At 72.2% G+C, this 47,593-nt stretch carries 44 protein-coding genes; 17 read left to right on the forward strand and 27 right to left on the reverse strand.

Annotation, left to right across the window (positions count from 1 at the left end; all coding sequences use genetic code 11):
• Window positions 1–74: 74 nt before the first annotated feature.
• The 3 genes from ACFT2C_RS20375 to ACFT2C_RS20385 form a co-directional block, all read right to left on the reverse strand.
• Entirely contained in the window at window positions 75–569 is a 495-nt protein-coding gene (locus tag ACFT2C_RS20375; RefSeq protein ID WP_377208898.1) for a nuclear transport factor 2 family protein, read from the reverse strand.
• Window positions 560–1,366, reverse strand: coding sequence for an MBL fold metallo-hydrolase (locus ACFT2C_RS20380; protein ID WP_377208899.1), 807 nt, complete (start codon window positions 1,364–1,366; stop codon window positions 560–562). The genes ACFT2C_RS20375 and ACFT2C_RS20380 overlap by 10 nt, the downstream gene beginning before the upstream one ends.
• Before the next feature lie 135 nt (window positions 1,367–1,501).
• Window positions 1,502–1,996 (reverse strand): MarR family winged helix-turn-helix transcriptional regulator, encoded by a 495-nt coding sequence (locus ACFT2C_RS20385; RefSeq protein ID WP_377208900.1) that lies wholly within the window; start codon window positions 1,994–1,996, stop codon window positions 1,502–1,504.
• Window positions 1,997–2,344: 348 nt separating this feature from the next.
• Here ACFT2C_RS20385 and ACFT2C_RS20390 point away from each other — a divergent pair, with 348 nt between their 5' ends.
• The gene (locus tag ACFT2C_RS20390) at window positions 2,345–2,533 is read left to right on the forward strand and encodes a hypothetical protein (protein WP_377208901.1); all 189 of its coding nucleotides are present in this window, start codon (window positions 2,345–2,347) and stop codon (window positions 2,531–2,533) included.
• On the opposite strand, the gene ACFT2C_RS20395 is transcribed toward ACFT2C_RS20390, so the two are convergent.
• From ACFT2C_RS20395 to ACFT2C_RS20450, 12 genes are all read right to left on the reverse strand, one after another.
• Window positions 2,514–3,440 carry a diguanylate cyclase gene (locus ACFT2C_RS20395; RefSeq protein WP_377208902.1) on the reverse strand — a complete coding sequence of 309 codons (927 nt, stop codon included), beginning with the start codon at window positions 3,438–3,440 and terminating at the stop codon, window positions 2,514–2,516. The genes ACFT2C_RS20390 and ACFT2C_RS20395 overlap by 20 nt on opposite strands.
• A complete protein-coding gene (locus ACFT2C_RS20400; RefSeq protein ID WP_377208903.1) occupies window positions 3,437–3,817 on the reverse strand; it encodes a chemotaxis protein CheW in 381 nt (126 codons plus the stop codon). Before ACFT2C_RS20400 ends, ACFT2C_RS20395 begins: the two co-directional genes overlap by 4 nt.
• Window positions 3,818–3,827: 10 nt before the next feature.
• The gene (locus ACFT2C_RS20405) at window positions 3,828–5,093 is read right to left on the reverse strand and encodes a CheR family methyltransferase (protein WP_377208904.1); all 1,266 of its coding nucleotides are present in this window, start codon (window positions 5,091–5,093) and stop codon (window positions 3,828–3,830) included.
• On the reverse strand, window positions 5,090–6,133 hold the full coding sequence (locus tag ACFT2C_RS20410) for a chemotaxis protein CheB (protein ID WP_377208905.1): 1,044 nt from the start codon (window positions 6,131–6,133) through the stop codon (window positions 5,090–5,092). The genes ACFT2C_RS20405 and ACFT2C_RS20410 overlap by 4 nt, the downstream gene beginning before the upstream one ends.
• On the reverse strand, window positions 6,130–8,127 hold the full coding sequence (locus ACFT2C_RS20415) for a response regulator (RefSeq protein ID WP_377208906.1): 1,998 nt from the start codon (window positions 8,125–8,127) through the stop codon (window positions 6,130–6,132). Before ACFT2C_RS20415 ends, ACFT2C_RS20410 begins: the two co-directional genes overlap by 4 nt.
• Window positions 8,127–8,573: a chemotaxis protein CheW gene (locus ACFT2C_RS20420; protein ID WP_377208907.1), complete on the reverse strand. Its 447-nt coding sequence runs from the start codon at window positions 8,571–8,573 to the stop codon at window positions 8,127–8,129. The genes ACFT2C_RS20415 and ACFT2C_RS20420 overlap by 1 nt, the downstream gene beginning before the upstream one ends.
• Window positions 8,570–10,441: a methyl-accepting chemotaxis protein gene (locus ACFT2C_RS20425; protein WP_377208908.1), complete on the reverse strand. Its 1,872-nt coding sequence runs from the start codon at window positions 10,439–10,441 to the stop codon at window positions 8,570–8,572. The genes ACFT2C_RS20420 and ACFT2C_RS20425 overlap by 4 nt, the downstream gene beginning before the upstream one ends.
• Window position 10,442: 1 nt before the next feature.
• Window positions 10,443–12,137, reverse strand: coding sequence for a methyl-accepting chemotaxis protein (locus ACFT2C_RS20430; RefSeq protein WP_377208909.1), 1,695 nt, complete (start codon window positions 12,135–12,137; stop codon window positions 10,443–10,445).
• A gap of 252 nt (window positions 12,138–12,389) precedes the next feature.
• Complete coding sequence (locus tag ACFT2C_RS20435) at window positions 12,390–13,148, reverse strand: EAL domain-containing protein (protein WP_377208910.1); 759 nt, start codon at window positions 13,146–13,148, stop codon at window positions 12,390–12,392.
• A gap of 26 nt (window positions 13,149–13,174) precedes the next feature.
• The gene (locus ACFT2C_RS20440) at window positions 13,175–15,319 is read right to left on the reverse strand and encodes a glycosyltransferase (protein WP_377208911.1); all 2,145 of its coding nucleotides are present in this window, start codon (window positions 15,317–15,319) and stop codon (window positions 13,175–13,177) included.
• Between the two features lie 78 nt (window positions 15,320–15,397).
• A complete protein-coding gene (locus tag ACFT2C_RS20445; protein ID WP_377208912.1) occupies window positions 15,398–17,071 on the reverse strand; it encodes a cytochrome bc complex cytochrome b subunit in 1,674 nt (557 codons plus the stop codon).
• Window positions 17,061–18,566, reverse strand: coding sequence for an NAD(P)/FAD-dependent oxidoreductase (locus ACFT2C_RS20450; protein ID WP_377208913.1), 1,506 nt, complete (start codon window positions 18,564–18,566; stop codon window positions 17,061–17,063). Before ACFT2C_RS20450 ends, ACFT2C_RS20445 begins: the two co-directional genes overlap by 11 nt.
• Before the next feature lie 193 nt (window positions 18,567–18,759).
• On the opposite strand from ACFT2C_RS20450, the gene ACFT2C_RS20455 reads away from it, so the two are divergent.
• On the forward strand, window positions 18,760–19,845 hold the full coding sequence (locus tag ACFT2C_RS20455; protein WP_377208914.1) for an SDR family oxidoreductase: 1,086 nt from the start codon (window positions 18,760–18,762) through the stop codon (window positions 19,843–19,845).
• 10 nt (window positions 19,846–19,855) lie between these two features.
• Window positions 19,856–20,683: a helix-turn-helix transcriptional regulator gene (locus ACFT2C_RS20460; RefSeq protein ID WP_377208915.1), complete on the forward strand. Its 828-nt coding sequence runs from the start codon at window positions 19,856–19,858 to the stop codon at window positions 20,681–20,683.
• Window positions 20,684–20,772: 89 nt separating this feature from the next.
• Here the strand turns inward: ACFT2C_RS20460 and ACFT2C_RS20465 are convergent, their stop codons facing one another.
• A complete protein-coding gene (locus tag ACFT2C_RS20465) occupies window positions 20,773–21,501 on the reverse strand; it encodes an alpha/beta fold hydrolase (RefSeq protein ID WP_377208916.1) in 729 nt (242 codons plus the stop codon).
• A complete protein-coding gene (locus tag ACFT2C_RS20470; RefSeq protein WP_377208917.1) occupies window positions 21,498–22,541 on the reverse strand; it encodes an alpha/beta hydrolase in 1,044 nt (347 codons plus the stop codon). Before ACFT2C_RS20470 ends, ACFT2C_RS20465 begins: the two co-directional genes overlap by 4 nt.
• 278 nt (window positions 22,542–22,819) lie before the next feature.
• Here ACFT2C_RS20470 and ACFT2C_RS20475 point away from each other — a divergent pair, with 278 nt between their 5' ends.
• The 4 genes from ACFT2C_RS20475 to ACFT2C_RS20490 all read left to right on the forward strand — a co-directional run bounded on the left by ACFT2C_RS20475 (window position 22,820) and on the right by ACFT2C_RS20490 (window position 26,367).
• The gene (locus tag ACFT2C_RS20475; RefSeq protein ID WP_377208918.1) at window positions 22,820–23,785 is read left to right on the forward strand and encodes a sigma-70 family RNA polymerase sigma factor; all 966 of its coding nucleotides are present in this window, start codon (window positions 22,820–22,822) and stop codon (window positions 23,783–23,785) included.
• Window positions 23,786–24,014: 229 nt separating this feature from the next.
• Complete coding sequence (locus ACFT2C_RS20480) at window positions 24,015–24,566, forward strand: sulfite oxidase-like oxidoreductase (RefSeq protein WP_377208919.1); 552 nt, start codon at window positions 24,015–24,017, stop codon at window positions 24,564–24,566.
• Window positions 24,567–24,576: 10 nt separating this feature from the next.
• Window positions 24,577–25,422 carry a ferredoxin reductase gene (locus ACFT2C_RS20485; protein ID WP_377208920.1) on the forward strand — a complete coding sequence of 282 codons (846 nt, stop codon included), beginning with the start codon at window positions 24,577–24,579 and terminating at the stop codon, window positions 25,420–25,422.
• A gap of 114 nt (window positions 25,423–25,536) precedes the next feature.
• A complete protein-coding gene (locus ACFT2C_RS20490; RefSeq protein ID WP_377208921.1) occupies window positions 25,537–26,367 on the forward strand; it encodes an enoyl-CoA hydratase/isomerase family protein in 831 nt (276 codons plus the stop codon).
• Between the two features lie 151 nt (window positions 26,368–26,518).
• Here the strand turns inward: ACFT2C_RS20490 and ACFT2C_RS20495 are convergent, their stop codons facing one another.
• The 3 genes from ACFT2C_RS20495 to ACFT2C_RS20505 all read right to left on the reverse strand — a co-directional run bounded on the left by ACFT2C_RS20495 (window position 26,519) and on the right by ACFT2C_RS20505 (window position 31,763).
• Complete coding sequence (locus ACFT2C_RS20495; protein ID WP_377208922.1) at window positions 26,519–28,177, reverse strand: DUF222 domain-containing protein; 1,659 nt, start codon at window positions 28,175–28,177, stop codon at window positions 26,519–26,521.
• 248 nt (window positions 28,178–28,425) lie between these two features.
• Window positions 28,426–30,654: a beta-galactosidase gene (locus ACFT2C_RS20500; RefSeq protein WP_377208923.1), complete on the reverse strand. Its 2,229-nt coding sequence runs from the start codon at window positions 30,652–30,654 to the stop codon at window positions 28,426–28,428.
• Window positions 30,655–30,719: 65 nt separating this feature from the next.
• Window positions 30,720–31,763, reverse strand: coding sequence for a LacI family DNA-binding transcriptional regulator (locus tag ACFT2C_RS20505; RefSeq protein WP_377208924.1), 1,044 nt, complete (start codon window positions 31,761–31,763; stop codon window positions 30,720–30,722).
• A 252-nt stretch (window positions 31,764–32,015) separates the two neighbouring features.
• On the opposite strand from ACFT2C_RS20505, the gene ACFT2C_RS20510 reads away from it, so the two are divergent.
• The 3 genes from ACFT2C_RS20510 (at window position 32,016) to ACFT2C_RS20520 (ending at window position 35,088) form a co-directional block, all read left to right on the forward strand.
• The gene (locus ACFT2C_RS20510) at window positions 32,016–32,984 is read left to right on the forward strand and encodes an alpha/beta hydrolase (protein ID WP_377208925.1); all 969 of its coding nucleotides are present in this window, start codon (window positions 32,016–32,018) and stop codon (window positions 32,982–32,984) included.
• 67 nt (window positions 32,985–33,051) lie between these two features.
• Window positions 33,052–33,993 (forward strand): phosphotransferase, encoded by a 942-nt coding sequence (locus ACFT2C_RS20515; protein ID WP_377208926.1) that lies wholly within the window; start codon window positions 33,052–33,054, stop codon window positions 33,991–33,993.
• Between the two features lie 99 nt (window positions 33,994–34,092).
• Window positions 34,093–35,088, forward strand: a complete 996-nt coding sequence (locus ACFT2C_RS20520; protein ID WP_377208927.1) for a hypothetical protein — start codon at window positions 34,093–34,095, stop codon at window positions 35,086–35,088.
• Window positions 35,089–35,200: 112 nt separating this feature from the next.
• On the opposite strand, the gene ACFT2C_RS20525 is transcribed toward ACFT2C_RS20520, so the two are convergent.
• Together ACFT2C_RS20525 and ACFT2C_RS20530 are read right to left on the reverse strand one after the other, a co-directional pair.
• Window positions 35,201–36,760, reverse strand: a complete 1,560-nt coding sequence (locus ACFT2C_RS20525; protein WP_377208928.1) for an SLC13 family permease — start codon at window positions 36,758–36,760, stop codon at window positions 35,201–35,203.
• Window positions 36,760–37,428 (reverse strand): gluconokinase, encoded by a 669-nt coding sequence (locus ACFT2C_RS20530; RefSeq protein ID WP_377208929.1) that lies wholly within the window; start codon window positions 37,426–37,428, stop codon window positions 36,760–36,762. The genes ACFT2C_RS20525 and ACFT2C_RS20530 overlap by 1 nt, the downstream gene beginning before the upstream one ends.
• 99 nt (window positions 37,429–37,527) lie before the next feature.
• Between ACFT2C_RS20530 and ACFT2C_RS20535 the strand changes: the two genes are divergently transcribed.
• A complete protein-coding gene (locus tag ACFT2C_RS20535; protein WP_377208930.1) occupies window positions 37,528–38,265 on the forward strand; it encodes a FadR/GntR family transcriptional regulator in 738 nt (245 codons plus the stop codon).
• Between the two features lie 40 nt (window positions 38,266–38,305).
• Here the strand turns inward: ACFT2C_RS20535 and ACFT2C_RS20540 are convergent, their stop codons facing one another.
• Window positions 38,306–38,956, reverse strand: coding sequence for a TetR/AcrR family transcriptional regulator (locus tag ACFT2C_RS20540; protein WP_377208931.1), 651 nt, complete (start codon window positions 38,954–38,956; stop codon window positions 38,306–38,308).
• A gap of 317 nt (window positions 38,957–39,273) precedes the next feature.
• On the opposite strand from ACFT2C_RS20540, the gene ACFT2C_RS20545 reads away from it, so the two are divergent.
• Window positions 39,274–41,172, forward strand: coding sequence for an acyl-CoA dehydrogenase family protein (locus ACFT2C_RS20545; RefSeq protein WP_377208932.1), 1,899 nt, complete (start codon window positions 39,274–39,276; stop codon window positions 41,170–41,172).
• A 22-nt stretch (window positions 41,173–41,194) separates the two neighbouring features.
• Here ACFT2C_RS20545 and ACFT2C_RS20550 read toward each other — a convergent pair whose 3' ends face one another.
• Window positions 41,195–42,208 (reverse strand): zinc-dependent alcohol dehydrogenase family protein, encoded by a 1,014-nt coding sequence (locus ACFT2C_RS20550; RefSeq protein WP_377208933.1) that lies wholly within the window; start codon window positions 42,206–42,208, stop codon window positions 41,195–41,197.
• Window positions 42,209–42,267: 59 nt separating this feature from the next.
• Window positions 42,268–43,128, reverse strand: a complete 861-nt coding sequence (locus tag ACFT2C_RS20555; protein ID WP_377208934.1) for an SDR family oxidoreductase — start codon at window positions 43,126–43,128, stop codon at window positions 42,268–42,270.
• Between the two features lie 91 nt (window positions 43,129–43,219).
• On the opposite strand from ACFT2C_RS20555, the gene ACFT2C_RS20560 reads away from it, so the two are divergent.
• The 3 genes from ACFT2C_RS20560 to ACFT2C_RS20570 are packed head-to-tail and all read left to right on the forward strand — an operon-like array spanning window position 43,220 to window position 45,045.
• Complete coding sequence (locus ACFT2C_RS20560) at window positions 43,220–43,711, forward strand: winged helix-turn-helix transcriptional regulator (RefSeq protein ID WP_377208935.1); 492 nt, start codon at window positions 43,220–43,222, stop codon at window positions 43,709–43,711.
• 40 nt (window positions 43,712–43,751) lie between these two features.
• A complete protein-coding gene (locus ACFT2C_RS20565; RefSeq protein ID WP_377208936.1) occupies window positions 43,752–44,213 on the forward strand; it encodes a DUF6196 family protein in 462 nt (153 codons plus the stop codon).
• 40 nt (window positions 44,214–44,253) lie between these two features.
• The gene (locus tag ACFT2C_RS20570) at window positions 44,254–45,045 is read left to right on the forward strand and encodes a hypothetical protein (protein ID WP_377208937.1); all 792 of its coding nucleotides are present in this window, start codon (window positions 44,254–44,256) and stop codon (window positions 45,043–45,045) included.
• A 19-nt stretch (window positions 45,046–45,064) separates the two neighbouring features.
• Here ACFT2C_RS20570 and ACFT2C_RS20575 read toward each other — a convergent pair whose 3' ends face one another.
• Window positions 45,065–45,763, reverse strand: a complete 699-nt coding sequence (locus tag ACFT2C_RS20575) for an ArsR/SmtB family transcription factor (protein ID WP_377208938.1) — start codon at window positions 45,761–45,763, stop codon at window positions 45,065–45,067.
• A 64-nt stretch (window positions 45,764–45,827) separates the two neighbouring features.
• Here ACFT2C_RS20575 and ACFT2C_RS20580 point away from each other — a divergent pair, with 64 nt between their 5' ends.
• Window positions 45,828–46,391 carry an OsmC family protein gene (locus ACFT2C_RS20580; protein ID WP_377208939.1) on the forward strand — a complete coding sequence of 188 codons (564 nt, stop codon included), beginning with the start codon at window positions 45,828–45,830 and terminating at the stop codon, window positions 46,389–46,391.
• Window positions 46,388–46,795 (forward strand): ACT domain-containing protein, encoded by a 408-nt coding sequence (locus tag ACFT2C_RS20585; RefSeq protein WP_377208940.1) that lies wholly within the window; start codon window positions 46,388–46,390, stop codon window positions 46,793–46,795. The genes ACFT2C_RS20580 and ACFT2C_RS20585 overlap by 4 nt, the downstream gene beginning before the upstream one ends.
• A gap of 8 nt (window positions 46,796–46,803) precedes the next feature.
• On the opposite strand, the gene ACFT2C_RS20590 is transcribed toward ACFT2C_RS20585, so the two are convergent.
• Window positions 46,804–47,409, reverse strand: a complete 606-nt coding sequence (locus tag ACFT2C_RS20590; RefSeq protein WP_377208941.1) for a hypothetical protein — start codon at window positions 47,407–47,409, stop codon at window positions 46,804–46,806.
• Window positions 47,410–47,593 lie beyond the last annotated feature (184 nt).

Consider the following 47,593-nt stretch of genomic DNA (forward strand, 5'->3'; position numbering starts at 1 on the left):
CATCGAGATCGGTCCGCCTCTGGACCGATCTCGATGCAACCTGCCGACTTCAATGCAGGCTGCCGACCTCGGGACTACGCCGCCGCGTCCCGCACGAGCGCCGAGTCGACGAACTGCTCGAACCGCACGATGAGCCCGCCGCGCACGACGAAGTGGTGGGCCACGCGGGCGTCGAGCTCCTTGCCGGTGCCGCGGTGCGTGGCGGTGTAGCGCGCGAGCACCACCACGTTCTCGCCGTCGACGACGTAGGTGTCGTCGTGGGCAGCCCAGCCGTCCCAGTCCTGGGCGAGCTTGGCCATGACGTTCGCGGTGACGCCGTCGGGCGTGCGATAGGTGCCGGCCAGTGGAAACCCGGCCATCTCGGTCCACTCGACGTCGGGCGCCATCGTGGCGCGCAGAGCGTCGAGGTCGCCGGCCGCGGAGGCCAGATACTGCCGCCGGACGACGTCGCGCGGCGCCGTCGACGTCTCGAAGGTGCTGGTCCCGGGCGAGCTCCCGGTCAGCCCTGCGTCGTTCAGCCCTGCGTCGTTCAGCCCTGCGTCGTTCAGCCCTGCGTCGTTCAGCCCCATGTCATCTCACCCTTCGCGACCTTCGGCCCGAGCTGGGCGGCGATGAGCATCCCGGACTCGGGGTAGGCCTCCACGAGCGCGGCGGTCGTGGCGGCGCCGTCGGCCGAACCCTCCAGGATGCGCTCGAAGTCGCGCAGGTAGGTGCGGGTGTAGTCGATCGCGCTCGCGTCGTTGGCGGTGTCCGGTAGGCGGTGCCCGGCGACGACGAACGTGGGGTCGAGCGCCTGCATCTCGTCGAGCAGCTCGATCCAGGCCGCGCGCTGCTCCGGCGTGGCGGTGTCCGCGACCCACACGTGCTCCTGCTGGAAGAGGAGCACGCCGCCGATGATCGCGCGGTGCTCGGCGTTCCACAGGTAGTGCCGGTCGGGCAGGACGGCGGAGCCGCCCCGGAGCTCGAAGCGGGAGCCGTCGACCTCGACGAAGTCCTCGGCGAGGGGCTCGATCTTCGCCAGGCGGGTCGGGAGGTTCGCGCCGAGCGCCGCCCATGCCTTGAGCTTGCCCTCGTACGAGGCCTCGATGTGCTCGATGACGACGGGGGTGGCGACGATCTTCGCGTCGGGGAAGGCGTCGGCGATGACCTCGAGGCCGAAGTAGAAGTCCGGGTCGGCGTGGCTGACGAACACCGTGGCGAGGGTCTTGCCCGAGTCGAGTACGGCTGCGGCGAGCCGGTGCCCGTCGGCCCGCGTGAAGCCGGCGTCGACGAGCAGGGCCTCGTTCTCGCCCGTGACGAGCACGGCGGACTTGTTCTTCGAGCCGGCAGGGAAGTCGAGGTCGAAGACCTCGAAGGACAGCGACATGATGTGTTCCTTCCTCGGGGCGCCCGGTGGCCGGGCGACGCGGCGCGGTGGCCGTGTGCCGAGGTAACAAAGGCTGACTAGTCAGCTATTCCCGGACGATCAGGTGGCGGAGGGGATCGTCGAGGAGGGGCGGGCTCAGGGCATGACGGGGAGCTGCTGCTCCGCGTTCTTGCTCAGGGTGCGGATGGCGCCGGCGAAGACCTCGGCCTGGTCCGCCGGCAGCACGTCGACCAGGTACTGCTCGATGTTCCGGGCATGGACCGCGCTCGCCCGCAGCAGGACCTCCTCGCCGGCAGGCGTCAGGAAGACGAGCTGGACGCGCCCGTCGTCGGCGGACGGCTTGCGCTCGATGAGGCCCTGCTCGGCCGCCCGCTGGACCAGGCGCGTCGCGCCGCCCGAGGTGAGGACGCGCGCCTGGGCGATGTCGCGCACGGGTGCGCCGTCCGGCCCGGCGCGGCCCACGACCAGCAGCAGCTCGAACGTCGTGTGGCTCAGGCCGGTCTGCTCCTCGAGCGCCCGCCCCAGGATGTACTCCAGCCGGTTCGCCGCGCCGAGCAGACGGCCGAACACCAGGATCCGAGGGTCATAGGCGGCCTCGCGGGGCGACGAGAACTCTGACGGCGTGCTCACCAGGTCAGCGTAGCGAGGGGCGTGCCCGCCCTGCGTGCAGGCGGTGTCGCAGCCCTACGGAAACGAGCGTTCTGTGTCAAGAAATGTATCTACATGGACGATCGAATGGTGTCTAGATCCCTCCTGCTGCTCCGGTGGGCTCGTCGAGCTGCTCAGCCGTGCGTGCCGCAGGGACCGCGCGCGGTAGACAGGCCCAACGACCCGAGGAGCTGGCCGGCGTCGCCGCGCTGGCCTGAGCGTCGCGCACATCGGCACGGAGCAGGTCAGGATCGACTACATCAGCATCGATCGCAGCAACGTCGATCGCAGCAGCGTCGATGACAGCAGGAATGAGTACGGAGGCGCGACATGGGTGACGGGAACGCTCGTTCGGGAGCGGTTGGCGGTGGAGCCATCTACGGGCTCGGTGTCATCGGCGGGTGGGTGTACTTCTGGCAGCAGGCCGACGGTTTCTGGGAGTTCGTCTGGGCGATCGTCCAAGGCTTCTTCTGGCCCGCCTTCATGGTGTACGAGGTGTTCAAGGCGCTCGGGGGGTAGCCGGGGCCGCCGTGGCGATCTGGTTCCGGCCGCCCAGCTTCGCCCGATACAGGCCGGCATCGGCGAGCTGGACCACGGCCTCGGGGGACTCGCCCAGAGCGAGCGCGCAACCCCCGCTGACGGTGACGGTGATGCTCCGCCCGTCCACGGCGACGAGCTCCGCGGCCGTCGCGGCGCGGATCCGGTCGGCGACAGCGACGGCTCCCGCGAGGTCGGTGTGCGGCAGGACGAGGAGGAACTCCTCACCGCCCCAGCGGCCGCCGACGTCGCCGGCGCGCAGCTCGCGGTGCAGGTGCTCGGCGAAGACCCGTAGCACCTGGTCGCCGGCCGAGTGCCCATAGGTGTCGTTGACCTGCTTGAAGTGGTCGAGGTCGAGCAGCGCGACCGACAGGGGGTACTGGTAGCGGATCGAGTCGCCGTGGTACCGGGTGAGCTCCTGATCGAGGTACCGGCGGTTGTAGAGGCCGGTGAGCGCGTCGGTGCGGCTGAGCCGCTCCAGCTCGGCATTGCGCTGCTGGAGCTGATCCTGCAGCTTCTTGACGTGGGACGCCGCCGCGACGCGGGCGAGCAGCTCTGGCCCCTCGAAGGGTTTCTTGAGGTAGTCGTGCGCGCCGCCGCGCAGCCCCGCGACGACGTCGTCCATGGTGTTCCGGCCGGTGAGGAACACGACCGGGATGTCCCTCAGCTCGGCATCGCCCTTGAGCTCGGCCAGCACCTGGTATCCGTCGAGTCCCGGCATCTCGATGTCGAGCAGCACGACGTCGGGCCGGTCCTCGCGGCACCGCTCGACCGCGGCGAGCCCGTCCACCGCCTCGACGACCCGGTAGCCGTCGCTCTCCAGGCCGTCCCGGACCACGGCCCGGATCACGAGCGAGTCGTCCGCGATCAGGACCGTCGGCGCGCTCATAGTCGCCCGGCCAGTGCAGTCGGGTCCGCGACGAAGACCAGGCGGCCGTCTCGGTCGACCGTTCCGGAGACGAAGGGGCGGCCCTGGCCCTTTGGAGCAGGCCGGATGTCGGCGACGTCGATCTGCTGAATGCCGGTGACGATGTCGACGAGCAGGCCGAAGGTCTGGCCCTGGGCCTCGATCACCAGGATGTGCCGGCCGCTGGACTCGAGCGGCGAGATCACCGTCAGGGGTGGGTCTCCCGGGATGATCCCGGCGACGTCGGCGGCCGGGTCCGGCAGCGCGATCACCTCTGCGGCGGTGCGGACCGAGCGGGCCGCCTGCAAGGGCAGGCAGTATGCCGCGCCGTCCGCCTGGAAACAGACCATCGTCGTCATCGAGTGACCTTCATGTTCGGGAGTCGAGCAGCTTGAGGATCTCGGCCGCCGCGTAGCCGTCGAGCCCGGCGGGCGTGTGGTCAGGACCGGCGTCGACCAGGGCGCGGCGGGCGGACGCGAAGGCGCGCTTGGCCGAGCTCTCGTCGCCCGCTGCTTCGAGCGCCAGTCCCAGGTGCAGCCGTGCCACCGGGCTGTGCGGCTCGTGGTAGACCCACTTGCGGAACACCACGACCGCCGCCTGGTAGTCGCCCGCGGCGATGGCGTGCTGGCCCGCCGCCTCCAGCTGATCGGCCGGTTCGGCGGGCTCGGGTGCGGCCTGCGGTCGGTCGGCTCTCGTGACGGGGCGGGTGGGCTCCCGCGGGGGGACCGGGGGCGTGCGCGTCCGGACAGCGTTCGCCGGACGCGGGCGGGGTGTGGCCGTCGGGGCCGCGGGCCGTCGGCCCCCCAGGTCGACGCTGGGGCGTCGTGCGGAGGGGCTCACCCCGGCGATCCGCTGGCGGTAGATGAACGTATCGCCCACGCGGATGGCCCGGAAGCGGTCGGAGACCTGCCAGAGCGTCTCGGCCGCGCCGACGACGAGCGTCGTGGTCGGGGCAAGGCTCGCGGCGATGCGGTCGAGGAAGAGGCGGACCTGCTCGGGGGCAAGATAGATGAGCACGTTGCGGCAGAAGACCACCTGGCACGACAGGACCTCGGGCGGGAGCGGGTCGAGGAGGTTGTGGTGCAGCGTGCTGACCCGGGACCGGATGGCCTTGCCGGCCTCCCAGCCGTCCCCGACACGGGTGAAGTGCCGCTCGAGCCGGCCGGGCGACAGGCCGGAGACCTCGCGGCCGTGATAGCGGGCGGTCGCGGTTCGCCGCAACGCCGCCGTCGAGAGATCCGTGGCGACGACGGTGCCGTCGATGCCCTGCTCCTCCAGGAGCATCGCCAGCGTGTAGGCCTCCTGGCCGTTGGCGCACCCCGCGCTCCAGATCCGCACCGGACGGGGCACGTTCGGCAGCACCTCGCGGACCAGCACGTCGAACTGCTCGGGATGGCGGAAGAACCCGGTCTCCTGGACCGTGACCCGGTCCATCAGGCCCTGGAGCGAGGCGGCGTCCACGACCAGCCGGTCGAAGTACGCCATCGGGTCCTTGCCGTGGCGCGCGGCCTCCTCCCGGACGGCGCGGCGCAGGCGCCCGCGCAGGGTCTTGTCCGGGCGCAGGCCGATGCGCAGGTGGAGCAGGTCGGCCACCCGGTCGATCACTGCCTCGAGGGCATGGCTGTGCGTCGTCATCCGCCCACCACCTCGCGCACGGCCCGCTGCACGGCGTCGGCCAGCTTCTCGATCCGGAGCAGCTCGGTCACGGCCCCGATCCCGACGGCGGCCTTCGGCATCCCGAACACCGTGGACGAGGCCTCGTCCTGGGCGAGCGTCGATCCACCGCTCTGGTGGATCGCCAGCAGTCCCCGCGCCCCGTCGTCGCCCATCCCGGTGAGCAGCACGCCGATCGCCCCCGAGCCGGCAGTGCGCGCCACCGACCGGAACAGCTCGTCGGCCGACGGCCGGTGCGGTGTGTCCGGCAGCTCGACCAGCTCGAGCTTGTCGCCGGTGGCGTAGTGCAGGTGCCGGCCGCCGGGGGCGAAGTAGACCCGCCCGGGCCGGGCGACCTGGTGGTGCCGAGCGGTCTCGACGGGGAGCGCGGAGACCCGGGACATCCACTCGACCAGGCTCGCGGTGAAGTCGGGGTGGAGGTGCTGGACCACCAGCACCGGGGCAGGGAGTCCGGCGAGGCCCCCGAGCAGGGTGACCAGGGCGCTGGGGCCTCCGGTCGAGGCGGCGATCGCCACGACCGGTCGTCGTCCGGCGCGCGGTACGACGTCGCGCGGTGGGTCCGGCGCCTGGCTGCCCCGCGGGTGCCGGATGACGTGGACCTTGCTGATCTGGCGCACCGCCCGGCGCAGCTCCGCGCCCTGCGCGGGTGTCCACAGCGGCGGCCGGGGCAGGGCCTCGAGGGCGCCGGCGACGAGAGCCGTGACCGCGGAGGGCTCACGCCGGTCCCGGATGCGGGCGGACAGGATCAGGATCGGCGTGGGCGTCCGCGCCATGATCTGCTCGATGGCCTGCTGGCTCTGCCCGTCCCGAAGATGCAGGTCGAGGATGACGACGTCGGGCCGGGATCTCGCGACGAGCTCGATGGCCTCCGCTCCGGTGGAGCACTCCGTGACGACGATGTCGCCCTGGACCTGCAGGATCGAGACCAGCCGGCTCCGTTGCGCGGACGCGCCCTCGACGAGGACCACGCGGATCTGGTCGCCATCGGCCGCGCCGCTCACGCCGTCACTCCCAGGAGGCGGTTCACGGCGCTCAGGAGGCTCGTCTCGTCGAACGCGCTCTTGATGATGTAGCCGTCGGCCCCGACGTCCATTCCCCGCTGCCGGTCGGCGTCGCTGGCGCGGGAGCTCACAATGAGCACGGGGGTGTTCGCCAGGCTCGGATGAGCCCTGATCGCCTCGGTCAGCGCGAAGCCGTCCATCGTCGGCATCTCGATGTCCGTCACGACGACGTCGCTGCTCTCCTGGGCGAGCTGCGTCAGCGCGTGCTGACCGTCGGTCGCGACCCGCACCTCGAACCCGGCCCGCTCGAGGATGCCGCGCTGCAGCTCGCGGACGACGAGCGCGTCGTCGACCACGAGCACGCTGCGCCGCGTCGCTCCAGGTTGGACGGCGGGTGCCTTCGGGCCGCTCGTCCGACCCGTCTGACCGGCCCGCTGGATCAGGCCCGGCGGGTCGAGCACCACCAGGATCGACCCGTCGGCCTCGACGCCGGCCCCGGCGACCAGTGGCAGGCGAGGAAGCAGGGGGCTGAGTGCCTTGATGACCACGTCCCGTTGGCCGATCAGCCGGTCGACGCCGAAGGCGTGTCGATGGGAGCCGCTGGAGAGCACGACGACTGGCCCCTCTGGCGCCTCGCCTCCCGCGAGCCCGAGCGTCTCGCCGAGCGCTCTCACCGGGACCGGATGTCCGTCCGCCCACACCACCGGCCTGCCCTCGGCGTGCGTGACCGTGGAGGGCTGGTGAGCCATGGAGAGCAGCACCCGATGGAAGGGGAGCGCGAAGCACTGGCCGGCGGCCTCGACGAGCAGACAGCGCAGCACGGCCACCGTGATGGGCACGATGATCCGGAACTCCGTTCCGGCGCCGGGCTCCGAACGAACCTCCACCCGGCCCTGCGCCGCCTCGACGCTGGTCCGCACGACGTCGAGACCGACGCCGCGCCCCGACAGATCGGTCACGAACTGCGTGGTGGACAGACCAGCCTGGAACGTCAGCCCCATGCGCTCGTCCCGGGTGAGGCCCTCGGTGTCGATGCCGAGGCGGCTCGCCTCCCGCTCGACGCTGTCCGTGTCGATGCCCCGGCCGTCGTCGCTTACCGCGATGATCACCTCCGAGCCGAGCTGCATCGCGTGGAGGCGCAGCGTCGCCTGGGGCCGCTTCCCGGCCCGCTCCCGTTCCTCGGGTGACTCGATGCCGTGGTCGATCGCGTTGCGGACCAGGTGCAGGACGGAGTCCGACAGCCGGCGCAGGATGCCGCGGTCCATCTCGGTGTCGAGGCCCTCGGTCTCCCAGCGGACGTCCTTGCCCTGGGCTCGCGACAGGTCACGCACCGCCCGGTGCAGCTGGTCGGTGATGGTGGACACCGGCACCATCTGCGCGCGCATCGCGTGGTCGCGCAGGTCGCTGAGGGAGTGGGACAGCGCGTTGAACTCGGCAACGGTGGCCGGGTCGACGTGGAACCGGTCGTTGAGCATCCGCCCGACGCGCAGCTGGGCCGAGGCGGTCTCGCCGACGAGGCGGGCGAGCTCCTCCAGGCGTTCGACGGGGACCATGATGAAGTCAGTTCCGCCGGCGGAGGCCGGAGGTGGATCGGGTCGGGCGCCGTCGGGCACCGGGGCCCGATCCACATGTGGTGCGGGAGCGGCCTGGCGGGCGGGGGGCTGCCCGTCGGCGCCAGCTCGGGAGACGGCGGCGCCGAGCTGGTCCGTGCCCTGCCAGAGCGCGTCGACCACCTCGGCGGTGATCGGTCGCTGCCCGGCCCGCACCTCCTCGACCACCGCCTCGAGGTCGTGCGACATCCGGCTCACCTCGTCGAGCCCGGCGACGGCGGCCGAGCCCTTGAGGGTGTGCAGCTCGCGAAAGACGGACCCGATGAGCGCCGCGTGGTCGCCGTCCTCCTCGAGCCGGAGCAGGAGCCTGCCGAGCTCGGCGAGCCGGACCTCGGCCTCCTGAGCGAAGAGCCGGCGCACGTGCTCCGGACTCATGCCCGGCATCAGCCGTCCCCCCTCGGCGTCGGGTCGAGGCGGGCGGCCGGGTCCCGCACTCGCTCGGGGGTCAGCAGCGCCGCGGGGTCGAGCAGCGCGGCCACCTCCGTGCCCACCTGATACAGCCCGGTGGTCCCCGGCAGGTCGGAGGTGCCGGTGGGCGTTTCGAGCATCTGGCGCTGAGGAAAGCCGGTCGTCGCCAGCGCGGCGAGACCGTGCGGTCCGGTCACGACCACCGCGAACGTCGTCGTCTCCATCTGGCCCAGGCTCAGGAGCGCGGCCGTGTCGAGCAGCGGGACGATCTGACCCCGCAGGTTGAACAGACCGATCACGACCGGCGGGGCCGTCGCCAACGGCGTCAGGGTCGGAGGCGCGACGACCTCGCGCGCCCAGTCCACCGGCAGCGCGTAGAGGTCGGCTCCCACCGGGAGCAGCAGGGCGTGGACGTCGGTCATCGGAGCCCGCTGCCCCCCGCCGCGTCCCGTGCGGTGGTTGCGGTGGTCTCGAGGTTGCCGGCGAGGTCGGCGAGGTTGCCGGCGGCGTCGGCGATCTGCTGGGCGGTGGCCGAGACCTGCCGGCTGGCGTCGGTGAGCTGTTCCATGGTCTCCACGACCTGCGCGGTTGCGCTCTGCTGCTGCTGGGTGGTGAGGCGGACCTGGTCGTGGGCGTCGGTCACCGCTTCGAGCAGGATCAGGCCTTGCTGCATCTGTTTGGCGCCCTTCTCCATGGCCATGACCGTGGCGTTGGTCTCGTCCTGGACCGCTGTGACGATCGTGGCGATGTCTCCGGCCGAGGACTTGGAGCGTTCGGCCAGGCGTCGTACCTCGTCGGCGACGACCGCGAAGCCGCGTCCGTTCTCGCCGGCGCGGGCGGCCTCGATCGCGGCGTTGAGGGCGAGCAGGTTGGTCTGGTCGGCGATGTCGTTGATCAGGTCGAGCAGGCCGTCGATGTCGTTGACCCGGCCGGCCAGTGCCAGGGTGCGTTCGCTGGAGGTGGCGATGTCGCCTTCGGCCTGTTCGAGGTTGTCCCGGGTCTCTGCGGTCTGCCGGGCGACGTTGCCCACGGTCTCGGTGATCGATGCGGAGGACCGGGCCAGTTCCTCGGTGGTTGCGGCGACCTGTGTGAACGCGGCGCTCTGCTGTGTCGTGGTCGCCGCGAGCTCGTCCGACGACGCCGACAGCTCGGCCGCCGCCGAATTCACCTCCACACCCGCGGCAGTGACCTGCGCAGCGACCTGCCGACCCGTGTCGAGCATCGTGTTGAAGGACTCGCTCAGTGCGACGAGCTCCATCGACCCCTCGGGCCGGGCCCGGGCGTCCGGGTCGCCGTCCGCGACCCTCCGCATCACCTCGGTCAGCCGGTGGATGGGTCGTGTGCTCTGTCGTGCCAGCAGGATCGAGACGACCACTGCGAGGATGGTTCCGAGGGCGACCACCAGGATGGCGCGCTGGCGTTCGGCCGCAACGGGGGCGAGCAGGGTGCCGGCGTGATTCTGGGCGATGACGATCCAGCTCAGGTCGTCGACCAGCTCGTATCCACCGATGACGTCGTGGCCCTCGGGATCGGTGAATCGCGCGACGCCGGGTCGGCCGGTGCTGGCTGCCTCCCGGGTGGCGGCGTTGTCGACGACGGTCGTGAGGGCACCCGCGGCGAGCATCGCGGTGTCATCGGCGGCCTTACCCATGTCCTCGGTGCTGTAGATCAGGCGATGCTGCGCGTCCACCGCGAGCACCTCGTCGCCCTGCCCCAGCTCCGGGTTGAGCAGGTCGGAGAGCAGCGCCGGGTTGAGGCTGCCGATCAGGACCGCCTGCGGGCGGCCCGCTTGGTCCAGCACCGGTTGCGCGATGACCCACTCGATGTGATCGCCCTGCCGGACCGGCGACGTCAGGACCGGCTGGCCCTCGGCGGCAAGACCAAACCACTCCTGCCCGACCGGATCGACGCCGGCACCGCTCCGGCTGGTCGACAGCACCTTGCCGTCCAGGTCGGTGACCTCGATCAGCGTGTAGTGGTCGCCGGTCTCGGCGGCGTTCGTCAGCGCGGACCGGGTCTCCTGGGCACTCGAGTCGTCGGCGACCGCTCCGGCGAGCGCGGTCATGTCCTCGCGCCGTTCGGCCACCCAGTCCTCCAGCCGCAGCGTGAGCGCGCGCGCCACGCTCCGCCCGTCGCGCTCGGCCGCCGTGGTCAGGCTGCCCGACGCCGAGGTCGTCAACAACACCGCCAGCACGATCATCAGTGGCAGCGAGACCAGCAGCATCGCCGCCACCAAGCGGAACGCGAAGCGGCGGTGCAGCGTGCGCCACCTGCCTGCGGCTGGTGCCATGTCAGTACCGGTCCCGTGCGGTGGTTGCGGTGGTCTCGAGGTTGCCGGCGAGGTCGGCGAGGTTGCCGGCGGCGTCGGCGATCTGCTGGGCGGTGGCTGAGACCTGGCGGCTGGCGTCGGTGAGCTGTTCCATCGTTTCCACTACCTGTGCGGTGGCGCTCTGCTGCTGTTGGGTGGTGAGGCGGACCTGGTCGTGGGCGTCGGTCACTGCCTCGAGCAGGATCAGGCCTTGCTGCATCTGTTTGGCGCCCTTCTCCATGGCCATGACGGTCGCGTTGGTCTCGTCCTGGACCGCTGTGACGATCGTGGCGATGTCTCCGGCGGAGGTCTTGGAGCGTTCGGCCAGGCGTCGTACCTCGTCGGCCACGACGGCGAAGCCGCGTCCGTTCTCGCCCGCGCGTGCGGCTTCGATCGCGGCGTTGAGCGCGAGGAGGTTGGTCTGGTCGGCGATGTCGTTGATGAGGTCGAGCAGGCTGTCGATGTCGTTGACCCGGCCGGCCAGTGCCAGGGTGCGTTCGCTGGAGGTGGCGATGTCGCCTTCGGCCTGTTCGAGGTTGTCCCGGGTCTCTGCGGTCTGCCGGGCGACGTTGCCCACGGTCTCGGTGATCGATGCGGAGGACCGGGCCAGTTCCTCGGTGGTTGCGGCGACCTGTGTGAACGCGGCGCTCTGCTGTGTCGTGGTCGCCGCGAGCTCGTCCGACGACGCCGACAGCTCGGCCGCCGCCGAATTCACCTCCACACCAGCCGCCGTGGTCCCGTCGGCGAGTCCCCGGAGGTTGCGCGCCTCGCGGATGCCGAAGAAGAGAGCGGCGCCGAAGGTGAGGACGGTTCCGAGGGCGACCACCAGGATGGCGCGCTGGCGTTCGGTGGCGACCGGTGCGAGCAGGGTGTCGGCGCGCTCTTCGATGATGACGATCCAGTCCAGGTCCTCGACCAGGTCGTATCCACCGACGAGGTCCTCGCCGTCGGCGTCGGTGAGTCGCGTGACACCGGGCTGCCCGCTACTGGCGGCGGCCCGGGTGGCGGTGTTCTCGACGGTGGTGCTGAGCGCGCCGGCGGCCAGCATCGCGGTGTCGTCGGCGACCTCACCCATGTCCGCGCTGCTGTAGATCAGGTGGTTCTCCGAGTCCACCGTGACGACGTCGCTGCCCTCGCCCAGCTCCGGGTCGAGGAGGCCGGCGAGGAGCACCGGGTTGAGGTTGCCGATCAGGACGGCCTGCGGGCGGCCGTTCTCGCCTAGCACAGGTTCCGCGATGACCCATTCGATGTGATCGCCCTGCCGGACCGGCGAGGTCAGGACCGGCCGGCCCTCGGCGACGCGACGGAACCAGGCCTTCCCCGCTGTGTCGATGCCGGCGTCGGCTCGACTGGTCGACAGCACGTTGCCGTCCAGGTCGGTGACCTCGATCAGGGTGAAGTAGCCGCCGGTCTCGGCGACATGCGCCAGCGCGGATCGGGTCTGTTCGGAGGTCGGTGCGTCGGCGGCCGTCGCGGCGAGCACGGCCATGCTTGCGCGCCGCTCGGACAGCCAGTCCTCCAACCGCAGCGTGACCGCGCGCGCCACGCTCTCCCCCTCGCGCTCGGCAGCGACGGTCAGGCTGTCCGAGGCCGACGTCGTCAACAACACCGCCAGCACGACCAGCACCGGCACCGAGACCGACAGCATCGCCGCCACCAAGCGGTAGCGATACGGCATTTTTCGACGCACTGGCGCTGACGGCTCGGTCGTCATTGTGCCGCCACGGTGCGCAATGTCGGCCGCTTTGGCCGCACGTTCGCTTTTCGCTTGTCGCCGGTCCTTAGATGCATTCCCGATCTCCTCTGTCGCAGCGTTGTCTCGCGCCAGACGACTATCCGGACTAATCGGCATTCAGCCTTGGCTGACTGCCAAATGCCAGCATGACACAGCGCGCCAGCGAGCGTCGGTTATGCGGCCCGTGCGGTTATTTCAGTGCCAATGAACGTCGACTTCGGCCGCGGTCATCGGCCGGCCCAGTGCGAAACCCTGAGCGGATTCCGCTCCGAGGGCCTTGAGCAGCTCGAGCTGGTCCTGGCGCTCGACTCCTTCCACCACCACGGGGAGACCGAGCGCGTGGACGGCGTCCACCATCGACCGCAGACGCTCGCGCGAGGCCGCGGTCCTGGGGTCGAGGTAGCTCCTGTCTATCTTCACGATGTCCACCGGGAGACGAGCCAGCTGTGCGGCGGTGCTGTACCCGGTGCCGAAGTCGTCCATGCTCAGCGCGACGCCCGCGCGCCGGAGCTCACGGAGGTTCTCCGCGGCCGGCACGTCGCCGACCAGCACGGTCTCGGTGATCTCGATGACAAGCAGGCCCGGATCGAGGCCGCTACGACGCAGGGCGTTCGCGACGTCGTCCCGGATGCGCACCGCGTTGACGTGCCGGCCGGAGACGTTGACGGCGACGGTCAGGTGGCGCGATTCGTCCGCGCGCTCCCATGCGGCAGCCTGTTCCGTCGCGCTGTTCAGCACCCATGTGCCGAGCTCGCAGATCAGGTCGGACTCCTCGGCGGCTGGGACGAACTGCGCCGGAGGCAGCAGCCCCGCTCCCGGGCGGTCCCATCTGACCAGTGCCTCGAACCCCTCGAGGTCGCCCGTCCGCACACGAAAGATCGGCTGATAGTGCAGCACGAGCTCACCGTTGTCGACGGCGTAGGAGATAGCACGTTCGAGGTCTGACTCGGTCATGAATTCCTCGACGATTCGGATGGTCTTCAGGTGTGCTCGGTGATGAGCTCGGCGAACGAACGCGAGGTGCCGCGCCGTCGTGTGGCGGCGACAGCTGGTACCCCCGGGGGAATGCCGTCGATCACGCCCGGCGGGGTGTGGAACAGCCACATCGAGATCGAGTGGAATGCGGTCCAGTCGCGCTCCTCCACCTTCATCGACAGGATCTGGTCGCCGCTCGACGGTACGTCGGACCGGCGGACGACGCTCAGCCGCACGGGCGGGGCTCCGCGAAGGAGGAGCTCGACCGCATGGACGGCCGACACCGAGCCCCTCGGGATCCGGACGGCCGCACCCCCGACCGAGAGGTCCACGAGCTCACCGTCGGCCCCGTCGATCAGCACCTCGGCGCGTACCGCGACGCGGTGCGCGTTGCGGCGTGACGTCGCGTAGGCGGGCGCCATGACCCGGACCGCGCCGTAGACCAGGCCGACACCGGCCAGCAGCAGCCAGATGCCGGATGCGACCGTCGCGCCCGCCGTCGCGCGCCACGGCACCCAGCCCAGCACGCCGGCCACCGCGTAGGCCAGGATCGCGAAGACGGCGACGATCAGCACGGTCACGATGAGCGGAGGACGGCCCCGCACTCGCTCGCTGGCCCCCGCCTTCGGGGTCACCGCGAAAGTGAGGGTCCGCCGCGTCATCAGCCACCACAGGCACGAGAAGCCCACCGGGATGCGGAAGATCCGCAGCGCGAACGACGTCGTCAGGTGCAGGTGGTGGCGGAAGAGCCACCGCACGCCCCACATCCGCACCACGAACATCGAGACGAAGACGGCGGCGAAGACGCCTGGGCCCGCCGTCGACGTCTGCGCGCCGCTGAGCAGGATCGCCGCGGGGAGCACGAACATCGCGACCGTGGCGATCCCTTCCAGCCACCACACGGTCCCGCTGAGGTACTCGTAGTAGTTCCGCCACGACAGCCAGCTCTTGGCGGCCCACAGGTGCTCCTTGGCGAGGACCTGCATGGCGCCCAGCCCCCAACGGGTCCGCTGCAGGAGGTACTGCTCCGGTGTCGCGGGCGCCAGCCCCACGGCCAGCGCCTGGTGGTGGTAGACGGTCTTCCACCCCGCCCGGATCAGGCCCAGGGTCGTGTGCATGTCCTCCACGATGGTCTCGGTGGCGATCCCGCCGACCTCACGCAGCGCCCGCGTGCGGAGCACGGAGGTCGAGCCGCACCAGAACGGTCCGGCCCCGTCCTTGTTCCGCGACGCCATCAGGACGTGGAAGAAGATGCCTTGCTCGCCGGTGACCCCGTCGTCGTCGAACGCCCCGGAGTTGTAGAACGTCTGAGGCCCCTGGACGAGGGCGACGTCGGGATCGTCGAACCAGCCCAGCGTCGCGGTGAGGAACGTCGGCAGCGGGACGTGGTCGCAGTCCAGCACCGCGATGACGTCGAAGTCGCCGCGTCCCGCTGCTGTGCCGTCTGCTGCCGTGCTGTCTGCTGCCGTGCTGTCTGCTGCCGTGCTGTGTGCCGCCTCCTGGGCCATCAGGCCGAGAGCATGGTTGAGATTGCCCGCCTTGGCGTGGTTGTGGACCGGCCGACGGACATAGCGAGCGCCGTACGCCTCGCACATCTCGGCGACCCAGTCCCGATCGCCGTCGTCGAGCACCCAGGTCTCGTGGGACGGCTCCAGCGCGCAGGCAGCCGCGACCGTGGGCGCGATGACCTCGACCGGCTCGTCGTAGGTGGGAATCAGGACGGCGACCCTCATTCCCGCAGGAAGGTCGCGGACCGGTGCCGGGGCGCGGCAGTCGATGTTCCACAGCGTGACCAGACGGATCGTCAGACCAAGGACGGGGATCGCCTCGAAGCTCACCAGCACCCAGGCCGCGGCCTCGTTCCACCCTCCCGTCGGCATGGTGAACGTGATCCGCCACCACAGGTACGTCACGAGGGCCCCGATCGCGAGGACGCCGCCGACCCGGGCGAGCCGGCGGCCGCGCGGCGACTCGGGCCGAGGCGCGCCGAGCAGGTAGGCCCAGCCGGCCAGGTCGCTCGCCGGCTCGACCGAGGCCGCGACACCCCGCGCCCGCGTCGGGACGGGGCTGGCGTTTCTGGTGGTGCTGGGTCCGGTGGTGCTGGGTCCGGGTCCGGCGCTGGGGGAGCTTCCGCTCGGGTTCGGGCTCATGGGCGTCCCCTCGACGAGGCTTTTCACCCCACGGTAGGTGAGAACCGGTGCAACGGCCCGACGAGCCCGCCGCCCCGGTCAGGGCGCTCGGCGCGTAGCTGTGAGGTCCCCGCCCTTCGCGGGAGTCTTCGAGGTGGTCCGGTCGCGCTCCGGCCTCGCAGTCACAGGGCCGGCAGTCACAGGGCTGACGGTCACAGGGCGGGCAGTCACATGCCCCGTGCCGAACTGCCGGGACAGGGCGCCGCGCAGCCGCTCGCGCCCGCTGAGGTGCCCCTTGTCGTCCGGGCGGCCGGGTGCGGGCGGCACGGCCGCGACGGACAGGCGCGCACGTTCGGCCTCGTCGGCCGGCTGGTGGATCTCGGCGTACCCGCCGTTCGGCATCCGCACGATGCGGCCCGTCTCGTGCCCGTGCAGCGCGATCTCGCGGTCCTTGCGCTGCAGCCCGATGCAGACGCGCCGGGTCACCTCGAACGCCAGCGGGGGGCCGATGATCAGCGCCACCTGCAGCGTCGTGATGATCGTCTCGAACGAGACGCTGAACTCGGTCGAGACGATGTCGGCGCTCGCGGCGCCCCACAGGATCCCGTAGAACAGCGCCCCGGCGACGCCGATCCCGGTGCGCACGGGGACGTTCCTCGGCCGGTCGAGCACGTGGTGCAGGTCGCGGTCCTGGGTGACCCACGCCTCGACGTACGGGTAGACGATCAGCAGCCCGAAGTAACCGGCGACCACGAGCAGGGGAACCAGCGTCGCGAAGGTCACCGTCCAGCCCAGCCACTCGGTCTCCCAGCCGGCCGGGACGAGACGCAGGGCGCCGTCGAGGAAGCCCATGTACCAGTCGGGCTGGCTCCCCGCGCCGACCTCGCCCACGGACGCCGGCCCGTAGGTCCAGACCGGGCTGATCGTGGACGTCGCCCCGAGCAGGACCACCACCGCACCGGTCAGGCCGACCATGCCCGCGGCGCGGAGCGCGGCGTCGGGCCACAGCCGCAGCCCGAGCGAGGCCGGCGCGCCCGGGGTCGGCGCGCGCAGGGCCGGTTCCGCCTGCCCGTGCCGGACGGCGAGCGCGGCGCGCACGACCATGACCAGGACCAGCAGCCCCGGTGCGATCCAGGCGTGCACGGGGTAGAGGTTCTCGATGATCTGGCCGGGGAACGGCCCGCCGAACATCCAGCTCGCCACCCAGGTGCCGATGAACGGGATGCTGAGGACCACACCCTCCACGATCCGCAGGCCGGTGCCCGAGAGCATGTCGTCCGGCAGGGCGTAGCCGCTCCACCCGGCGGCGAGCACCAGGACGAAGGCCACGACCAGGAGCACCCAGCTCAGCCGTCGCGGACGGCGGAACCCGCCGCTGAAGAACGTGATCAGGAGCTGCATGATCATCGACGCCGGCATGACGAGCGCCGCCCAGTGGTGCGTCTGGCGCAGGAGCAGGCCCCCCGTCTGCTCGAACGAGATGCGCATCGTCGAGGCGAAGGCCTCGGTCACGGTGGCGCCCTGGAGGGGTCCGTAGGGCCCGTCATAGGTGACGAGCTCGTTCGACGGCGTGTACCAGGTCGCCAGCAGCACCCCCGTGACGGCCAGGTAGAGCAGGCAGGCGAACGTGACGACGCCGAACAGGTTCGACCAGCGCAGGTGCACGCGGCGTCGGCCCAGGTCGGTGGCGAACGCGCGGACGGCGGCGGCCACGGCGCGTGGGCCGGAGCCCGCGCGCTTGCGGGCCCGGCGTCCGCCTGGGTCAGCCTGCATCGCGCACCACGCTCAGCTCGGGCCGGGTGTCGGTGGCGACGTCGGCCGGGGTGCCGGACACGGTGCTGGCGGCGACCTCGGCGCCGTCGACCCGGGTGCCGTCGACCCGCGCGAGGTCGGCCCGTGCGCCGTCGATCCCCGCGAACGGGTCGCCGCCCGCGAGGAACGCGGCCCGCGGCCGCTGCACCGTGGCGAGCGGGATGATGTCCCGCCCGAAGAGCACCGCGGACACCCAGACCAGCAGGACCCGGATCTTGCGTTCCCAGGTCGGCACGGCCAGGACGTGGTAGCCGCGGTGCATCAGCCAGGCCACGAACCCCTTGATGACGAGGCGGCGGTACTGGAAGATCCCGTGCCCGATGCCGAGGGTCGCCACCGTGCCGAGGCTGTGGTGGATGTACGGGCGCACCTTCTTGCCGCGCAGGTCGGCGACCAGGTTGGCTGCCAGCAGCTTGCCCTGGCGGACGGCGTGCTGCGCGTTCGGCACCGTGCGCGCGCCCGGCACCGGCGAGGCCAGGTCGGGGACGGCGGCGTTGTCGCCGGCGGCCCAGGCGTGGGGCACTATCTGGTCGGCTGCCCCCGGCTCGTCGGTGCCGACGCGGAGGTCGGCGCGGACCCGGACCAGACCGCGCTCGTCGACCGGCAGGTCAGTGTTGCGGGCGACGACGGGGTTGCTCCCGTTGCCGGCCGCCCAGATCAGGAGCCCGTTGCCGTACGACTCACCGGTGGAGAGCATGATCCGGCCGTCCGTGGCCGAGACGACCTGCGTGCCGAGGTGGATGCGCGCGCCCCGGCGCTTCAGGTGCTCCACTACCCAGCGGCCCGGCTCGTCGGTGACCTCGGGCAGGATCCGCTTGTTCGCGTCGACGAGGTGGAAGCTCAGGTCGTCCCGGCCGAGCTCCGGGTAGGCGTGCAGCAGGCTCGTGGCCAGGGACAGCAGCTCGCCGAAGACCTCGACGCCGGTGAACCCGCCGCCGACGACGGTGACCGTCAGCAGGTTGCGGCGTCGCACTCCCGGCGGGAGCAGCGCGGCCCGGTCGAACGCGGTCAGGAGCTGGTCGCGGATCGCCACCGCCTCTTCCACGTGCTTGAGGCCGATCGCCTCCTGCTCGATCCCGGGGACCGGGAACGTCCGGGTCACGGCGCCCGCGGTGACGACGATCGTGTCGTACGCGATCTCCCGCAGGGCGCCGTCGTTGGTGCGGACGGTGGCCGTGCGGTGCGCGTGGTCGATCGACGTCGTGTGGCCGGCGATGATGGTGGTGCGCCGCAGATGCCTGCGCAGCGACACCATGACGTGCCGCGCCTCGATCGAACCGGCCGTGACCTCGGGCAGGAACGGCTGGTAGGTCATGTAACCGTGCGGGTCGACGAGGGTCACGTCGGCCTCGCCCCGGCGGAGCTTCTTCTCCAGTCCCCATGCGGTGTAGAAGCCCGCGTAGCCGCCGCCGACGATCAGAATCTTCTCTGAGGTCTTCCCTGAGGTCTTCTCCATGACACCCTCCTGGTGGTCTTACTCGTTCGACAACGCAGGGCGACGGGATGTGACGTGGTGGTGGTCACATCACGGGCGGACGGCGGGCATGGCAGGGGAGCCGCGCGAGCCACGGACAACCTGAACCTGGATCCGGTTCCGGGCCGCGCACACGCTGGTGAGGACAGCACAGCCAGCCGTGAGAGGACCCCCCGTGAGCAAGAACCAGCCAGCCCCGCGAGACCCGGCCCCGAGCCGCCGGGCCCGGAAGCGGAAGTACACCGACGTCGTCGTGCCGGACCTGACCGGTAAGCGCGCCGTCGTGACCGGGGCCAGCGACGGGATCGGCCTCGGCCTCGCCGAGCGCCTCGCGCGGGCCGGCGCCGAGCTCGTGCTGCCCGTGCGGAACCCCGCCAAGGGCGCGGCGGCCGTCGAGCGGCTGCGGGCCGCCGTCCCCGGCGTGGCCGTCACCACCCGCCTGGGAGACCTCGCGTCGCTCGACTCGGTGGCGGCGCTCGCCGATGCCCTCCTGGCCGACGGCCGGCCGATCGACCTGCTGATCGCGAACGCCGGCGTGATGACCCCGCCGGTCCGGAACACGACGGCGGACGGGTTCGAGCTCCAGCTCGGCACCAACCACCTCGGGCACATGGCCCTGGTCGGCCGGCTGCTGCCGCTGCTGAGCAGCTCCCGGGCACGCGTGACCACCATGTCCAGCGCGGCCGCGCGGTTAGGGCGCCTCGACTGGAACGACCTGAACAGCGAGCAGGCCTACTCGCCGGTGCGCGCCTACAACCTCTCGAAGCTCGCCCAGCTCATGTTCGCCCTGGAGCTGGACCGCCGCAGCCGGGCGCACGGCTGGGGGATCGTCAGCAACGCCGCCCATCCGGGCACGACGTACAGCGGCCTGTACACCGCGGGTGCAGCGCTGGCCGGCGGCGGGCAGGGCAGCACTGAGCAGGGGAGTGCCGAGCCGCCGAAGATCGACGCCGTGATGCGCCGGCTCCTCACGCTGGGGGTGTTCGTGCAGCCCGTCGAGCAGGGACTGCTGCCCGCGCTGCAGGCGGCCACCGACCCGTCGGCCGACGGCGGGACGTTCTACGGGCCCGACGGCGTTGGCCACTTCACGGGTAGCTCCGCGCGGCAGCGCGTCTACCGTGCCGCCACCGACGAGGCGGCGGCCGCCCGGCTGTGGGCGGTCTCCCAGGCGATGACGGGTGTCCGCTTTCCAGGTGGTGTGCCGGATGCCGCACCGGTGTCAGATGTCGCACCCGAAGCGGCGTCCGCGGAACGAGGTTGAGGTGAGGGCGATGGACCGCGAGCAGCTCGGTGACTTCCTGCGCACGCGCCGGGAGGCGCTCCAGCCCGAGGACGTGGGGCTGCCGCGCGGGCCGCGCCGGCGCACGAGCGGGTTGCGGCGCGAGGAGGTCGCGGCGCTGAGCGGCGTCTCGGTGGACTACTACAGCCGCATCGAGCAGAGCCGGGGGCCGGTCCCGTCGGAGCAGGTGCTCGCGGCCGTCGCCCACGGGCTGCACCTCACGCTCGAGGAGCGCGACCGGCTCGTGGAGCTCGCCGGGCACGCCCTGCCCCGGCGGGTCCAGCGCGGGGACCACGTCAACGCCGGGATGATGCGGATCCTGGACGGGCTGGCCGACGTGCCCGCGCAGGTCGAGAACGTCTTGGGCGTGACCCTCCGCCAGACGCGTCTGGCTGCGGTGCTCCTCGGCGACGAGACCTCGTACACCGGTCCGGAGCGCGCCCGGGTCTACCGGTGGTTCACCGACCCGCGCAGCCGCGACCGGATCCCCGAGGAGGACCACGACCGGCACAGCCGCACGCTCACGGCCAGGCTGGCCGCCGTCCACGCGCAGACCGGCGCGAAGTCACCGGCGGGAGAGCTCGCCGCAGGGCTGCGCGGCCGCAGCCCGCAGTTCGCGCGGCTGTGGGACGAGCACCCCGTCGTCGGGCCCTACTGCGAGCCCAAGCGGCTGAACCATCCCGAGGTAGGCCTCGTGGAGCTGCACGGGCAGACCCTGCTGGACCCGGACCAGTACCAGGCGCTGACGGTGTTCACCGCGGTCCCGGGGACCGAGAGCCACGAGCGGCTCCGCCTGCTCTCGGTGGTCGGCGCGCTTTGACCCAGGTGTTCAGCCGGTAGAGCGGCGAACGCCGACCGGGCTGGAGGGTCCCGGCCGGCGTCCGCCTGCTGTTGCTGCTCAGACGGCCCTTACTCCTTGGTCGCCTCGACGGCGGCGAGGATCGTCTCGGCCACGAGGACCGGGTGCGACACCGAGATCGCGTGCGATGCCCCCGGAACGGAGGTGGTCGAGCGGGCACCGGCCCGGGTGGCCATGAACCGGATCAGCTCGGCCGGGATGTTGCGGTCGGCGTCGCCGAACACGAACCACGAGGGAACCGTCTGCCACGCCGGCTCGGACGTGGGCAGGCCGTCGGTGAGGGCGGCCTCGGTCACCGGCCGCTGGGTCGCAGCCATCAGGGTGGCGAGGTCGTCGTCGACGTCGGCGGCGAACTGCTCGCCGAACACCTCCGGCCGGATGGCGAGCTCGTTTCCGCCCGTCGAGACGGGGTAGGCCGTCAGCGCCTCGCCGAGGGTGCTGCCCGGGAACTTCGAGGACAGCGTGAACGCGTTCTCCCCGGTCTCGGGTGCGAAGGCGGCGACGTAGACCAGGCCGACGACCTTCGGGTTGCCGGCGGCCGCCTCGGTGGCGACGAACCCGCCGTACGAGTGCCCGACCAGGACGACGGGCCCCTCGATCGACGCGATGACGTCGCGCACGTACTGGGCGTCACCCGCGACGGAGCGCAGCGGGTTGGCTGCCGCGACGACGGGCACCATCTGCTGCTGGAGGTGTCCGACGACGGCGTTCCAGCTCGACGAGTCGGCGAACGCCCCGTGGACGAGGACGACGGTGGGGGTCGGGTTGGGCTTGGTCATGACAGTTCTCCCTTGCTGTCGAGTGCACTGCTGTTGAGCGCACCGCTGTCGAGGTCTTCCTTGTTGAACGCCTTGCGCAGGACGTGGACCGCCTGCTCCAGGGCGGCGACGGTCGCGGCGGTGCCGCGGACGGGGTTGAGCATCAGGAAGTCGTGGATCGTGCCGTTGTAACGGATGCTCGTCGTCGGGACGCCGGCCGCGGTCAGGTTCCGCGCGTACGCCTCGCCCTCGTCCCGCAGCACGTCGTTCTCGTCGACGATCACGAACGCCTCGGGCAGGCCCGCGAGGTCCTCGGCGGTCGCCCGCAGCGGGGACGCCGTGATCTCGGCGCGCCGGTCGAAGTCGGGCAGGTAGGCGTCCCAGAACCACGCCATCGCCTTGGCGGTCAGGTGCGGGCCGTCGGCGAACTCGCGGTAGCTGTCGGTGCTCTGCGCGGCATCGGTCACCGGGTAGTACAGCGACTGGTGGACGAACGTCACGTCGCCGCGCTGCTTGGCCAGGATCGCGAGCGCGGCGGCCATGTTCCCGCCCACGGAGTCGCCGGCGACGGCGAGCCGCGCGGCGTCCAGGCCCTCGGAGGCGCCGTCGTGCGTGATCCACCGGGCGGTGGCGTAGGCCTGCTCGATGGCCACCGGGTACTGCGCCTCCGGCGACCGGGTGTACTCCACGAAGACGACCGCAGCGCCGACGCCGACAGCCAGGTCGCGCACCAGCCGGTCGTGGGTGGTCGTCCCGCCGAGGACCCAGCCGCCGCCGTGGACGTAGAGGATGGTGGGCAGGAGCCCCTGGGCTGCGCCGGGGGTGCCGGCCGGCTTGACGATGCGGACCCGCACCTCGCCGACCTCTGAGCCGACCCCTGAGCCGATCTCCGTGGGGACGGTGATCCACTTCTCGTCGACATCGGGCTTCTCGACCGGTGCCGACTGGACGTCGTCCAGGAGCTTCCGGGCGCCTTCGACGCCCAGCTGGTAGACGAACGGGGGCCTGGCTGTCGCGTCGGCAAACGCCTGGGCTGCCGGCTCGAGCACGTGCTCACTCATAGATTGCTCCTTGCTCGGTTTGTGCTGCTCGGTTTCTGCTGCCTCGGTTGTGCTGCCTCGGTTGTGCTGCATGGATCTGGTGGGGTGAAATCCTGGGCTCGTATCCGTTGCGTCCGGTTTGCGCTGCGACAGACGCGGATCGCGGTGAGACGTTTGATTTCCGAGGCCTGATCGCCTAGGCCTCCGTCTTGACGGGTGTCTGACCGGAATCTGACCGGCCTCGCACGTACGACCGGCTGGGGGCTCCGGCTGTGACGGCATCCATCACAAGGAGAGTCATGACGACATCGGACGTCTTGGACCTGGACGCAGAGCTGGCCTCAGACCTGGATTCGGACCTGGAGCCGGAGCTGGATGAAGCCGCCGCCATGTTCACGGGGGTCCGGCCGCAGCTTTTCGGGATCGTCTACCGCATGCTCGGTTCGGCGGCCGAGGCCGAGGACGTGCTGCAGGAGCTGTGGATCCGGTGGCACACGACGGACCGGTCCGTCGTCATGAACCCGGAGGTCTTCCTGACGACGACGGCCACGCGGCTCGCCATGATCGTGCTGCACAGCGCCCGGTCCCGCCGCGAGACGTACACCGGGCCCTGGCTCCCGGAGCCGGTCGATACGAGCGAGGACACCGCGCTCGGCGTGGAACAGGTGGAGGCGCTGGACGTGGCGCTGCTGGTCCTGCTGGAACGCCTCCCACCGACCGCACGCGCCGCGTTCGTGCTCCGGGAGGCGTTCGGCTACGCATACGCCGACATCGCGCGAATCGTCCAGCTCCCGCAGGCGGCCGCGCGCCAGCTCGTCAGCCGCGCCCGGAAGCGCATCGCCCAGGGCAAGCGGACCACCGTCGTCCCGAGCAAGCGCCGAGCGCTCCTGGAGGCGTTCGTGGCGGCCGCCCGGGCCGGCGACCTGGCGGGCCTGGAGCGGCTGTTCGCCGAGGACGTCGTCAGCCGGGCCGACAGCGGCGGCGTCGTGCGGCTGGCGGCGCGGGTCCCCGTCGTCGGACGCCGGAAGGTGGCCCGCCTCCTGCAGGCCTGCGCCGAGATCTTCTGGACCGGCGTCACCGCGTGGCCGCTGGAGGTCAACGGCGAGATCGCGATGGGCCTCGAGCGGCACGGCGAGCTGTTCTGCGTCCTGACGCTCACGGCGTCGGACGGCGGCGTCGACGAGATCCTGTGGCAGATGAACCCAGCCAAGCTCGAGCGGGTCAGGCGCTCGTGGTCGCCGAGCTTCGCCGCCGACGACGGATGACGGCGCGCCCGTCGCCGCACTACCTTGAGGCATGACCAGCGCGACCCCGCCCGGACCGGGCGGCCCTGATCCTGCGGGCCCCGACTCTGCGGGCCCCGACTCTGCAGGCTACAACTCTGCAGGCCCCGACTCCGCCGCCTCTGGCGGCCCTTCCTCTGCAGGCCCTTCCTCTGCCGGCCCGGGCGCCGTCCTGACCCCTGGATTCCACGGCCGGGCGCGTCCCGAAGGCGTGACCCTGCCGCCGGGCCAGTACGCGGAGGAGGGGTTTCCCGTCCTCTCTGCCGGACCCACGCCCAACGTCGGCACCGCGACCTGGACATTCACCGTCACCAACGAGGCGGGCGCCACGAAGTCGTGGACGTGGGCGGACCTGATGGCGCTGCCCCAGGACGAGGCGACGGTGGACATCCACTGCGTCACCCGCTGGTCCAAGGTCGGCACCCGCTGGCGCGGGGTCTCCCTCGACGTCCTGCTCGCCGACGTCGACTCCACCGCCGACTTCGCGATGGTCGGCTCCTACGGCGGCTACACGACCAACCTGCCGGTCGCCGACCTGCTGGGCGGCAAGGCGTGGATCGCGCACACCTTCGACGGCGCGCCGCTGCACCCCGAGCACGGCGGCCCCGCCCGGCTGCTGGTGCCGCACCTGTACTTCTGGAAGTCGGCCAAGTGGGTGCGCTCGCTGACGCTCATGCCGACGGACCGCCCGGGCTTCTGGGAGAAGCTCGGCTACCACGACCTGGGCGACCCGTGGCGCGAGCAGAGGTACCAGGGTGAATGAAGCTCAGCGCGTGGCTCAGTCCGTAGAGACACAGGCTGCGGGTGCTCAGGATGGCGATGGGCAGCGTGCGCGGCTCGGCGAGCGTTACGCCGTCCGCTCCGGATGGCAGGTGGCCACGCTGGTGGAGCGGCGGATCGAGAGCCCGTCGGCGGCGACCCTGGTGCTCGACGTCCAAGGCTGGCCGGATCACCAGGCCGGTCAGCATCTCGACGTGCGCCTCACCGCAGCCGACGGGTACACCGCCGAGCGCTCGTACTCCCTCGCGAGCGGACCCTCTGTGGCGAGCGGTTCGACGCCGTCGGGCAGCGGGCGGGTCGAGATCACCGTCCAGCGGGTGGCCGACGGCGAGGTGTCGCCGTACCTCGTCGACGCCTTCCCGCTCGGGGCCGCGATCGAGGTCCGCGGGCCTATCGGCGGTTGGTTCGTCTGGGACGCCGCCCGCGACGCCGGCACGCCGGTGTTTCTCCTGGCCGGCGGCTCGGGGCTGGTCCCGGTGATGTCGATGGTGCGCGCGCGGCGTCAGGCCGGAGACCGTACCCCGTTCCGCCTCGTCTACTCGGTGCGGACGGCGGAGGACCAGCTGTACCCGGACGAGCTGGAGGCGCTCACCGCCCGCGGCGACGGCTTCGAGGCCAGCACGATCTTCACGCGGGCGGTCTCGCTCAAGGCCCTGCGCGGTCCGCGGCGGCTCACCGCGTCGGAGCTGGCCTCATGGGGCTGGCCGCCAGAGCTGGAGCCGAAGGTGTACGTCTGCGGGCCCACGGGTTTCGTCGAGGCCGTCTCGCGGATGCTCGTCGCCCAGGGCCACGACCCGGCCCGGGTCCGCACCGAGCGGTTCGGCCCCGCGGGCGGCTGAGGGCGCCGCAGTGCAGAAAAGTGACGGGACTCAGAAATGAGTGTACTCTGAAACCCGGGACGGGAGATCCGCCTCCACGACCACAACGGTCAGCACAGTGAACGGAGCGGACCCATGTCCGAGCAGAGCACCATCACCTTCGAGCGCACCACGCCCCAGATCGCGCGGATCACGTTCGCGAACCCGCCCGTGAACCTGATCGTCGGCGACACCGTCCGGCGACTCGACGAGATCACCCGAGAGCTGGAGACCGATCCGGACATCCAGGTCCTTGTCTTCGACAGCGGCACGCCGGACTTCTTCTTCAACCACTTCGACCTCGCGGCCGCGGCCGAGTTCCCGACGCCGGAGGGCGAGGGTGCGGTGCCGATCTGGACGGAGATCGTGCTGCGGCTGTCCAAGGCCCCGTACATCACGATCGCGTCCATCCGGGGCCGGACGCGCGGCGGCGGCGACGAGCTCGCCCTCGCGCTCGACCTGCGCTACGCGAGCCGCGAGAACGCGATCTTCGGTCAGCCGGAGGTCGGCGGCGGCCTGCTGCCGGGTGGCGGTGGCACCGAGCGGCTGCCCCGGTTCCTCGGCCGCGATCGGGCTCTCGAGGTGATCCTGAGCAGCGACGACTACGACGCCGAGACCGCCGAACGCTGGGGCTGGGTGACACGGGCGCTGCCCGACGCCGAGCTCGACGGCTTCGTCGACACCATGGCCGCTCGCCTCGCCTCGTTCGACCGGACCTCCCTCGCGTCGGCCAAGGCCATGGTGAACCGCGCGTCACTGCCGCCGGACGCCGACCTCGTGACCGCGTACGGCGAGTTCGAGCGCTCGCTCACTCTGCCCGGATTTCTTTCCCGCGCCGAGGGGTTCCAGGCCATCGCCGCCCAGCTCGGGATCGATCTCGAGTACAAGCTCGGCGAGTACCTCGGGATGGGCAGCCGGCAGGCCTGAGCCGTCGGCCTGTCGTTTTCGACGCCGTTGCATCCGGCGGCGTACCGGTGCCGTCGACAGGGTCGCCCGATCCGTGCGGCCCGGTCGACGCCTCCGAGACCGTCGTCGGACATGCATCGGTCGTCGGTCGCGTACCAGTGTGCCTTGGTGGTCATCTGCTGGTGGTGTCGGTTTCCGTGTGGATGGGTTGGCCGTGGCGGTCGGTGAAGTGCCAGCCGTTGTCGTAGTGCATGGTGATGTGGTGGGTGTCGACGAGGTCGTGGTGGTGGTAGCAGAGCAGGGCGGCGTTGGCCGCGCTGGTGTGGCCGCCGTCGGCCCAGTGGGTCTCGGCGTGGTGGACCTCGCAGCGTGAGGGTGGTTGGTCGCACTGTCCCAGTACGCAGTGTTTGTCGCGGGCGATGACGGCACGCCGCAGCTGTCCGGTGATGGTGCGTTGGGCGCGTCCGACGTCCAGGATCTGGGAGTCGGGGCCGAACACGATCCGGGTGACCTGGCTGTCGCACGCGATCCGGCGCAGCAGGCTGGTCGGGACCGGGCTACCGGTCTCCGTGAACACCGCCGGCGCCTTCACGTTCGGCACGTTCGGCACGTTCGGACTGCTCGGCGTGCCTGCTGGCCCGGTCGTGCCCGGTGTGCCGGTCGTGCCGGTCTGGTTGGTGCCGGTCGCTGTGCCGGTCATGGTGTTCTTGGTGGTGCGCTTGGTGGTGCGGTTGGTGATGCGGTTCTTGGTGGCGAGGGCCTGCAGCTCGGTCCAGGACACGGTCACCGACACGTGCGGACGCACGGACGCGCCAGTACCGGTGTGTCCGTTGTCCAGCACGACCCGGGCCAGGTCCGCCAGCGCCTGACCGCGACGCTGCCCCGGGGTGCGGTCATCCCCGGGCGCGGGTGCGCCCATGACGGAGCCGAGCGCGGTCGTCACGGCCAGCCCGTGCTCCTCGGTCAGGAACCCCGACACGTGATACCCACCCATCGTCGGGGACACGTCCAGATACTCCCGGTCCTTCGCCCTGGAGTACCCGCGCTCGTCCGCCTCAGGGTCCGCGTGCCGCGCGAAGTACCGCACCAGACCACGGAACCGGTCCGGACCGTTCTGCGTCGACCAGTCCAGCAGCTGCTCCTCCCACGTCGGCGAACCCACCCCAGCGGCCCCAGCCACGGCAAGGTCCTCCAGTGTCGGATCGGCAGGCGTGGGGTCGTCGGGGCCGGGCGCGTCACCGTCGTCGGCATCCGTGCCGCCCGTTCCAAGCTCGTCCATTCCAGGCTCGTCGGTAGCGGACTCGCCGGTAGCGGAATCGTCGGGTGCGGACGGTTCGACGAGGCCCACGTCGACCGCCGGCGCGCCGAGCGCTTCGATGCGCTCGGGGCTGGTGGTCGCGACATCGACCAGAGCCCGGACCTTGTCCCTGCCGATCCGACCGGACAACGCCGCCGTCAGCGTCGCGGGCAGATGATCCCGCAACGCCCGGCTCATCCGAACCTCGGCCCTGGCCGTCACGGTCTGCACATCCTCCGTCCGGGCCAGCCAGACCGCGAACGTCCTCGCACCGGTCTGTGCCCACAACCCCGCCGCCTCGATCCGGGGAAGCACCGACCATCGCACCGCATCCAACCGGACACCCGCCACCCGCAACCGTGCCGAAGCATCCACCAGACGCGAGACCCCCACCGCTCCACGCGAACCCAGACCGCCATCCTCCGGTGTGTCCGGGGCCACCGACCCGGGCAGCTCGTCCAGCAGCGACTCGATATCGGTCAGCACGTCCTCCACAGGGCGCGGGCCACCGCCGCCACACTGGTTCGCTGCCATGGACCCCACCCCCTTCCCGCACACGCCCGAACAGGTTCGGCACGCCTGAACGCGCCCCAGCAGGATGCCCCTGGTCGGACCTCTTGCCTGCCTCGATACTATCGAACAGACGTGCGCATGGATGGATGGAAACAGAATCTGTGGATAACCCTTCGGCAGGTCTCCAACCGTCTGTAAGAGGGCCCGCGACGGCTTCTCCAGAGCGCGCCGCGGGCCCGATCGGCTGGACTCGCGCCCGCCGGCCGCCCTCAGACGTCCAGCAGCACCCGCACGTCCCACGGACCCAGCTCCAGCTCGGCGCCCGCGGCCAGCTCCTCGCCGCTGATCACGTCGCGCACCGCGCCGGGCAGCACGAACGTGCTCGGCTCCCACGACCACGAGTGCACGAACCGCACCCGCTGACCGGCCGGGTTGGTCGCGCCGGTGACGGTCTGGGACGGCGCCTGCGGCCGCCACAGCGGCCGGTCGCCCGCCGGCTTCTCCGACGATGCCGGCTTCTCTGACGACGACGCCGGCCCGCCCACCGCCGTCGTCCCGCCCTGGACCGCGTGCCCGCTGTGCTCCACCACCCAGGCCAGCACCGTCCTGGCCAGTGCCGGGTCGGGGATGGTGCCGACCGTGGTCACCCGGCCGGCGCCGTGCGCGCGGGTCGTCACGGCCGGCCACCGGCCGAAGTGCGGGTGGTCGTAGCGGACGAGCACGTCGGCGTCGAGCACCTGCAGGCTGTCGACCCAGCTCGTCGCGCGGGCGTCGTCCGGCACATCGAGGCCCCCGAGCCCGTCGACACCGTCCGCGCCGCGCACCACCAGCGGCGTGTCGATGCTCGCGAACTCGTCGTAGAAGACGCCGGCCGCCTCGCTCAGGTGCGCGGGCTTGCGCTCCGCCCTGGCGCGCGCCTCCTCGTCCTCGTACCCGGTGCGGATGCCGAGCACGAGGTGACCACCGGCCGCCGCGTACCGCTCCAGCCACTGGAGCCAGGCGTCGTCGGCGATCGTGATGCCGGCCGCGACCAGCACCGGCTGCTCGGCCGCCACCTCCTCGGGGCTGCTGTCGGTGAGCTGGGCGTCGTGCAGCAGCCGCGCCTGCAGGCCGGCGTCGAACGCGCCCCGGTAGAAGGCGTCGAAGATCCGGTGGTAGCCCTGCTTGTCGGGCCCGGCGCCCCCGCCGATCTGGGGGAACTCCGCGAGCGACCACTTGCTCGGGTTGGACCAGACGAGCGCGACGTCGGTGTCCGGGGTCAGGTTCGCGACGGTGGCGCCGGCGGCGCGCAGCTCGCTGCCGAGCGCCGCGATCTGCTGGTACGTCCGCCCGGGCTCCAGCGAGTGCGGGAGGATCCCGCCCCAGTACGTCTCGGTGCCGTAGGGCAGCGTGTGCCAGTGCCAGTACTCGATCATCGTGGCGCCGCGGGAGACCAGCGCCCAGGCCACCTGCCGCCACTGGCCGTCGTAGGCGGGCTCGTTCTGGTGGGGTCCGCCGATCGCCGACGCGTTGGTCTCCGTGACGAGGTAGGGCGCCTGCTTCGAGGAGTACATGCGGTCCGCCATCGCGTAGAGCGACCACGTGCCCGTGGCCATCCAGGAGTCGTCCTGGTCGACGGTCAGGGGCAGGGCCAGGTGGTCTCGCATGCGGTAGTACGGGTTGCCGGCGGTGACGTCGAGCTCGCGGGTGAGCGCGTCGTCCTGCACGGTCGGGCGCTCGTAGGAGATGCAGGTGGTGACGAACTGGTCCTCGCGGGCGTACTCGCGGACGACGTCGGCCTGCCAGCCGATGAAGTCCGTCGTGAGCTCCGCCTGGAACCGGCGCCAGGCGAGCGCGTACTGCGGCTGCCAGTTGCCCGACGGCGTCCACAGGTCCGCCCAGGTCGAGAGGCGGTGCGACCAGTACGTCAGGCCCCACTCGTCGTTCAGCCGCTCGACCGTGCCGTACCTGGTGCGCAGGTGGTCCACGAACCGCTCGAAGACCTGCCGGTTGTGGAAGATCTCGTTGCCCGGCTCGTTGTCCACCTGGTACCCGACGACGGCGGGGTGCTGGGCGTACCGGGCGACGACGGCGCGGATGATCCGCTCGGCATGGAACAGGAACGCCGGGTGGGTGTAGTCGATCTCCTGGCGCGCGCCCCAGCCCATCGCCTTCCCGTCCCGGCGGACGACGTTGATCTCCGGGTACAGCCGGGCCAGCCACATCGGCACCGCGTAGGTCGGGGTGCCGAGGATCACCTTGATGCCCCGCTCGTGGGCACCGTCGAGCACGGGCTGCAGCCAGTCGAGGTCGAAACGGCCGTTCTCCGGCTCCCAGGTGGACCAGACCGACTCGCCGACTCGGATCACCGTGAATCCCGCCTCGACCATCAGGTCGAGGTCGCGCGCCAGGCGTCGTGCGCGGCGGTCCTCGGTGCTCAGGTCCTCGGGGCGGTGGTACTCGTAGTAGTAGGCGGCGCCGAACAGGACCCCGTCGTTCAGGTGGTGCAGTGCGCTCATGCTGTCCTCTCAGGTGGTGGTGCTCGGGTGGCTCGTGAAGTGGCGGACGGCGGTCACGACTCCGATCACGACGGCGGCGGTGCCGTGCTCTCGCGGACGACGAGCTGGGCGGGGACCAGCCGGCGCCGCTCGGCCGGGGGCCGGCCCTCGATGGTGCGCACCAGGCGGTGCACCGCCAGGCGGGTGACCTCGGCAAAGTCCTGGCGCACCGTCGTCAGGGGAGTGGAGAGGAACTCGGCCTCGGGGGCGTCGTCGAACCCCACGATGCTGACGTCGTGTGGGACCCGCAGGCCGGCCCGCTCGACGGCCCGGATGGCTCCGATGGCCATGTGGTCGTTGGCGGCGAAGATCGCGGTGACGCCGCCGCGGCGCAGCAGCTCGGTGGCGGCCTCGTACCCGGACCGGGGGGTCCAGTCGCCGTGCACGGCGGGCGGCTCCTCGACCCCGGCGTCGGACAGGGCGCCGCGCCAGCCCGCGATGCGCCGGGCCGTGGCCGACCACCCCTCCGTGCCGCCGATGTGGTGCACCGTGCGGTGCCCGAGCGCGAGCAGGTGCTCGGCCGCGGACCGGGCCCCGGCCATCTCGTCGGCGCCCATCACGAACTCGTCGGGGCGCGCGTCCGCCTCGGGGGTGCTGGGGGTGGTGGATCCGGCTTTCGGGGAGCCGAAGCTCAGCACGGGCAGCCCGTGCGGGATCCGCAGGTCGGGGTGGCCCAGGTCGATCGGCTCGGAGAGCACGAGACCCGCGATGTCCTGGGTGACGAGCTCGTCGATGGCGGCCTGCAAGTCGGCCACACCGTTGCCCTGGGTGCGGGCGACGCTCAGGTAGTAGCCCGAGCCGCGCAGGGCGCTGTCGACGCCCTCCAGGATCGACGCCGGGCCGTACAGCGCCGTGCTCGGCGTGACCATGCCGATGCGCTGGTTGCGGCGGGTCACCAGGGCGCGCGCCGCGGCGTTCGGGCGAAAACCCATCTCCTCGATGGCCGCCTGGACCTTGGCCCGGATCGCGTCGGCGACGTGGGGCTCGCCGTTGACGACCCGCGAGACGGTCTTCTGCGAGACGCCGGCGCGGCGGGCGACGTCGGTCATCGCCACCCGTGTGGCACCCATGTGCAGCTCCCTCGCTGAACCCTGCCGGTCGCTTGACTACGTAGTCAACGCAGAGAGCGAACCATGCCCTTGACTACGTAGTCAAGGGTGGTTCAGGTGCCGGATGCGTCGCGAACCGGGCCCTCCGCGGGGCCGCCGGATGGCGGGGGAGCGGGGGTGAGCGGGCATCGGTTGGCGGGTGTTACCGGCGTCCGCACGGGATGAGACTTGCCGCATCCTTGTTGTGCAGGACCGTGGAACACAGGAGTTCTCATGGCTGAGATCGTGCAGAGGCCCCCGTTCGACCCCGAGCTGGAGGCGGTGCTGGCGCTGCTGGCCGACCAGCTCCCGCCGACGATCACGCCGGAGATGATCCCGCTGCTGCGAGGCCCGGCTCCCTGGGAGGGGAGCGTCGACGACCTGCTCGCAGAAGCCGGGATCGAGCGCCGGGACGTGACCATCCCCGGGCACGACGGGGACGAGATCGAGGTGAGCGTCCTGCAGCGGGCGGGCCGGACCGGCGTCGGGCCGGGGATCTACCACACCCACGGCGGCGGGATGATCCTGGGTGACCGGTTCACCGGCGTGGCCCAGCTCCTGGGCTGGATCACCGACCTCGACGCCGTCGTCGTCACCGTGGAGTACCGCCTCGCGCCCGAGTTCCCCGACCCCTACCCCGTGCGGGACTGCTACGCGGGCCTGCTGTGGACGGCGGAGCACGCCGAGGAGCTGGGCATCGACCCGGGCCGCCTGATCGTCGCCGGCGGAAGCGCCGGGGGCGGCCTGGCCGCCGGCACGGCGCTGCTCGCCCGGGACGAGGGCGGGCCCGCCCTGGCCGGGCAGGTGCTGATCTACCCCATGCTGGACGACCGGGACCAGACCGTCTCGACCGTCCAGATCGACGGCGTCGGGGTGTGGGACCGCGGTTCGAACCTCACCGGGTGGTCGGCGCTCCTCGGCGACCGGCGCGCGACCGACGATGTCTCCGTGTACGCCGCGCCGGCGCGGGCCACGGACCTGTCCGGGCTGCCGCCGGCCTTCATCGACTGCGGCAGCGCCGAGGTCTTCCGGGACGAGGACGTCGCCTACGCGACGGCGCTGTGGGCCGCGGGCGTGCAGGCGGAGCTGCACGTGTGGCCCGGCGGGTTCCACGGCTTCGACATGATGGCGCCGCACTCCGCCCTGGCCAAGGCGATGCGCACGGCCCGCGACTCCTGGGTGGCGCGCACGCTGGGTGTCTGACCCCCGCCGCGGCGTCTCGACTGTGCCGCGGCGTCCGGACCCCGGCCGGGAACGTACCGTTGCCCTCATGAGCCAAAGCGCCGTCGAGATCACCGCCGACCTGATCCGGGAGCTGCTGCGCGAGCAGCACCCCGATCTGGCGGACCGGCCGCTGCGGCTCGGCGCGAAGGGCTGGGACAACCAGCTGTGGCGTCTCGGCGACGACCTCGCCGTCCGGATGCCGTGGGCCACCGAGGCCGCGGACTCCCTGCTGCGCAAGGAGCACGCCTGGGTGCCGGGCCTCGCGCCGCGCCTTCCGCTGCCGGTCCCCGTGCCGCAGCGCCTGGGCGAGCCGGCCGAGCGGTTCCCGCGCTCCTGGATCGTGACGACCTGGGTGCCGGGGACGCCGGCCGACCACGCCCCGGCGACGCGGGCGACCGAGGCCGCCGAGGCCCTGGCCGCGTTCCTGTCGGCCCTCCACCGGCCTGCGCCCGACGGCGCTCCGGCCGGCCGCAGCCGGGGCGGGCCGCTGGCCGAGCGCACCGCGGAGCTCGCCGACCGGCTGGCCGCCGCCGTCGAGCTGGACCTCGTCGCCGACCCGGACGCCGTGCGCGCCGTGTGGGACGACGCCGTCGCCGCACCCGAGTGGGCCGGCCCGCCGGTGTGGCTGCACGGCGACCTGCACGCGGCCAACATCCTCACCGAGGACGGCACCTTCTGCGGCGTCATCGACTTCGGCGACCTCTGCGCGGGCGACCCGGCCACCGACCTCGCCGCGGTCTGGGCCCTCCTGCCCGACGGCGCCGCGGACGCCTTCCACGCCGCCTACCGGCCGGGGACTGGCGGGGCCGCGGCGGGCGGCGGCGCCGACGACGCGACGCTCCGGCGCGCCCGCGGCTGGGCCGTGCTCACGGCGCTGAGCGGCATCCTGATCGGGGAGGCCGGGGACCACGGGCACCTGGGCGGCAAGCGATCGTGGGGTCCGCCGGCGCACGCCGCGATGCGTCGCCTCCTGGCGACCGCCCCCTGACCTGTCAGGCGCAGGGGTTACCCGAGTGACCCAGGCGTCTGACAGGTCGTCTGACAGGTCGGGGGGCATAGGCTTGGTTGAACGCGATGGAGCGAAACCATGCAAGAACTGGTGGGCCGGCTGACCGCACTCGACGCCGAGGCCAGCGAGACCCTCAAGGTCGTGGCCTACTTCGACGTGCTCGTCGCGGGCGGCGTCGGGCTGCAGGCGCTGCTGCGGGGCGCGGCGGTGCTCAGCGGCGCGGTCGCCGGGGCGTCCGACGGGCGGCGCACGTACCGCATCGGCCCCGACGGCGACCGGCTGCCGGACGACGCAGCCCGGGACGGTGCCGCGCCCCGGCAGCAGTGGCCGACCCGCCCGATCAGCAACGGGCGCGTCTGGCTCGAACGCGAGGGCACCCCGCACGCGAACGACGAGATGGTGATCGAGCGGCTGGCGCTCGCGGTGGACCTGGTCGGGGCGCACGGGCCCGGCCGGTCGGGCAGCGCCCTCGAGATCGTCATCGACCCGGCCCGGGACGTCGAGGAACGCCGGGTCGCGCTGTCGCGGCTCCGGCTCGATCCGGCGCGCGAGACCCGCATCGCGGCGCTGCCGCTCTCGCACGATCCGAAGGCCGCGCTGTCGACGGTGGTGGCGACGTCGTACGGCCTGGTGCGCGCGGTCGTGCTCGGCCGCGACGCGACAGTCCCCGGCCCAGCCGGCGTGGGGGTCGCCCGGCGCGGCGGCGAGCTCCCGGAGGCCTTCCAGACGGCGCTCCTCGCCCTGCGGCTGCTGCCCGACGGCGACGCCGTCGTGGACGCCGCGGAGCTCGGGGTGGTCCTGACCGCCGTCAGCGCGCTCGAACCCGTCGCCGCGCAGCAGCCTGACGTCGCCGCACTCGCCCGGCTCGACCTGCGCGCCCGCGTGGTGCTCGACGAGCTCGCCGCGGCCGAGAGCGTGCGCGCCGCCGCGACGGCGCTCGGCATGCACCACTCGACGCTCCAGGCCCGCCACGACACGCTGACGAACGAGCTGGGCTACGACCCCCGGTCCCTGGACGGCCGAGCGCGCTTCCGGCTGGCGAGCCTGCTGCTGCGCCTGCTCGAGAACCACTGACCCGAGCTCGCGCGCGCCGCCGCCCCGAAGGTCCGCCGCCATCACGCGGTTGTGCATGCTCTGCGGCGAGAAACCATGCGTAACCGTGTGATGGCGGCGGACTTCGCGGGAGCTAGATGAACGCCCCCAGGGCCAGGACCACTGCCAGGGCCACGACGGACAGCACCGACTCCATGAGCGACCAGGTCTTGAACGTCTGGCCGACGGTCATGCCGAAGTACTCCTTGACGAGCCAGAACCCGGCGTCGTTCACGTGGGAGAGGAACACCGAGCCCGCGCCGATCGCGAGGACGAGCAGCGCCGCGTGCGTGGGCTCCAGGCCCGCGGCCAGGGGAGCCATGATGCCCGCGGCGGTGATGGTCGCGACGGTCGCGGACCCGGTGGCGATCCGGATCAGCGCCGCCACCATCCAGCCGGCCAGCAGCGGGGTGATCCCGGCGTCGGCGATACCGGAGGCGATGACGTCGCCGACGCCCGAGTCCACGAGCGTCTGCTTGAAGCCGCCGCCGGCGCCGACGATGAGCAGGATCCCGGCGATCGGCGCGAACGACGAGCCGACCAGGTCGCCGAGTTGCTGCCGCGTGCGGCCGACGGCGGTGCCGAAGGCGAACAACGCGAAGAGGGCCGTGATGAGCAGGGCGACGAGCGGCTCGCCGAGGAACTCCACGACGGTCCCGTAGCCCGTCTCGGTCGCGCCCGCGATCTCGACGACGGCCCGCGCGAGCATGAGCAGCACGGGAAGCAGCACGACCAGGACCGAGATCCCGAAGGACGGCTTGCGCAGCCCGGCGGCGGTCTCGGGCAGGACGGCGACGGCCGAGCCCGCGGTCGAGCCCCCGCCGGTCGAGCCTCCGCCTGTCGAATCCTGGTCGGCAGCGTTCCCGCCGGCGGCACCCGCGCGCTGACCGCGGCCGTCGCCCGCCGCACCGGCGCCGTCGGGCACGCCCAGGATGGTGGTGGGCGGCGCGAGCCGCACCCAGCGGGTGAGCGGGATGGCGAGCAGCGGCCCGGCGACGACCACCGTCGGGATCGCGACGAGCAGGCCGAGCCCGAGCGTGAGCCCCAGGTTCGCGCCGAGGGCGTCGATGGCGAGCAGCGGACCGGGGTGGGGCGGCACCAGGCCGTGCAGCGCGGAGAGTCCGGCCAGCGCCGGGATGCCGACCAGGATCGGGTTGGCGCGCATGCGCCGCGCCACGATCATCACCACCGGGATGAGCAGCACGACACCCACCTCGAAGAACAGCGGGATGCCGACCACGAAGGCGATGAGCGCCATGGCCCACGGCAGCCGCTTGGCCGGGGTCTTGTCGAGGATGGTGTCGACGATCCGGTCGGCCCCGCCGGAGTCGATGAGCAGCTTGCCGATGATGGAGCCGAGCGCGATCAGCACGCCGACGCCGGCGACGGTGGTCCCGAGCCCCGTCGTGAAGCTGGTGAACGTGTCCGTCAGGCCGACGCCGGCCACGGCCGCGAGCACGCCGGACCCGAGCACGAGGGCCAGGAACGGGTGCAGCTTGAGCCAGACGATGAGCGTGATGATGACGGCGATACCGGCGACGGCCGCGAGGACGAGCTGGGGCGTCGAGGCGGTCGGACCGGCGTCGGCGGCCGCCTGGGGGAGGGCGGCCGCCGCGGCGGCACCCTGGGCGAGCAGGTGCGTGGAGTGGAGCATCAGTGGTCCTCGGGCTGGGTGGTGTCGGTGGTGGGCGCGGTGACGGCAGGGTTCTCGGCGGGCGCGCCGTCGAGCCGGTGCAGGATCTCCTCGACGACCTGGTCCGGCCGCGGCGTGACGTCGACCGCGAACCCGGGCTCGTCGTCCTGGAGCGGCTCCAGCGCGGCGAGCTGGCTGTCGAGCATCTCGGGCCTCATGAAGTGCCCGGCGCGGCCCTGGATGCGCTCGCGCAGCAGGTCGTAGGAGCCGGTGAGGTGCACGAACTGCACCGTGCCGCCCGTATCGCTGCCGGTCGTGTCGCTGCCCGCCGTCTCCAGCAGCTCGCGGTAGCTGCGGCGCAGGGCGCTGCACGGCACGACGGCGCTGCGTCCCTCGTTCAGCTCCTTGGCGAACCAGTCCCGGATGCCGCGCAGCCACGGCCAGCGGTCCTCGTCGTCCAGGGGGTGGCCGGCGGCCATCTTGGCGACGTTCGCCGGCGAGTGGAAGTCGTCGCCCTCCGCGAACGACGCGCCGAGCCGTCCGGCGAGGAGGGCCGCGACGGTGGTCTTGCCCGACCCGGCCACGCCCATCACGACGATGGCCCGGGGTCTGCGGTCCGTCCCGCTGCCTGGTGTCCCGCTACTTGTCTGGGTCGAGAACATCGCTGTCTCCGTGACGTCTGTGTCCATCCACCCATCCTCACCCATTGGTGGCACCATTGGGACGTGATTCATGTCACCAATGGTGGGAAGGGCTGGCTGTCACACACGGCCGATTAGGATTCGAAGATGCCCCCAGCGCTGCACGGCCCCGTTCTCGACTCCCTGGGGCGCCGCATCACCGGTGGCGAGCTCCCTGCCGGCACGGCGCTGACGCTGGACGGCATCGGCGCCGAGTTCGAGGTGTCGCGCACGGTCGCGCGCGAGGCGATGCGCCTGCTCGAAGGGCTGGGGCTGGTCCGGTCGGGTCCCCGGGTCGGCATCGTGGTGCTGCCGCACGACGCGTGGAACGTGCTCGACCCGCGGGTCATCGCGTGGCGCCTGGACGGCCCGGGGCGCGCGTCGCAGCTGCGCTCGCTGACCGAGCTGCGCCAGGCCGTCGAGCCGCTCGCCGCGGCGGGCGCGGCGCGCGGGGCGTCGGCCGCCGTCCGCGACGAGCTGCTCGCGATCGCCCGCCGGATGCGCACGCTCGGCGAGGCGGGCCAGGGCGACGGCGAGGAGTTCCTGGCGCTCGACATCCGGATGCACGAGCGGCTCCTGCGGTCCAGCGGCAACGAGCTGTTCAGCGCGCTCGCCGACGTCGTCGCCGTCGTCATCTCCGGGCGCACCCACCTGGGCCTCATGCCGGCGTTCCCCGAGCCGGTGGCCCTGGACGCGCACGAGGCCGTGGCCGCCGCGGTGGCCAGGGGCGACGCCCACGCCGCCGAGGACGCGATGGCCCGCATCGTGCGCGAGGTGCGCGGGGCGCTCGCCGACGGCGACGACGCGGGACGTGCCCGGAGCGCGGAGGCGAGCGCGAGCCGGTAGCCCCGGCCGCGCCTGTGCCCGCGTCCGTCGCGCCCCGGCGTCAGCGCAGCCCGGTCATCAACGGGAGCCGGACGGCGGGCGGCAGCGGGCCGCCGTCCGGCCGGGCGCCGATCGACTGGACCTGCAGCGCCACGAACCGGCGCGTGGCGGCCACGGCGGCCTCGCGCGACGTCGCCCGGATGCCGGAGTTGGCCATGATCAGCAGGATCACGTCGTCCAGCACGAAGTCGCGGCGCAGGCCGCCGGCGTCCTTGGCGCGCTGGATCAGCTCGGCCAGCGCGCGCAGGGCCCGGGTGCGCTCCTCGGCGAAGTCGACGGCCTTGGGGAACGCCGTCATGAACGCGGCGGTGAAGCCGCGGTCCAGGGCATGCATCACGCACACCTCCTCGATCACGGTGCGGAACCCGTGCCACGGGTCGGGATCGCGGAGAGCCGCCTCGACGATCGCGGAGCAGGTAGTCATCTGCTCGCCGAACGCCTCGGTGACCAGCGCCTCCTTGGTCGGGAACCGCCGGTACAGCGTCGCCGGGCCGACGCCGGCGCGCCGGGCCACCTCGCGCATCGACACGTCGAGGCCCTCCTCGGCGAACGTCGTGCGCGCCACCTGGAGGATGCGCTCGCGGTTGTCCCGCGCGTCGGAGCGCAGCTCGTGCGAGGCGTGCAGGGCCGGCTGAGACGGCTGGTCGGTCATCACTCTCACTTCGCCGAACCGGACGGGGTGTTCCGGAACATGATCGCATCACGACTCCGGAGAGCGACGACCTGGATAACCATGCACCTGCTGCCAGATCCGGGCTCCGGGTGGCAGCAACCGCATGGTCATCCGGACGGTCCCGACCTGACTCGACGCGGACCGCGACGGGCCGCCATCGGTCTCGCGCGCCGCTCGGCCCTCGCGCGGCGGGTGGTCGGACGCCCGACGGCGTGCCTACCATGGGTGACGTCCGCCGGCACAGGGTCGCAACGCAGCGAGCCGTAGCTCCGCGCCGGCCCGCCGGGAGGTCCGCTATGAGCGTCGACGCCGTGCACCAGTCCTCGACACCGGGTGAGCGCAAGGCCCGTGAGGTCGCCGAGGAGGCCCGCGAGAGGGAGTGGGCGCGGCCCAGCTTCGCCAAGGGGATCTACCTCGGCGACTTCGACGTGAAGCTGATCCATCCCTACCCGGTGCCCGACCCGGAGGTCGCGAAGCGCGGTACGCAGTTCCTCGACGCGCTCCGCGAGGTCTGCGAGACGATCGACGGCGCCCGGATCGAGCGCGAGGACCACATCCCCGACGACACCATGGCGGCCCTGCGCCGGATCGGCGCCTTCGGCATGAAGATCCCGCGCGAGTACGGCGGCCTCGGGCTGTCGCTCGTGGACTACGGCCGGGCGCTGATGCTGATCAGCACCGTGCACCCGAGCCTCGGGGCGCTGCTCTCGGCGCACCAGTCGATCGGCGTGCCGGAGCCCGTGCGGATGTTCGGCACCCCCGAGCAGAAGCAGGAGTACCTGCCCCGGTGCGCGGCGGGCGCCGTCTCGGCCTTCCTGCTGACCGAGCCCGACGTCGGCTCGGACCCCGCCCGGATGGGCTCGACCGCGACCCCGACCGACGACGGCTCGGCGTACCTCCTGGACGGCGTCAAGCTCTGGACGACGAACGGCCCGATCGCCGAGCTGCTGGTCGTCATGGCCGCGGTGCCCCCGCACGACGGCGCCCGCGCGGGCATCAGCGCATTCGTGGTGGAGGCCGACAGCCCCGGGATCACCGTCGAGCACCGCAACAGGTTCATGGGGCTGCGCGGCATGGAGAACGGGGTCACCCGGTTCCGGCAGGTGCGGGTGCCGGCCGAGAACCGGCTCGGCCGCGAGGGTCAGGGCCTGAAGATCGCGCTAACCACCCTCAACACCGGGCGGCTCTCCATCCCCGCCATTGTCGCCGGCGCGGGCAAGTGGTCGCTGGGCATCGCCCGCCAGTGGTCGAAGGAGCGGGTCCAGTGGGGCCGGCCCATCGGGGAGCACGAGGCGGTCGGCTCGAAGCTCGCGTTCATCGCGGCGACGACGTTCGCGCTGGAGTCGGTGTTCGAGCTGTCCGCAGTGCTCGCCGACGCCGGCCAGAAGGACGTCCGGATCGAGGCCGCGCTGGCCAAGCTGTGGTCGAGCGAGATGGGGTACCGGGTCGCCGACGAGCTGGTCCAGATCCGCGGCGGCCGCGGCTTCGAGACGGCCGACTCCCTCGCCGCCCGCGGCGAGCGGGCCGTGCCCGCCGAACAGCTGCTGCGGGACATGCGGATCAACCGGATCTTCGAGGGCTCGTCGGAGATCATGCGCCTGCTGATCGCCCGCGAGGCGGTCGACATGCACCTGAGTGCGGCGGGCGAGCTCGCCTCGCGCGACGCCGACCTGCGCACCAAGGCGCGCGCGGCGGTCGGCGCGAGCGGGTTCTACGCACGCTGGTTGCCGACGCTCGTGGCCGGCCAGGGCGTGCGGCCCGGCGCCTACGGCGAGTTCGGGCGGCTCGCCCGGCACGTGCGCTTCGTGGAGCGGTCCTCCCGGACGCTGGCCCGGCGGACCTTCTACGCGATGGCCCGCTGGCAGGCGCGCCTCGACCGCAAGGAGGTGCTGCTCGGCCGCATCGTCGACATCGGCGCCGAGCTGTTCGCGATGTCGGCAGTCTGCACGCGGGCAGAGGCGATCCGCCGCGAGGACCCGGCGAAGGGCGCCGACGTCGTCCGGCTCGCTGACGCCTTCTGCGAGCAGTCCCGCCAGCGGGTCGCCGAGACCTTCCGCAGGCTGGGCGACTCCACGGACCGGACCGACACCCGGCTGGCCCGGGCCGTGCTGGACGGCCGGCTGCGCTGGCTGGAGGACGGCGTGATAGACCAGTCGGAGGGGACGGGTCCGTGGATCTCGCACGACACGCCCTGAACCCCCAGGTTCAGCGGCACGCTCAGTTCTGCAGCAGCACCTTGATCGCGCGCCGCTCGTCCATCGCGCGGTAGGCCTCTGCGACGTCGGACAGCGGCAGGGTGAGGTCGAAGACCTTCCCTGGGTCGATCTCGCGCCGCCACACCAGGTCCAGCAGGTGCGGGAGGTAGGCGCGGACGGGCGCGATGCCGCCGCGGATGCCCTTGTTCCCCCAGAACAGCGTGTCGGTGGGCAGGTCCCCGTGCGGGACGCCGACCAGGCCGATCGTGCCGCCGGGCCGCACCAGCTCGACCGACTGCGCCCGGGCGTCCTCGGTGCCGACGCACTCCAGCACGGCGTCCGCGCCGATGCCGTCGGTCAGCTCCAGGACCTGAGAGAGGCCCTCCGCGCCGCGCTCCGCGACGACGTGGGTCGCGCCGAACTCCTTCGCCACGAGCTGGCGGGACTCGTGCCGGCTCATCGCGATGATCGTGGTCGCACCGAGCTGGGCGGAGGCCAGCACACCGCTCAGCCCGACGGCGCCGTCACCCACCACCACGACGCTCGAACCCGGCCCGACGCCGGCCGAGACCGCCGCGTGCCAGCCGGTGCACATCACGTCGGACAGGCTCAGCAGGCTCGGGATCAGGTCGGCGTCCGGCTCGCCGGGGGTGGCGAGCAGGGTCCCGTCCGCGTTGGGGATGCGGATCTTCTCGGCCTGGCAGCCGTCGTACCCGCCCCCGTGCAAGCAGTTGGCCTGCATGCCCTTGCGGCACACCGCGCAGGTGTTGTCGCTGTGCAGGAACCCGCCGACGACGAAGTCGCCGGGCTTGACCGTGGTGACGGCGGCGCCAATCTGCTCGACGACGCCGACGTACTCGTGCCCGATCGGCGTCGGCCGCTTGACCTGGGCGATGCCCCGGTAGCGCCACAGGTCCGAGCCGCACACGCAGGCTGCGACGGTCCGGATGACGGCGTCGGTGGGCTCGACGACGGTGGGGTCCGCCCGCTCCTCGAAGCGGACGTCCCCGGGGCCGTGAATGATTGCTCCTCGCATGGGCCCATTCAACACGTCCTGGGCCAGCGAGGGAGGGCCTGCGGTTACCTGTCTGGGGCTCAGGCCGCGTGCGTGGCGCTGACCACGTCGGCGAGCGGGGTGGCGGGGCGGCCCAGGAGGCTGACCAGGTCGTCGCTGTCGGTCTCCAGGTCGCCGGCGGCGATCGAGGCGTCGAGGCCCGCGACGAACCCGGCGGTGCCGGCGTCGAGCCCGACCTGCTCGAGCGCGGCCGCGTACTCCTCGACGGACAGGTTGCGGTGGGCGACCTTGGTACCGGTGACGTCGCTGACCGTCGCGGCGAGCTCGTCGAAGGTGAACGCGGGGCCGCCGAGCTCGTGGACGGCGTCGCCGTCGTCGTCGGTCAGGAGCGCGGCCGCCGCGGCCGCGGCGTAGTCCGCGCGGGCGGCGGCCGAGACCTTGCGGCCGGCGGTGGCGCCGAGGATCTCGCCCCGCTCGAGGTACTGGCCGAGCTGCGAGGTGTAGTTCTCGAAGTACCAGCCGTTGCGCAGCACGCTGAACGGGACGCCGGACGCGCGCAGCGCCGCCTCGGTGGCCTCGTGCTCCCCGGCGAGGGGGTTGGAGGTGTTGCCCGCCTTGAGGATGCTGGTGTAGGCGATGCGCTCGACGCCGGCGGCCTTGGCGGCGTCGACCACAGCGGTGTGCTGCGCGACGCGCGACCCGATGTCGCTGCCGGAGACCAGCAGCAGGCGCTGCACGCCGGCCAGGGCCGCGGGCAGGGTCTCGGGGCGCGAGTAGTCGCCCTCGCGCACCTGGACGCCGCGCTCCGCGAGGTCGGCGGCCTTGCTCGGCGTGCGGACGATCGCCACGACATCCGAGGCAGGAACGCCGCGGGACAGGAGCTCCTCGACGACGTGGTGTCCGAAGGGACCGGTGGCTCCGGTGACGGCGTAGGTGGTCATAACACTCTCCATTGCTCGGGTAGTTGCCAGCAGGTAGCACTAACGAATCGAAAGTACACCACATTCCGAGCGTGCACGGTACCCTGGGTCCGTGAGCATCGCCGACCTGGAACCCGCGGACCTCGGATCTGACGACCGGGAGTCCGCCGTGCCCGGCGACGGCACGACCGGAGACGGCACGACCGGAGACCGTCCGCCCGGCGGGCCCTCGCAGGAGCTGGTGACCGACGTGTTCGCGCGAGGCTGCGGCTCGCGGGCCGCCTTCGAGGTCGTCACCTCCAAGTGGTCGTCGCTCGCCCTGCTCGCGCTGGGGGAGGGCGGCTACCGGTTCAACGCGCTGCGCCGCCGCGTGGAGGGCGTCAGCGAGAAGATGCTGTCCCAGACGCTGCAGGCCCTCGAACGGGACGGCATGGTCACGCGCGACGTCGTCACGAACATCCCGCCGCGCGTCGAGTACTCGCTGACGCCGCTCGGCGAGGCCGTCGCGGAGCGGCTGCGCTCGCTGGCCGACCTGCTCGAGGGCGCGGTCGCCGCCGGGGAGGTCGGGCAGGGTCGGGCGGGGTCGGACGGGGACGGCGCGTAAAGGCTCGCCGGGTCCGCCGTCGGAGGCATAGCCTCCGCGGATGGTGAGCATCAGTATCGAGACCGCCGAGCAGATCGAGGCACGGCTGGTGGAGGTCATCTCCGAGGCGGAGCTCGTCGTCCATGACGGGTACTGGAGGTTCGAGGAATCGGTCGATCCGCCGGATCTGACACCTGAGACGCTGGCCGTCGTGCGGGACGAGGACGTGTGGAGCAGCCTCGTGCGGGCGACGGCGGACGGCGCAGCCAGTGCAGCCGAGACGACCGCCGCGGAGCGTTTCGGGCTGTTCTCGTTCCACTTCCCGAACGCCGCGGACAACAGCGGCTTCGTCGGGTGGCTCGCCTCGCACCTGAAGCAGGAGCTGGGCACCGGGGTGTTCGTCGTCTGCGGGAGCAACACGTCGCGCGGCGGGATATTCGACTACTGGGGTTGCCCGGACACGCTGCTGGACGACGCGGTCGCCGTCGTCGAGGGACTGCGGGCGCGAGCCGTCACGGCTTGAGCCGGGGCCGCGGGGGTGTGCTGCGTCTACCATCATCCCCGTGACAAACCAGGACATGATGGGCGAGGTGCCGGGCGCCACGCCGGCCAGCTCAGCGCAGAGCGGCCCGGCGATCGGCGGCCCGACGTCGGCCGCCGAACCGACCTTCTCCCCGGACGCGCACCGGCTGGACCTCGGGCGGCTCGGGGTGATCACGCTCGTCGTCGGCATCGCGCTGACCGGGCCGCTGGGGTGGGCGTGCTTCTACGCCGTGGCGACCGACCCGGATCCGGTCGTCAAGGGGATCGGGGGCTTCTTCGGGCTGCTGTTCGGCGGGCTGTGCGTGCTGTTCATCGCCAACTTCTGGCGGGTGACGCGGCCGCGCGGCATCGTCGTCGACGCCGCGGGTATCTGGTTCTGGCACGGCACGTCGTGGGACCTGGTCCGGTGGACCCAGGCGGCTCGGGTCGGCCTGTCGTACGAGATGCCGCCGGAGCTGCCGACCGTCGGCGGGCCGCTGGACCACCTCAAGGCGAAGGTGAGCGACTGGCTCAAGGACCGGATCTTCGGCGCGCTGCGCGTGACCGACAAGCGGGGCATCGCCCTGGAGATCGTGCCCATGCGCGAGGAGGAGCTGCGCGAGCTGCCGCGCCTGCTCCGGTACCGCGCCAAGGAGCCGGCGCCGACGCCCGGCCTGCCTCCGGTGATGTGGCGCGTGCGGCTGCCCGGCGGCTACCACTCGTTCGAGAAGCTGATCACCGCGGGCGAGCGGTTCGGCGGGCACACCTGGGAGGGCTGGTTCCGCAGGCAGTGGAGCGGCGGCGCCGGACGCGGGCCGCGCGCGGCGGGGTGAGGGCGGGGAGGACGCCGCGTCAGTGGCCGGCGTCCGCCAGGTCGAGGCCCCACGCCTCGCGGACCAGCGTGCGGCCCGACTCCGTGACGTCAAGGCCGCGGCCCGACCGGTGGCGCGTGACCCATCCGGCGTCGAGGAACCGCGCGCCGACGGCGGAGCCGAGCGCTCCGGCCAGGTGCGGACGGCGCTCGGTCCAGTCCAGGCAGGCCCGGGTCGTGGCCCTGCGGGCGGTGAGGGCGCCGTCGACGTCCACCCCGATCTCGCGGAGGCCGACGGCGCCCGCGTCCGTCAGGCTGAGCTCGTCGCGGCCCGCGAGCCAGCCGGACCGGACCCAGGCGTCGGTGAGGCCGGTGCCGAGGCGTCCCGCGAGGTGGTCGTAGCAGAACCGGGCCGCGGCCAGGTACTCGGCCCGCCGGCTGCGGCGGTACCCGGAGACGGGGGCGGCGTCGGCGAGCATGCCGAGGGACTCCAGCGCGGTGGCGACGTCCCCGCCCGCGAGCGAGTAGTAGCGATGGCGTCCCTGCTGAAGGCAGGTCACCAGGCCGGCGTCGACCAGGACGCCCAGGTGCTCCGACGCCGTCGACGCGCTCACCCCGGCCGCCTGTGCCAGCTCGCCCGCCGGACGCCGTGTGCCGTCCATCAGCAGGTTGAGGAACGTGGAGCGGGCCGGGGTGGACAGCGCCCTGCCCACTGCGGTGAAGTCCCGGTCGCGGCTCATGGGCCGACCGTACGGCCGGGACATTTCGGCGTCCACCGAAGCGTTTCCGACCTACGGTCCCGGCATGACCAGTCACCACGCGACCAGTCCGAGCACGACCCGTCCGCGGAGCACCCGCCCGGACGCGCCCGGCTCCGACGCGCCCCGCCCGAACGCTCCCGGCACCCGCACGCCCACGCACCCCTATGCGGCACGCCTGCACTGGGCCGGCTCGACCGGCGACGGCGTCCGCTCCTACTCCCGCGAGCACGCCGCGGTCGCGGCGCCCGCCACCCCCGTGCTGACGCTGAGCGCCGACTCCGCCTTCCGCGGCGACCCCGACCGGCTCAACCCCGAACAGCTCGTGGTCGTGGCGGCGGCCTCGTGCCAGCTGCTGTCCTTCCTCGGGGCCGCCGCGCGCGCCGGCGTCGACGTGCTGTCGTACCACGACGAGGCGACCAGCCACCTCGACCTCGGCGCGTCGCCCGCGCGCCTCGGGACGATCCGCCTGGCCGTGACCGTCACGGTGGCCGCCGGGACCGACGAAGCCCTGGTGCACGAGCTGGCCGATCAGGCCCACCGCGGCTGCTACGTCGCCAACTCGCTGGCGGTGCCGGTCGAGGTCGGCATGACCGTGCGGTTCGCATGAGCGCCGGCCTGCACGACCTCGAGGTCCACCTGCCCGACCTCCCCGGCGCGCTGGCCGACCTCGGCCAGGCGCTCGGCGAGGCCGGCGTGAGCCTGGAGGGCGGCGGCGTCTTCACCCACGACGGCCACGCGGTGGCGCACTACCTCGTGCACGACGGCGCTCGCGCGCTCGCGGCGGTCACCGCGGCCGGGCTGGGACCGGCGGCGGTGCGCGACGTCGTCCTGGCGCGGCTGGACCAGGAGGTGCCGGGCCAGCTCGGCACGCTCGCGCGGCGGCTGGGCGACGCCGGGGTGAACGTGCTGGTCCAGTACAGCGACCACGTCGGCAACCTGGTGCTCCTCGTCGCCGACGATGACGCCGAGGTGTGCCGGGCGGTCGTCGGGCACTGGGGGCGGCACCGCTGAGCGTCGGGCTAGCCCCGTGCGGCCTTGCGGAAGGCCGCGGCCATGTTCTTCGCGTGACCCCTTACATGCCTGTCGCCGTCTTCGACCGATACGGCATCCAGGAGTTCCAAGAATTCAGGCCACTCGGCGTATCCCATGGCAGTGATCGCGCTCATGCGTACGCTCGTCGATGGACTTCTGATTGCTTCGAAATAGGCGTCGACGTACGGGCGCGTCGGTCGTCCCGGAGCTCCGATCCCCGATTGGACGAGCGCCAGTCCTTTGGCCTCGGGGGTCTTTGCCGAACCCACCTCCTCGACGAGCTCCTCCGGTGTGTAGAAATCGAGTCCCGTGCCCACGAGCTGGGTCACGTACGGGTCCAGGTCCGAGGTCGACTTGCTCGTCACCAGCATGTACGAGGTCCGCTGCTTGCTGTCGCTCAGGTAGCTGAGCACAACCTGCGGTGACATCTCCCAGGCGATGTGCAGAGCCTTCTTTCTGAAGACCTTCTTCTCGGTGACCCCGATGTTCTGCCACCCCATCACCTCGGCGATCATGAAAGCGGTCGACGCGGAGTCGTGCTGCCGCAGAATGAGGCGCCGGGATCGATGCGCGCTGCTCGGAATGTGTTCCATCGAATGTCCTATGGTGTGTGATGTAGGTGCGCTCTTCAGGGGTGGCCGTTGCGGCAGGCAATCTACAACAGGCGTGCTGCCGACGACTCGCAGGCGGCGCCCCCAGTTCGGTCCCATGCTGGACGTCCGCATCGACCTCGGTCGGTTGCTTCGAGATCGGTCCGTCGATGGACCGATCTCGAAG

It is taken from the genome of Promicromonospora sp. NPDC057138 (assembly GCF_042670845.1).
Classification (GTDB): Bacteria; Actinomycetota; Actinomycetes; order Actinomycetales; family Cellulomonadaceae; genus Promicromonospora.

Bases quoted from the DNA above. Each gene is read 5' to 3' on its own strand.
- ACFT2C_RS20460 (WP_377208915.1), top strand. From the start codon at position 19,856: ATGGACCGCGAGCAGCTCGGTGACTTCCTGCGCACGCGCCGGGAGGCG.
- ACFT2C_RS20555 (WP_377208934.1), bottom strand. From the start codon at position 43,128: ATGACCACCTACGCCGTCACCGGAGCCACCGGTCCCTTCGGACACCAC.
- ACFT2C_RS20530 (WP_377208929.1), bottom strand. From the start codon at position 37,428: ATGGACACAGACGTCACGGAGACAGCGATGTTCTCGACCCAGACAAGT.
- ACFT2C_RS20565 (WP_377208936.1), top strand. From the start codon at position 43,752: ATGGTGAGCATCAGTATCGAGACCGCCGAGCAGATCGAGGCACGGCTG.
- ACFT2C_RS20395 (WP_377208902.1), bottom strand. From the start codon at position 3,440: ATGAGCGCGCCGACGGTCCTGATCGCGGACGACTCGCTCGTGATCCGG.
- ACFT2C_RS20550 (WP_377208933.1), bottom strand. From the start codon at position 42,208: ATGCGAGGAGCAATCATTCACGGCCCCGGGGACGTCCGCTTCGAGGAG.
- ACFT2C_RS20435 (WP_377208910.1), bottom strand. From the start codon at position 13,148: ATGACCGAGTCAGACCTCGAACGTGCTATCTCCTACGCCGTCGACAAC.
- ACFT2C_RS20420 (WP_377208907.1), bottom strand. From the start codon at position 8,573: ATGACCGACGTCCACGCCCTGCTGCTCCCGGTGGGAGCCGACCTCTAC.
- ACFT2C_RS20380 (WP_377208899.1), bottom strand. From the start codon at position 1,366: ATGTCGCTGTCCTTCGAGGTCTTCGACCTCGACTTCCCTGCCGGCTCG.
- ACFT2C_RS20590 (WP_377208941.1), bottom strand. From the start codon at position 47,409: ATGGAACACATTCCGAGCAGCGCGCATCGATCCCGGCGCCTCATTCTG.
- ACFT2C_RS20390 (WP_377208901.1), top strand. From the start codon at position 2,345: ATGGGTGACGGGAACGCTCGTTCGGGAGCGGTTGGCGGTGGAGCCATC.
- ACFT2C_RS20465 (WP_377208916.1), bottom strand. From the start codon at position 21,501: ATGACCAAGCCCAACCCGACCCCCACCGTCGTCCTCGTCCACGGGGCG.
- ACFT2C_RS20575 (WP_377208938.1), bottom strand. From the start codon at position 45,763: ATGAGCCGCGACCGGGACTTCACCGCAGTGGGCAGGGCGCTGTCCACC.
- ACFT2C_RS20580 (WP_377208939.1), top strand. From the start codon at position 45,828: ATGACCAGTCACCACGCGACCAGTCCGAGCACGACCCGTCCGCGGAGC.
- ACFT2C_RS20520 (WP_377208927.1), top strand. From the start codon at position 34,093: ATGCAAGAACTGGTGGGCCGGCTGACCGCACTCGACGCCGAGGCCAGC.
- ACFT2C_RS20375 (WP_377208898.1), bottom strand. From the start codon at position 569: ATGGGGCTGAACGACGCAGGGCTGAACGACGCAGGGCTGAACGACGCA.
- ACFT2C_RS20545 (WP_377208932.1), top strand. From the start codon at position 39,274: ATGAGCGTCGACGCCGTGCACCAGTCCTCGACACCGGGTGAGCGCAAG.
- ACFT2C_RS20445 (WP_377208912.1), bottom strand. From the start codon at position 17,071: ATGCAGGCTGACCCAGGCGGACGCCGGGCCCGCAAGCGCGCGGGCTCC.
- ACFT2C_RS20510 (WP_377208925.1), top strand. From the start codon at position 32,016: ATGGCTGAGATCGTGCAGAGGCCCCCGTTCGACCCCGAGCTGGAGGCG.
- ACFT2C_RS20535 (WP_377208930.1), top strand. From the start codon at position 37,528: ATGCCCCCAGCGCTGCACGGCCCCGTTCTCGACTCCCTGGGGCGCCGC.
- ACFT2C_RS20505 (WP_377208924.1), bottom strand. From the start codon at position 31,763: ATGGGTGCCACACGGGTGGCGATGACCGACGTCGCCCGCCGCGCCGGC.
- ACFT2C_RS20430 (WP_377208909.1), bottom strand. From the start codon at position 12,137: ATGCCGTATCGCTACCGCTTGGTGGCGGCGATGCTGTCGGTCTCGGTG.
- ACFT2C_RS20400 (WP_377208903.1), bottom strand. From the start codon at position 3,817: ATGACGACGATGGTCTGTTTCCAGGCGGACGGCGCGGCATACTGCCTG.
- ACFT2C_RS20405 (WP_377208904.1), bottom strand. From the start codon at position 5,093: ATGACGACGCACAGCCATGCCCTCGAGGCAGTGATCGACCGGGTGGCC.
- ACFT2C_RS20515 (WP_377208926.1), top strand. From the start codon at position 33,052: ATGAGCCAAAGCGCCGTCGAGATCACCGCCGACCTGATCCGGGAGCTG.
- ACFT2C_RS20470 (WP_377208917.1), bottom strand. From the start codon at position 22,541: ATGAGTGAGCACGTGCTCGAGCCGGCAGCCCAGGCGTTTGCCGACGCG.
- ACFT2C_RS20425 (WP_377208908.1), bottom strand. From the start codon at position 10,441: ATGGCACCAGCCGCAGGCAGGTGGCGCACGCTGCACCGCCGCTTCGCG.
- ACFT2C_RS20525 (WP_377208928.1), bottom strand. From the start codon at position 36,760: ATGCTCCACTCCACGCACCTGCTCGCCCAGGGTGCCGCCGCGGCGGCC.
- ACFT2C_RS20585 (WP_377208940.1), top strand. From the start codon at position 46,388: ATGAGCGCCGGCCTGCACGACCTCGAGGTCCACCTGCCCGACCTCCCC.
- ACFT2C_RS20415 (WP_377208906.1), bottom strand. From the start codon at position 8,127: ATGCCGGGCATGAGTCCGGAGCACGTGCGCCGGCTCTTCGCTCAGGAG.
- ACFT2C_RS20475 (WP_377208918.1), top strand. From the start codon at position 22,820: ATGACGACATCGGACGTCTTGGACCTGGACGCAGAGCTGGCCTCAGAC.
- ACFT2C_RS20450 (WP_377208913.1), bottom strand. From the start codon at position 18,566: ATGGAGAAGACCTCAGGGAAGACCTCAGAGAAGATTCTGATCGTCGGC.
- ACFT2C_RS20490 (WP_377208921.1), top strand. From the start codon at position 25,537: ATGTCCGAGCAGAGCACCATCACCTTCGAGCGCACCACGCCCCAGATC.
- ACFT2C_RS20540 (WP_377208931.1), bottom strand. From the start codon at position 38,956: ATGACCGACCAGCCGTCTCAGCCGGCCCTGCACGCCTCGCACGAGCTG.
- ACFT2C_RS20440 (WP_377208911.1), bottom strand. From the start codon at position 15,319: ATGAGCCCGAACCCGAGCGGAAGCTCCCCCAGCGCCGGACCCGGACCC.
- ACFT2C_RS20495 (WP_377208922.1), bottom strand. From the start codon at position 28,177: ATGGCAGCGAACCAGTGTGGCGGCGGTGGCCCGCGCCCTGTGGAGGAC.
- ACFT2C_RS20500 (WP_377208923.1), bottom strand. From the start codon at position 30,654: ATGAGCGCACTGCACCACCTGAACGACGGGGTCCTGTTCGGCGCCGCC.